Consider the following 56530-nt stretch of genomic DNA (forward strand, 5'->3'; position numbering starts at 1 on the left):
ACAGCGCTTTGAAATACCGGTCGCCAAGAGAATTTAGGCGCTTGGCAGCAGCATCAATTTAACGGGGAGTTGGTGTCCGGTTTTGTAGGGGCAAGTCCATTGACTACATTTTTATGCGAAAAAAATATATGGGTGTGTAATTTTCTGACAAGGGCGTCCGTTTTTATCAGGGCGAATCTGGTATGGATACTGCCTTGGCTTTATAAAGGGTCTGTACAGTAAGCGATATCGGCCCTGCTTATAAGTCGCGGTATTCCTGGAGCCACTCATGCATAACCGAAAGCGAAAAGAATGCGTTGATGGCATTGCGCTAGCTTTTAGAGGGGGTGTTCGCATTAATTTGATGTCGAACAAGTACCCATTTATTTTTACATTTTTAGAGTCGATGGCACGAACGCGATTGCTTGGTCAGGCTGTAATATTCTGCTTTTTTGGGGCCGGCAATGCTTTGTTCCGGCATTCTACGTGGTCATGATTTCATCGAATTCCTGAAGGGAGGCGTTATGAAAATCTTAAAAAATTGTTCGTTGGTACCAAGTTTTGTAGGAGTTTTCTGTTGTAACTGTATGAATGGTCTTTGGCTGTTAGTCCTCGGGGGGGAGCGCCATGCAAAGCACTAAACGACTAAGCTATTGTGCTCACCCTGAAAACTCGAATAACGAAAATTGGACTGCCCATGAATAAAGTGCTGATCGTGGATGATCATCCCGTCATTCGTCTTGCTGTACGCATGCTGATGGAGCGTCATGGCTACGAGGTCATTGCCGAGACCGACAATGGTGTGGACGCACTTCAGTTGGCCCGTGAGCATCTGCCGGACATTGTCATTCTTGACATAGGCATTCCCAAGCTGGACGGGCTGGAAGTTATTGCACGCCTGTCCGCCATGACGCTGCCGTTCAAGGTCCTGATTCTTACTTCCCAGGCGCCTGGGCATTTTTCGATGCGCTGCATGCAGGCCGGTGCTGCAGGCTACGTATGCAAACAACAGGATCTCACTGAGCTGTTGAGCGCTATCAAAGCTGTTCTGTCGGGTTACAGCTATTTCCCCAACCAAGCGTTGCACACCGTTCGTTCAAGCATGGGCAATGCGAGTGAGTCGGACATGGTCGACCGTCTTTCGGGTAGAGAGATGATGGTTTTGCAGCAACTGGCGCGTGGGAAAACCAACAAGGAAATTGCGGATGGAATGTTTCTGAGCAACAAGACCGTCAGTACCTACAAGACGCGCCTGTTGCTCAAGCTCAACGCACATTCACTGGTCGATCTCATAGAGCTTGCGCAGCGTAACGGGCTGGTCTGAAGCTCCGCGCTCCCAGGGACACGTCGTATTTGCGGATACCGACCATCAAGGAAGGGCTCTGCCCATCAGAGGTCTTCAACATAGCGGCTTATGGTTGCTTGATATTGCAAAGCTCTGTCAAAGGTCGAAGTCGTAATCGGCCAACTGTTTCTGCAAGCGCCGCTCCTCGAGCATATTATCGATGGTGCGGCGCTTGCTCAGATTGGTTTTTGCAGGCTCTACGGAGACTTGCTCCGCATCGTCCGTATCGACGGCGACGACGTCGTCATCCAGGTCTAGTTGCTCTTTGCCATTACTCATGAAGTCGACTCCAGGCGTGGGCTGCATTGCCGCACCTTATATCGACAAAGCTTGACCGGGTAAAAAAGATTTTTTCAATCGGTGAAGCGGCAAATCCCTATTGCGCTCAATCGTCGGATGTCTTCAGCTTGTAATCGCACAGGTCTTCTATCCTGCAGCTGCCGCAACGGGGCTTACGTGACTGGCACACGTAACGCCCATGCAGGATCAACCAGTGGTGTGCGTCCAGCAGATAATTCCTGGGCACAAACTTCATGAGTTGCTTCTCCACTTCAACGACATTTTTTCCCGGAGCGATGCCAGTTCGGTTGCTCACCCGGAAGATGTGCGTATCGACAGCCATGGCAACCTGACGAAAGGCTGTATTGAGAACGACGTTTGCGGTTTTGCGTCCCACTCCGGGCAGCGCTTCCAGCGCTTCTCGGGTTTTCGGCACCTCACCGTTGTGCAGCTCAACCAGCATTCGGCAGGTTTCAATGACGTTTTTGGCCTTGCTGTTATAAAGCCCGATGGTCTTGATGTACTGCGACAGTCCTTCAACGCCCAGATCATGGATAGCCTGAGGCGTGTTGGCGACAGGGTAGAGCCGGGCTGTTGCCTTGTTGACGCTGACGTCGGTAGCCTGTGCAGAGAGGATGACCGCAATCAGCAGCTCAAAAGGCGTGGTGTAGGCCAATTCGGTTTTTGGGTCCGGATTGTCCTCGTGAAGTCTGCGGAAAATCTCCAGACGTTTTGCAGCATTCATGAGCAGAGCGATTCCTGAGAATAGATATGTGGGCTGCAGCCAGGCGAGATCGATAATGTGCCACCGCGCTGCAGGATTGCCAACGCTCTGACGTCCGCAGAGCCAGTGCCTGGCCAGATGACGCGTGTCGCCTTGATCAGGGCAAGGCGTTGGTCTGCGCGTTCAGAAGCTTCTCTGCGGTCTCGAATACGAGCTCTGCCTGTCGCAGCGCCGTACGCAGTTGGCTCAGTTGCTCCGGCGGTGCGTTGGCTGACTGAGCCTTGCTTAACGCCGCACGAGCCATAGCCTGTTGGATCTTGGCACGCTTCAACTCGCTGTTATCGACTTTCACAGCGGGTGGGGCCGAGGCCCTGGGCGATGCAGACACCAGCGTTGCCAGAGCCTGCTCCGTCAGTTCGTATTCATGTTGTAGCTCCACCAACCTCGCAGCCTGTTCCCTGATAGGGGGGTGGCCAAAGGCTTTGAGAGACTTGTTCAGTTGTGCGCGGCTCATGGCCAATGCGATACGGGCTTTTTTCAGCGCCTCCTCTTGCCCACTGGTCTCGTCGGCCCGAGCGTTTGCTGCGAAAGAGGCTGAAGGCGATACGACCCCTGACGGTTTCTGTGCCCGGCTCAGGCGTTCTGCAATGCGTCGCTCTTGCTCCAGGCGCAACCGCGTGTTGCGCGATTCAAATCGCTGACGAGCGCGGTTGCGTTTGCGAAGGCGTCTGACTCGCTGTTCTTCACTATGGACCAACCCGCCGACCAGTGGTGTAACGGCTGTCAGTGAGTCTGGCGCCAGTAGCAACGGATGCATCTCAATACAGTCAACAGGGCATGGAGCTACGCACAAGTCACAGCCGGTACATTCGTCAATGATGACCGTATGCATGAGCTTGGCAGCACCAAGGATGGCATCGACCGGACATGCCTGAATACATTTGGTACATCCGATGCACTCGGCTTCGCGGATGAACGCAACCTGAGCGGGCGCAGTCCCCCGTTCGACGTCCAGCGACACTACGGGCACCGCCAGCAACTCTGCCAATTGAATGATGGTTTCATCACCGCCTGGCGGGCACTTGTTGATCGCTTCGCCGTTGGCGATACCTTCGGCGTATGGCTTGCAGCCGGGATGGCCGCACTTGCCGCACTGGGTCTGTGGCAGGAGCGCATCAATACGCTCGATCAGGTTCAAAACCTGATCCAATGGCTGAAAGCGGTTGTTGTCATCGTTTTTGATGACAACTGGGACGTTACGTCCATGAGTGCGACACCCGGATGTATGTCAATGAAGTCAGTCATGATCCTGCCAGGAAGCGAGCAGGCTGGTCGCTTTTGCAAGGTGGGCAGTATCGGCCAGAGCGAGGGAGTTGCGAATATGCAAAAGCCCGGTATCCGCTGCCGTTGAGTGGATACCGGGCCTTGACCGTCTTACTTGATTCGCTGACCTGGTTTCGCGCCGCTATCCGGGCTCAGCAGGTAGATTTCCTCTCCGCCAGGGCCTGCAGCCATTACCATGCCCTCCGATATGCCAAAGCGCATCTTACGCGGCTTGAGATTGGCAATCATCATGGTCAGGCGGCCTTCCAGCTCGCTCGGATTCGGGTAGGCGCTTTTGATGCCGGAGAAAACGTTGCGTTGTTCATCGCCAATGTCCAGCGTCAGGCGCAGCAGCTTGTCAGCCCCTTCGACGTGCTCGGCCTTGACGATCAAGGCCACTCGCAGGTCCACGGCAGCAAAGGCGTCGAAGTCGATTTCGGCAGACAACGGGTCCTTGGTCAGCTCGCCGTTGCCTTGCGGCGCAGCTGTCTCGGTCGCGCTGGCGGCCAGGTCCTCTTTCGAGGCGGCGGTCATGGCTTCTACTTTCACAGGGTCGATGCGTGTCATCAGTGCAGTGAACGGGTTGAGTTGGTGGTTGGTCAGCAACGTCTTGTGGTCGTCCCATGTCAGGGGCTCGACGTTGAGGAATTTCTCGGCATCAGCGGCCAGGTTCGGGAGCACTGGCTTGAGGAAGATGACCAGTTGGCGGAACAGGTTGATGCCCAGTGCGCAGACGGCCTGCACTTCATCCTGTTTGCCTTCCTGTTTGGCCAAAGACCACGGGGCTTTTTCGGCGATATACGCATTGGCGCGGTCGGCCAGCGCCATGATTTCTCGCATGGCGCGGGCAAAATCGCGCCCCTCGTAAGCATCAGCGATGGCGGGTGCTGCCGCCAGGAATGCATCGGTCAGCTCAGGGGCTGCATTGGTGTCGACCATCACACCAGCATTGCCTTTGTGAATGAAACCGGCGCAACGGCTGGCGATGTTCACGACTTTACCGATCAGATCGGAATTGACCTTCTGGACGAAGTCTTCGAGGTTGAGGTCCAGATCGTCCACGCCGCGGCCGAGCTTGGATGCGTAGTAATAGCGCAAGTACTCGGGTGACAGGTGCTCGAGGTAGGTGCGTGCCTTGATGAACGTGCCGCGTGACTTCGACATTTTCTGGCCGTTGACGGTCAGGTAGCCATGGACGTTGATAGCGGTCGGTTTGCGCAAGCCGGCGCCTTCGAGCATTGCCGGCCAGAACAGGGCGTGGAAATTGACAATGTCCTTGCCGATGAAATGGTAAAGCTCGGTGGTCGCGTCCTTGGCCCAGTACGCGTCGAAATCCAGATCGGGGCGACGTTCGCACAGGTTCTTGAAGCTGGCCATGTACCCGATCGGGGCATCCAGCCAGACGTAGAAATATTTGCCCGGCTCGTCAGGGATCTCGAAACCGAAGTATGGGGCATCGCGCGAGATGTCCCATTGCTGCAGACCACTGTCCAGCCACTCGGCGATCTTGTTGGCTACCGCGTCCTGCAAGGTGCCGCTGCGGGTCCAGTTTTTGAGCATGGCATCGAAGGCGGGCAGATCGAAGAAGAAATGCCTGGAGTCCTTGAGCACGGGCGTCGCACCTGAAATCGCCGATTTAGGGTCTTTCAGATCGGTAGGTGCGTAGGTGGCACCGCATTTCTCGCAGTTGTCGCCGTACTGATCTTCAGTGCCACACTTGGGGCAGGTGCCCTTGATGAAGCGGTCGGCCAGGAACATTTTCTTTTCCGGGTCGAAATACTGGGTAATCGAGCGCGTGGCGATATGCCCGGCGTCGCGCAGACGGGTATAGATCATGCTCGACAGCTCGCGGTTTTCATCCGAATGCGTCGAGTGGAAATTGTCGAAGTTCACCAGGAAGTCGGCGAAGTCGGCGCTGTGCTCAGCCTTGACGTTGTCGATCAGTTGTTCCGGGGTGATGCCTTCCTTTTCTGCGCGCAGCATGATGGCCGAGCCGTGAGCGTCGTCCGCGCAGACATAAGTGCATTGGTTGCCGCGGTGCTTCTGGAAACGCACCCACATGTCGGTCTGGATGTACTCGAGCATGTGGCCAAGGTGAATGGAACCATTGGCATAGGGCAGGGCGCTGGTAACGAGAATCTTGCGTGGCTCGGACATTGGGCTCGGCTACTTGAAGTGAAACGGAGATCGGCCACTATAAAGGTCTGAGCAATTTTTTTCACCTCGCAGCGCTGTGGGATTGCTCCTGCATGTGCAGCGAAACCATGTCGGCCCTCGATAGAACAGGTAGGATAGCCGCCTGTTTTAGTCAGTCTTTTCGGAGTGAGCCCATGAGCGCAGTCAATCGCGCAGCGGTGGAGACTATTCTTCGCCAGTACACCGACCCCTACCTGAATCAGGACCCGATCAGCGCCGGTTGCGTGCGGGCCATCGACATACAGGGCGACTACGTCAGCGTGCAGCTCGAAATCGGTTACGCCGCCGACCTGTTCAAGAATGGATGGGCGCACGTGCTGAAAACCGCCATCGAGAATCTGGATGGCGTTGCTTCGGCCAAGGTCGACATCAGTACGTCGATTGCTGCCCACAAGGCTCAGAGCCAGATCCCCGGGCTCGCCAACGTGAAGAACATTGTTGCTGTCGCGTCAGGCAAGGGTGGGGTGGGCAAGTCCACCACGGCCGCCAACCTGGCACTTGCGTTGTCTCGTGAGGGCGCGCGCGTCGGTATTCTGGATGCGGACATCTATGGGCCGAGTCAAGGTGTGATGTTCGGTATTCCCGAAGGCACTCGGCCGAGGATCAAGGACCAGAAATGGTTCGTGCCGATCGAAGCGCATGGTGTCGAGGTGATGTCGATGGCATTTCTGACCGACGACAACACACCGATGGTCTGGCGCGGGCCGATGGTATCCGGTGCACTGTTGCAGCTGGTTACCCAAACCGCCTGGAATGACCTGGACTACCTGATCATCGACATGCCGCCTGGTACTGGCGATATCCAGCTGACACTGGCGCAGAAAGTACCAGTTGCCGGATCAGTGATTGTCACCACGCCTCAGGATCTGGCTTTGCTGGATGCCAAAAAAGGCGTGGAGATGTTCCGTAAGGTCAATATCCCGGTGCTGGGTGTTGTCGAGAACATGGCCGTGCACATCTGCTCCAACTGCGGGCACGCAGAGCATCTGTTTGGCGAGGGTGGCGGTGAAAAGCTGGCTTCGCAGTACGACGTCGAGCTATTGGCATCATTGCCTTTGTCGATGGCGATTCGTGAGCAGGCGGACGGTGGCAAGCCTACGGCGATTGCCGATCCGCAAAGCCCGATTGCGATGGTGTATCAGGAGCTGGCCCGTCACGTAGGTGCGCGTATCGTCTTGCAGGAAGCAGGCAGTCAGGCAATGCCGACCATCTCCATCAGCGAAGACTGATAGAGAGAGGCACAGGGGGAGGCTGGACGAAGTCGGCCTCCTCCGGCTCTTGCCCGAAGGGCGTGTGCGGTGGTTCATCAAATTTCAGGCAATAAAAAACCCCGCTTTTGAGGGCGGGGTTTTTAAGCGAATCAGTACAAGTTAGATAACTTGAACTTCTTCAGCTTGCATGCCTTTCTGACCGCGGGTAGCGATGAAAGAGACCTGTTGGCCTTCTTTCAGGCTTTTGAAGCCGTCAGATTGGATAGCTTTGAAGTGCACGAACAGGTCGTCACCGGATTGTGGAGTGATGAAGCCGAAGCCTTTTTCATCGTTGAACCACTTAACGGTACCAGTTTGGCGATTGGACATAGTATATCTCCTTGGACAAAGTTAACTGCGGCTTAGGAAGAGCCCTGGCCGAGACTGAGTGCAAAGAGCTGGAAAATTCATGGAGATGGTTGGATCGAAATTCAACATCGTGTAGAGATTCTCAGTGACACAAGCAACACAGTGACGCCACCTTAACCCTTTTTGCGGAACGTGCCAATGGTCTGTCGAGGATTATTTCCATTCGCAGTGAAAGTGCCTGTGATGTCTCATTGACTCTGGATCGGTTGCCTTTGAACAGGAGGCGTTGGCCCGGTAAGATGCGGAACATCTTTTTCACCTCGTTAGTCAGGACATCGCCATGAGCATCAAATCGGACAAGTGGATTCGCCGCATGGCGCAAGAGCAGGGCATGATCGAGCCCTTCGTAGAGCGCCAGATGCGTGGTGAAGGCGCCGACCGGTTGATCTCCTATGGCGTCTCAAGCTACGGCTATGACGTACGTTGCGCTGACGAATTCAAGATCTTCACCAATATCAATTCGGCTATCGTGGACCCGAAAAATTTTGACGAAAAAAGCTTCGTCGACGTAAAGAGTGATGTGTGCATCATTCCGCCGAACTCGTTTGCGCTGGCTCGCACCGTCGAATATTTCCGCATCCCTCGCAACGTGCTGACCATCTGCCTGGGTAAAAGTACCTACGCGCGTTGCGGAATCATCGTCAACGTCACGCCGCTTGAGCCGGAATGGGAAGGCCACGTCACCCTTGAGTTTTCTAACACCACGACTCTGCCAGCGAAAATTTACGCCAATGAAGGCGTTGCCCAGATGCTGTTTCTGGAGTCTGACGAAGAGTGCGAGATTTCTTACAAGGACCGTGGTGGCAAGTACCAGGGCCAGCGTGGCGTGACCCTGCCGCGTACGTGATTCGCGCATCAACTGACGAGCTGAATTGAATTATTGCTAGGTTTTGTACTCTATTTGCTCACATGCCTTCGCTTATCGCTGGATGCGAAGGCCTTTGATCAGGAGTGACCTATGAAGACTACGTTCAAAAATTCTGACCAGGCAGCCTCTCCTCCACTCAACGAGATCGGGCTGCTTGCCTGGTCATTGATGGCGCACTCGGAATTGATCGCTCATACAGAGCTGAACATGGTGGGTGGCGGTATTCCGGGTGATCCGGGGCCTGTTACGCCACTTCCTCAACAGCCCAACGAGCCGGGCGAGCCTGTCCTGCCGGACGAGCCTCCTCCAGCGCCTGTCGCCTGATTCAAACGCATTTGAACGGCCTGTCGATTTTTGCGGATCGGCGGGTCTTTTGTGTGTGCAGTTCCTGGTGAGCGGGGCCTGTACAGAGGCTCATGCCACGCGCCATATCGCGCCATCCCCCGTCACGTAGATCGTGAAGTTGTCCGCAGGCCGAATAGCGACCCCCCCCGTGAACTCTCCGAAAGCAGGCAGCAGGCTGACGCGCTGGCCCATGTAGAAGCACGCCAGCCTCAAGCTCTGACGTCCTCGGCCATGCAGTCTGTACACCGGATGCACGTGTCCTGCCAACACATGCCGGGTCGGGTGCGGGTCCGGTTCATGCTGCAGCGCGAACGGTCCCATCATCAATGGCTCTGTGACCACGTCTATGTTGAGCTGCGGAGGCGGATCGCCGGCGCGTTTGTCGTGATTGCCACGTATCAGCGTCACACGTAAGTCCGCTCGACCTGTTCTCCATTGTTGCAGCGTCGCCAGCGTGCCTGCGGCATGGGATTCGGGTGCGTGGAGAAAGTCCCCCAGAAACACCAGATGTTCGCACGCAAAATCGTCCAGCAATTGATCCAGACGTCGAAGATTGGCCTGGGTCGTGCCGTGTGGCACAGGTTGACCGAGCTTGCGGTAAGCCGCGGCCTTGCCAAAATGCGCGTCAGCGATCAGCAAGGCGCGCTCGGCCGGGTAGTAGATGGCCTTGTCCGCCAGCAGCCATAGCTCTTCTCCTGCCAGCGTAATGGGCAGCCAAGGCTTCATCGATCAACCTCCGGGCCTGCGGCTTTCTCAAGGTCGCGCACCATGCGAGCAATGCGATCAGCGAGTTTTTCAGAGCTCAGGCTTTCGCGAAAGCGCTCGACCAGCAGCGGAAACGCCAGGGGTGTGGCGCGTTTGATGGAATGCAGATCCAGCCTGCGGCTGTTGATCTGCGCCAGGGTCATCTCCAGTCGGGTCAGGTCCAGCTCTTGGCGCAGCACTTCCTCTTCGGCCTGGGTCAGCAACATGTTGCCGGCGTCGTATTGCTTGAACACTTCAAAGAACAGTCCACTGGATGCCTGCAGTTGGCGGTTGCTTTTGGCGGCACCCGGATAGCCCGAGAACACCAGGCCCGATATGCGGGCGATTTCACGAAAACGTCGCAGTGCCAGTTCGCCTGCATTCAGGCTCGCGATGATATCGGCCAGCAGCTCTTTTTCGCTGAACAGATCCTCTTGCAATGCCTGTACCCAGTCAATCTCGCTGGCACTGAGCAGCTCGAGGCCGTAATCGTTGACCGCTATGGAAAAGGTGAGAGGACGATGACGACTCAAGCGCCAGGCCAGCAGGCTCGCCAGCCCCAGGTGGACGTGACGGCCTGCGAACGGATAAAGAAACAGGTGCCAGCCTTCGCGGGATTTTAGTGTTTCAGCCAGCAGCGTGTCGCGCTGTGGCAGCGCGGACCATTGCCGCTGTACTTCGAGAAGCGGCCTCACTGCCTGCATTTCGGGGCGGTCGAATACGCCTTTGGCGGCGGCATCGAACTTTTCCACCACGGCATCGGCGAGCTCACTGGAAAGCGGCATTCGCCCGCCGTTCCAGCGGGGTACTGCGGCTTTCTTGCCGGTGGCGCGCTTGACGTAGGCGGTCATGTTTTCGACCCGCACCAGTTCCAGCAGACGGCCGCCAAACAGAAAGCCATCGCCGGGTTTCAGCCGCGCGATGAAACCTTCCTCCACGCTGCCCAGTGAGCCACCGCCACCGCCTTTCTTCCAGTATTTCAGGTTGATGCTGGCGTCGCTGACGATGGTGCCGACGCTCATCCGATGACGCCTTGCCAGCCGAGCGTCCGGCACTCGCCAGACGCCGTTTTCGTCCGGCTCGGCTCGCCGATAGTCGGGGTAGGCGGTCAGTGAGTGGCCGCCGTTGCGCACAAAAGCCAGTGCCCATTGCCACTGTTCATCGCTCAGGTCTCGATAGGCCCAGGCCGTTCGCACTTCGGCCAGCAGCTCATCCGGCAGGAAGCCGCCGCCCAGCGCTACGCTGACCAGATGCTGCACCAGCACATCCAGGGGCTGGTAAGGCGATTCGCGTGGCTCGATCATCCGGGCCGCAACCGCGTCGTGGGCGGCGGCTGCCTCGACCAGTTCAAGGCTGTGAGTAGGCACCAGTGTTACCCGGGACGGCCGTCCCGGCGCGTGTCCTGAGCGTCCTGCGCGCTGCATCAGCCGCGCGACACCTTTGGGCGAGCCAATCTGCAGCACGCGCTCTACAGGCAGAAAATCCACGCCCAGGTCGAGGCTTGAGGTGCATACGACTGCCTTGAGTGAACCCTCCTTGAGTGCACGCTCGACCCAGTCGCGCACCTCTCGGGCCAGAGAACCGTGATGCAGCGCAATCAAGCCCGCCCAATCGGGCCGCGCTTCAAGCAAGGCCTGATACCAGATTTCCGACTGCGCGCGGGTATTGGTGAACACCAGGCAACTGGCGCTGCTGTCCACCTCAGCCACCACCTGCGGCAGCATGCGCAGGCCCATGTGGCCAGCCCACGGAAATCGCTCGATGGAGGCGGGGAGAAGTGTGTCAACCAGCAGTTGCTTGACGATTTTGCCCTGCACGCTGACACCACCTTCGCCCAGCAATACCTCTTGGGCATGCTGCTGATTGCCCAGCGTTGCGGAAATGCCCCACACGATCAGTTGTGGATTCCACTGCCTCAGGCGTGCCAGCGCGAGTTGCAATTGAACGCCGCGTTTATTGCCGATCAGTTCGTGCCACTCATCCACTACTACCATTTTCAGGGTCGACGAGAGGGCTTGAGCGTCAGCTCGGGTCAGCAGCAGCGTCAGGCTTTCAGGTGTGGTGATCAGTGCAGAAGGCAGTCGACGACCCTGCCGGGCCCGCTCGCTGCTGCTGGTGTCGCCCGTGCGCAGGCCGACTGACCAAGGGATGTCGAGCTCGCCCAGTGGCGCTTCAAGGGCGCGAGCGGTATCGGCGGCGAGGGCGCGCATGGGCGTGATCCACATCACGCTCAGTGGCGCAGCAGGCGGTTTGCGCTTGCGGGTTTTGTCATCCGTGGTGGGCGTGTTGGGCTTGGCGAAGCGGTTCAGGGCGGCGAACCAGACGGCGTAGGTCTTGCCCGAGCCGGTGCTGGCATGCAGCAGGCCGGATTCGCCTTTCTTGACCGCTGCCCAGACTTCCTTCTGAAATGCGAAGGGCTTCCAGCCTCGGGCCAGGAACCATCGCTGAGCGAAATCGGTGGGTCTGCTCATGCGGTTGAATGTGCTCTGAAGGGCGTTAAGTCAGAGACAGCGAGCGAAGGACAATAGTTTTAAACGGTTGGCTGCCAAGTCGATCCTTGCCGATCGCCTTGGCCATACGCATGTGTAATGGCGCTCGACTCAGTCAGCGTGCCGGCTATTTCAGGTTGCCGCTCAAGAACTGCTGCAATCGCTCGCTTTTGGGATTATTCAGCACTTCGTCCGGGTGACCGGACTCTTCGATCTGGCCTTGGTGAAGGAACACCACCTGACTGGCAACTTTGCGGGCAAAGCCCATTTCATGGGTCACCAGAATCATTGTCCGGCCTTCTTCGGCCAGGCCTTGAATGACTTTCAGCACTTCACCGACCAGCTCGGGGTCCAGCGCTGAAGTCGGCTCGTCGAAGAGCATGATTTCCGGCTCCATGGCCAGTGCCCGTGCGATGGCCACCCGTTGTTGTTGACCGCCGGACAGAAACGCCGGGTATTGATCGGCGACTCGCTCTGGCAGGCCGACCTTGTCCAGGTACTTGCGTGCGCGAGCCTCGGCTTCAGCCTTGGAAACGCCGAGTACACGGCGCGGCGCCATGGTGATGTTTTCAAGCACGGTCATGTGCGCCCACAGGTTGAAGTGCTGAAATACCATAGCCAGTCGGGTGCGGATGCGTTGCAGTTCGTCCGGGTCGGCGACGCGCATGCCGTCCTTGTCGCTGACCATGCGCACTTGCTGGCCGTCCAGGCTCATCGCGCCGTCGTTGGGCTGTTCCAGAAAATTGATGCAGCGCAGGAAGGTGCTCTTTCCCGATCCGCTGGCGCCTATCAGGCAGATCACGTCACCGCTGCTGGCCTTGAGTGACACGCCTTTGAGCACCTCGTTGTCGCCATAGCGCTTGTGCAGGCCATCGATGGTCAGTTTGTACATGAGAGGTCCTCAAGGAGAAAGTAGGTAGCCGCTGCGATAGGCCTCGGTGCCCGCGATATGCGCGATGACCATGCCGGCCGTGGCCATACGGCGCAGTGAACGCGCGTACAGCAGGCCAGCGTTCAACGCGTTGATGCAGGTGACCGTATCGCTGATCGGGTCGATGACCTCGGCAATCAATTGTCCGGCCTCGACGTATTCGCCTGGCATGGCGCAGAACACCAGCAAGCCGCCGACAGGCGTGGCCACAGGTTCGACGGCTGCCAGCGGCGTGGCCGGGTAAAGCAGTTCGGGCGGTTGTTGACGTTCGCCGTCGATCACCCCGAAATCGGTCAGGTAATTGATGATCGCCTGGCAGTCACGACTGGCCAATGCATGGTTCACGTCGGCTTGCCCGCGCAGCTCCAGTGTTACCGAGAAGCAGCCCAGAGGGATCGGATAACGCTCGGCAAAACGTTGTTGCAGTTGCCACCAGACCAGCGTGAAGCACTCATCGAACGCGTGACCGCCTGAATCGGTGGCCAGCAGGCTGGCCTGTGCGCCCAGGTAGCGCGACAGCGGCTCGACGTTCGGCCAGGCTTCGGGCGTGGTGTACAGGTGTTCGACCGACTCGAAGTCACAGTGAAGGTCCAGCACCATGTCGGCGTCACAGGCCAGCCGCTGCAAGGTCAGGCGCAGTGATTGCAGTTGTGTTGCAGCGTTCTCGGCGTGCAGGGCGGCCAACAGGCTTTCGCGCACCAGCCCCCGGTTATGCAGGGCATCGCTGGTCAGACGCGCTTCGATGTCATCGCCCACTTGCTGGCTCAGGTCGACGAACCAGCGATTGAAATTCTGCCCACTTTCCAGCTCGTAGCGGCCGAGCGGGGTGTCCATCAGCAGTTGTTCCAGGCCAATCGGGTTGGCCACCGGAACGACGATCACTTCGCCCAGCAGGCGGCCGGCATTCTCCAGCTCTGCCAGACGCTGTTTCAGGCACCAGGCGACCAGCATGCCTGGCAGTTCGTCTGCATGCAGCGACGCCTGAATGTAGATTTTGCTCGAACCGTCCGTGGGGCCGTAATGAAAACTGTGTACTTGCCGCGCAGTGCCGGGCACCGGCGACAGCAAGTCATGGGTGTGGTGACGCATGGTTCAGTCCTGATTAATGAGCGGGGCCAAGGAAAGCCAGCCAGCGACGTTCGGCAAGACGGAACAACCCGACCAGAATAAACGTGACGGTCAGGTACATGAGGGCGGCAATCCCGAACGACTGGAACGTCATGAACGTCTGGGAGTTGGCGTCGCGTGCCACTTTCAGGATGTCCGGCACGGTGGCTGTGAACGCCACGGTGGTCGAGTGCAGCATCAGGATCACTTCGTTGCTGTAATAAGGCAGCGAGCGGCGCAACACCGACGGCATGATCACGTACGCGTAAAGCTTCCAGCCAGTCAGACCGTAGGCTTTGGCCGCTTCGACTTCGCCGTGGGCCATGCTGCGAATCGCGCCGGCAAAGATTTCCGTGGTGTAAGCGCAGGTGTTCAGCGTGAAGGCGAGGATCGTGCAGTTCATCGCGTCGCGAAAAAACGCATCCAGCATCGGCTGTTCGCGCACCGCTGCAAGGCTGTAGATGCCGGTGTAGCAGATCAGCAGCTGTATATAGAGCGGTGTGCCTCGAAACAGGTAGGTGTAGAACTGAACGGGCCAGCGAACCCAGCGATTTTTTGAAACCCGTGCAATCGACAGCGGAATCGACACGCAGAAACCGATGGCAATCGACGCGCTGAGTAACCACAGGGTCATGGCCAGACCGGTCACGTTGACGCCGTCTGTATAAAGGAAGGGTTTCCAGTATTCCTGAAGCAATTCAATCATCGCTGCGCCTCCCGGCTGCCTGCGGCGTAATGCCGTTCAGCCCAGCGCAGGGCGAAGTTCGAAGCGCTGGTGATCAACAGATAGATCAACGCCGCCAACACCAGAAAGTAGAACAGTTGGTAAGTGCTTTTGCCCGCGTCCTGCGAGGCCTTGACCAGATCCGCCAGCCCGATGATCGACACCAGCGCAGTGGCCTTGAGCAGTACTTGCCAGTTGTTGCCGATGCCGGGCAGGGCATAGCGCATCATCTGTGGGAACACGACGTAGCGAAACCGCTGCCCGCGCTTGAGGCCATACGCGGTCGCGGCCTCGACCTGACCCCGTGGTACGGACAGAATCGCGCCCCGGAAGGTCTCGGTGAAGTAAGCGCCATAAATGAAGCCCAGCGTGATGACACCTGCACCGAACGGGTTGATCTCGATGTATTCCCATTCCATGGCATCGGTCAGCATCGTCAGCCAGGTTTGCAGGCTGTAGAAAATAAGCAGCATCAACACCAGGTCCGGCACGCCGCGGATCAGTGTGGTGTAGATCTGTGCCGGCACGCGCAACAGCGCCGAGCTCGACAATTTGGCACTGGCTCCGATCAGCCCGAGCAGGATGCTCAAGAGCAACGACAGAACCGATAATTTGATGGTCATCCAGGTCCCTTGCATCAGCAGCGGGCCGAAGCCTTTCAAGCTGAATGCCGAGAGTCCGAGGTTTTGCATGAGTGCATCGAGCATGGATAAAGCCTTGAGCGGTCACAAACAGAAACGCCCATCGAAGTGGGCGGCGAATCATCGCCGAAATCGATGGGCGTCGTGGTGTTATTTACCGCTGTACAGGTTCAGATCGCCGAAATGCTTTTTCTGGATTTCAGCGTAAGTGCCGTCGTCGTGCATCGCTTTGATACCTTTGTCCAGCAGGGCTTTGAGCTCTTTGTTGCCCTTGGCGATACCGATGGCGGTTTTGGCTGGCAACAACGGGCTGTCGACTGGCTCGCTGACTTCATAACCGGCACCGGCTGGCGATTTCAGAAAGCCCAGTTCGGCTTGCAGCATGTCCTGAATGGATGCATCCAGACGACCGGAGGTCAGGTCAGCGTAAACCTGATCCTGGTTGGCATAGGCTTTGGTGCTGACGCCTGCCTTGTCCAGTACGGCTTTGGCGTAGGCTTCCTGGATAGTGCCTTGCTCGTAACCAACGGTCTTGCCTTTCAGGCTGGCCGGGTCGGCGGTGAAGCCTGCGCCTTTCTTGAACACCAGCGACGTTGGGCCGGAGAACAGCTCGTTGGAGAAGTCGATGACTTTCTCACGGGCCGGGGTCACGGTCATCGACGAAATCACGCCGTCGAATTTCTTGGCCTTGAGGCCTGGGATCATGCCGTCGAAATCGCTTTCAACCCATTTGCAGGTGACTTTCAGCTCTTTGCAGATCGCGTTGCCCAGATCGATATCGAAGCCCACGAGGCTGCCGTCAGCGGCCTTGGATTCAAAGGGTGCGTAAGACGGATCGACGCCGAAGCGCAGCTCCTTGTATTCCTTTGCCATCGTGTTGCCAGCGGCGAGGCACAAAGCCAGTGCAGAAAGGGTCAACCATGCTTTTTTCATCGTTCAGTCCTTAAAACCTAATGGGGCGTTGGGAACACGCGAGTCTTGCTACCGGCGAGTGCCAGACGGCTGGAAGTAGCAATTTCCGAACCAGCGAGACGAACGTGCGTTTGAAATGTAAGGCGTTGTCGCAATTTCATATGAATAAATGGCGATCTGCCTGCTGTGCTGGTTTTTGAACCTGCACGATAGTGTGCGGCCACATGCTCGCTCCGCCCGGCTTCGCTTTCGAGCGTTACCAATCTGCCGCTTGGCCTGACCGAAGCCCGGGAAATTGTGTCCTGAGGGAATGCAGTGAGCGGTAATGGTGCGTGTATTTCTGCATGCACGTTGGTGGTGCGTCAGCGAAGAAGGTCCTGGAGCGTCGCCAGGCTGTCGGCCTCGGCCACGGGCTTGTCCTGTCGCCAGCGCAGCATCCGCGGAAAGCGTACGGCAATGCCGCTCTTGTGGCGCTTGGACAAGGCGATGCCTTCGAAGCCCAGCTCGAACACCAGCGTAGGCGTTACGCTGCTCACGGGGCCGAATTTCTCTACAGTGGTCTTGCGGACAATCGCGTCAACCTTGCGCATCTCCTCGTCAGTCAGCCCGGAATAAGCCTTGGCGAACGGCACGAGCGTTCGTTCACTGGACTCGGGTGGGCCATCCCAGACGGCGAAAGTGTAATCACTGTAAAGGCTGGCACGTCGGCCGTGGCCGCGTTGGGCGTAGATCAGTACTGCATCGACACTGAATGGGTCGATTTTCCACTTCCACCACACACCCATGTCCTTGGTCCGGCCGACGCCGTAAAGCGAATCGCGGGCTTTGAGCATCATGCCTTCCACACCCAGGCTGCGCGAGGCTTCACGCTGGGTCGCCAGGTCAGCCCAGTCCTTGCCGTCAATCACCGGTGATGGCATCAGTACGTCGCTCTGGCTTTGCTGAAGCAGAATTTCCAGCTGCGTGCGGCGTTCGTGTTGCGGGCGACTGCGCCAGTCATGGCCTTCCCATTCGAGCAGGTCGTAGGCCAGTACTACCACTGGTACGTCGGCGAGAATCTTCTTGCCGAGGGTTTTTCGACCGATACGCTGTTGCAACAACGCGAATGGTTGTACCGATGGCGCGGCAGTTGGCGCGTCGCTATCGAGGACGAATTCGGCATCGCTGTCGGGGGGTGTCTCGGGCGCTTTCCAGACCACTATTTCCCCGTCGATCACCGTGCCGTCAGGTAGACACTGGACCAGGCTGTGCAGCTCAGGGAAACGATCGGTAACCAGCTCTTCACCGCGCGACCAGATCCACAGCCGACCTTCGCGCTTGACCAGTTGGGCACGAATTCCGTCCCACTTCCATTCGACCTGCCAGTTCTCGGCCGACCCCAGCAAGGCTTCAAATTGGTCCACTGGTTGCTGCAGTGAGTGCGCGAGGAAAAATGGATAGGGCTGCCCCCCGCGCTGCGCGTGTTCGTCCTCGGACTCGGCAGCGATCAGTTTCAGATAGCCTTCGGCACTGGGGCGATGCGACAGGTCGGTGTAACCCACCAGGCGCTGGGCAACGCGCTTGCTGTCGATATCGGCCAGCGCCGCCAGCGCGCGGGTGACCAGCAGTTTGGACACGCCCACCCGGAAACTGCCAGTAATCAACTTGATGCACACCATCAGGCTGCTGCGGTCCAGTTGCGACCAGAACATCGGCAAGCGCTCGGCCAGTTCTTCGGGCGGCAGGCCGCGCAGTGGCAGCAGCTTGTCTTCCAGCCAGACAGCCAGGCCTTCGTTGTTGTTGTGTTCGGCTTGCGGCAGCAACAACGACAGCGTTTCCGCCAGATCGCCGACCGCCTGATAGCTTTCTTCGAACAGCCATTCCGGCAGGTTTGCCAGCGTCATTGCCTGTTCGCGCAGGACCTTGGTTGGCACCAGCTGTCGAGGTCGTCCGCCGGAGAGGAAATACACGGCCCAAGCCGCATCCTGGGGCGCAGCCTGTTCGAAGTATTCGCGCATGGCCGCCAGTTTGGCGTTGCTTGAGGTGGTGGCGTCCAGCCGAGTGTAGAGTTCCGCGAACGCTTTCATGACTGAGCCTCTGGCGCTTGCCCGGTTTCAACTGAGGTCGCCGACGGGGTGCTGTCTTCTTCGTCACCGTATTCTGTGCTGAAGCCTTGCGCGTCGAGGCCCAGTTCGCGCAGGTAACGGACCAGCACCGCAACCGAGCCATGAGTCACCATGACGCGCTCGGCACCGGTTTGCTCGATGGCCCACAGCAGGCCCGGCCAGTCGGCGTGATCGGACAGTACAAAGCCTCGATCCACACCGCGCCGACGTCGAGTCCCGCGCAGCATCATCCAACCACTGGCGAACGCATCGCTGTACTCGCCGAAGCGCTTCATCCAGCTGCTGCCGCCAGCAGACGGCGGGGCCAGGATAAGCGCCTGGCGCAACGCCGGATCGGTTTTCTTGAAGTCGCCTGCGTACTGGGTTTCCGGAATGCGGATTCCGCCCTCGCGGTACACCCGGTTCAACGGCTCGACGGCGCCGTGGACCAGAATCGGACCGATCTGTGAGTCAATGCCGTGCAGGATGCGTTGCGCCTTGCCGAACGAGTAGGCGAACAGCACGCTTGCTTTGCCTTGTGCGGCGTTGTTGCGCCACCAGTCGTTGATCCCTTCGAAAATCTGCGACTGCGGAGCCCAGCGATAGATCGGCAGGCCGAAGGTCGATTCGGTAATGAAGGTATGGCAACGCACCGGTTCGAACGCTGCACAGGTGCCGTCGGGCTCAACCTTGTAATCACCGGAAGCCACCCAGATCTCGCCTTTGTATTCCAGGCGCACCTGCGCTGAGCCCAGCACATGACCCGCAGGGTGCAAGCTCAGCTTCACTCCATGGTGGGTGATGGTTTCGCCATATTGCAGTGTTTGCAGATTGATGTCCTGGCCCAGCCGCGAGCGCAGTATGCCTTCGCCGCTGGCCGCTGACAGGTAATGCTCGTTACCGGTTCGGGCGTGGTCGCCGTGGGCGTGAGTAATGACGGAGCGTTCGACCGGGCGCCACGGATCGATGTAGAAATCGCCGGGCGGGCAATAAAGACCTTCGGGGCGAGCGATGACAAGATCCATGGGGCAACCGTCTGCTGGGGCGTGTTAGCTATGAGCCGGAGCGCAGCGGTAAGTTCGAGGTGTTTGGAGAGGCTGTGGCTGAGGGCCCGTCAGAGTGCCGCTACAAGCAGGGCCGGCATCATCGGTCAGCGATGTGCATCAGCGCCTTCGCGGGGAGGCCCGCGAAGGCGTAGAGTGTGGGTTCGTTTACTTGCCCGGTGTCAGGGTCAGGCGCTGTTTGCCGTAGCCTTTCTCGTAGTTCTGCTGTTGCAGCGGGATCGACATGTACTGCGCCTTGAGCCATGGCTCGATGCTGTTGGCGTAGTAAGGGCTGGCCGGGTTGCCCGACTGACCGGTGCTGATCAGGCCGGTCATAGGCTCTACCAGACTGAAGTCGATGATCATGCGCAAGCCTGGCGCCATGCGCGCGTCGAAGTTCTTGCCCCATTCATAACCGGACACATTCAGCGTGGTGTGATCGCCGCCTGCTGGGGTGGCACTGCGGTTGAACTCACTGCCGCCCAGTTGTTTGGCCAGCGGGTTGGTTGAGGTCCAGTTGTCGCGGTGCAGTTTGCCCCACTGCCAGGCCTTGTGATCACTGCCCAGCAGGCTGTCGCCACTGGTGATCGCGGCCGCCAGACTGCGTGCGAGGATGGTCGGTTTGTCTTCTTTCTGCGTTGTCTTGATGTCATCCCAGTACGGGCTGTCGTCGCGACCCAGCAAGTGATCAGCCTGTGGCGACCAGGACGAACCGGCGTTGGCAACCAGCGCCTGCCAGGCCGGGCTGGTTTCAGGTCCCAATTCATCAAGGAAGATCTGCTTGGCGCTTTCCTGCAGGAACAGCTCATAGAGTGCGGCGTCTGCCGATCCGGCGCTGAGTTTTCCCTCGAAAGCCATCAAGCGGGTCAACGCTTCACGCGCCTTGCCGCGCTCTGCTTCCGGCAGGGCGTCGATGGCCTGCTTGAGCGGACGGGCCATGCCCGGCGCGTCGAACATGGTCTTGAGTTTGGCGGCAAAGGTCGTCGTCTGGTCGTACTGCATGGCCACGGTACTGCGCAGGTCCTGCTTGCCACTGTTGGCCAGCTCGGCGATGCGCTCGGCGCGCTCCGGATAGCCCCACGAGTTGGACAGTTGCATGCCGTAACCTTTGGGGATCGTGCGCTGGTTGGCAGCCGCGAGCCAGCCCTGGCGCGGGTCCTGGTCATACGGGTGCAACATCGAGTCGGCAAAGCCGTCCCAGTCATATTTGCCATCCCAGCCTGGCGAGGGCAGCAGGCCCTGACCTTCACGGCGATTCGGGAAGCGACCGGTTACTTGCCAGCCGATGTTGGAAGCATCAGCGAAAATCATGTTCAGGGTGATCGCACGAATCTCGCGGCTGGTATCGAAGGCTTTCTCGACGTTGGGCGCGCGCGACAGGTCGAAGAATGCGTCGAGACTTTTATCATCCTTGAACTCAGGCGTTTGCAGCGCCAGGCTCAGGCCGTTGCCGGGCGGCGTGGCACCTGCATTGAGCAGTGCGCCGTGGCGGGTGGCGTAGACAGTTTCCCGGACCGGACGATTGCCTTTGATCAGGAAGGTCTCTTCATGGGCGAGGGCGGGCACCCATTTGCCGTCAGCCATATAAGAGACGCGATTGCCTTCGCGTTTGATCTTTTCCAGAAACAGGTCCTGGTTGTCGCCCTTGACGTTGCTCATGCTCCACGCCAGTTTGCCGTTGAAGCCACTGAGGACCAACGGCAAACCTGCGATAGAGACACCGGACACCTGATATTTGGGCGCCCGGATCTGCACAAGGCTCCACGCCGAATTCAGGCCGCCGGGCAGTTGCATGTCACTGGCCAACAGGCTTTTGCCGCTGCGACTGCGCTGGGGTGCGATGGCCCAGTTGTTCGACGCTGCGACCCCCAGCATATTGAGATCGCTGAGTTGCAGGACAACCTTGTTCAAGTTGCCGAGGCCTGTCACCTGATTGTTCAGGTTCAGGCCTTTGAGCTTGTCGGTCTCTGCAAAGGGCAGTTCTTCGTCCGGATACGTGGGCAACAGCCAGGCGAGTTTGTCGGTACCTACTTTCTGCGCCAGCACCAGCGCTGACAGCTCTTCCTGCAGGTTCACCGACAGGCTGAAGTTGAGCAGGCTGAAGATCAGCGCCGAGTCTTCTGGCTTCCAGTATTCAGGTTTGTAGCCAGAGCTGGCCAGATCGGCGGGCAACTTGTCGCGATAGCGAAACAGGTAGGCGTTCACGCCACGGGCGTAGACATCGAAAAAGCGTTTCAGCCTTGGCGAAGCCGCGTTGTAGAGGTCGCTGGCATTCTGCTTGAGGTTGACCGAGCGCATCAGACGGTCCACTTCCAGCGCGTCCGGGCCTGCCATTTCTGACAGGCGGCCCTGCGCCAGCAAACGCATGCCGACCATCTGACTGATGCGGTCCCCCGCGTGGATATAACCCAGCGTGAAGAGGGCGTCATGATAGGTGCTGCTTTCGATCAGCGGCATGCCCATGCTGTTGCGGCGCACGGAAACGTTTTGCGCCAGACCTTTGATCGCGAACGTGCCGGAAACAGGCAGTACGGTGTCATTGTCGCCACCGCCCAATTGGCAGCCAGCAAGGCTCAGGAAACTCGCCGCAGCGGCGGCAGCGCCGAATCGGGGAAGAAAATGTAGAAGGGCTGGCGAGGCCATTGGCAAGCTCCTGAAGGGATAGCGTACAAAAGTCGCTACGTTAGTGAGCAGGCAGACCACAAGCAAGCGCGAAGACGGAGTTTATTTCAGGATTTTACAAACGATGTCACGCAAACAGACGCCCGGTCTTCAAACCACTGTGCCAACGCCGCGCATTGGCACATTCGCCAGGCTGTCAGGGCTTGGGCGGGTTGATCGTTTCGACCAGTGCATAGGCACGTTGCGTGGCCTCACGCTGCGCGATGCATTCGAACCAGCGCTTGAGATGCGGGAAGTCGTTCAAGTCCTGCTGCTGAAACGTGTGTGGCACGATCCATGGGTAGATGGCCATGTCGGCAATACTGTAATCGCTGCCCGTCACATAGCCGCGATCGGCCAGGCGCTTGTTCAGCACGCCATACAATCGTGCGGTTTCGTTGACGTAACGTTCGATGGCGTAAGGGATCTTTTCCTTGGCAAATCGATTGAAATGATGATTCTGGCCAGCCATCGGTCCCAGACCACCCATTTGCCAGAACAACCACTGCAGCGTTTCCTGACGGCCACGAAAGTCCTGCGCAATGAATTGCCCGGTCTTGTCTGCGAGATAAAGCAGGATGGCGCCTGACTCGAAGAGGCTCAGCGGTTCTGCGCCGTCTGCGGGCTGGTGATCGACAATTGCCGGGATCCGGTTGTTGGGAGCGATTTTCAGGAATTCGGGTTTGAACTGATCGTTGTTGCCGATATTGACCGGGAAAATCTGGTAAGGCAGGCCGGTCTCTTCGAGGAACCGGGTGATTTTATGACCGTTGGGTGTGGTCCAGTAGTGAAGATCAATCATTGAACGCTCCATGTGAGTGACGTGACCGCATTGTTTTACTCTGCCTCGGACACGCCATACAAATGAAAACGGCCTGCAAGGCAGGCCGTTTTCAGAACGCTGAGCGCTTTACGCACCGTGGCATTTCTTGAATTTCTTGTCACTGCCGCAAGGGCAAGGATCGTTGCGACCTACGTCTTTCAGGGTATTACGCACCGGCTCCTGGTGAGCGTGACCGCAGTTCGGGCCATGGACGTGACCGTGCTGGTGGTCGTCGTGGTCATGATCGTGGTTGCAATCAGGGCCATGAACATGAGTGTGCTGGTTCATCAGGTGTACTCCACAATTAAATCGACGCGCATTATCTCGCAAATGAGCGTCCAGCAGTACGGGAGTATTTTCCTTGGACATCCTGAGAATTTTTCAGCATGCTTATTTTTTGAGCGGTATTACCGACAATGCCTCTAGATTGCCCGATGTCGAGCCCAGGATATGAACAGACACGAACGCATTGCCAAGGCCATTACCGCCAGTGGCAAAAAGAAAGGTGAAATCGCGGCCCAGTGTGGCGTCGCCAACTCAGCAGTGACCCAATGGATTTCTGGCGAGAGCAAAAGCCTGCGTCCGGAAAATCTGTACGCACTGGCACGAGCTACCGGGTTTCGAGCCGAGTGGTTGGCGATAGGCGAGGGCGCAGAACAGACACCTGCCCATGATGCCAACGTCGCGTTGATTGATCCGCCGCGCCTGTCATTCCGCTACCCGGTTATCAGTTGGGTATCGGCCGGGTCCTGGGAGGAGGCGGTCCAGCCTTATCCGGACGGGTTTTCCGACCGTTATGAGATCTCCGATTACGACTCCAAAGGCCCTGCGTTCTGGCTGGAGGTCAAAGGCGATTCAATGACCGCTCCGACCGGTGTGAGCGTGCCTGAAGGGATGCTGATTCTGATCGATACCGAGGCGGACGTTCAACCAGGAAAACTGGTGATCGCCAAGCTGCCGGCGAGCAACGAGGCAACCTTCAAGAAGCTGGTAGAGGACGGCGGGGTCCGGTATCTCAAGCCACTCAACCCCGAATACAAAATGATCGAGTGCGGTGTCGACTGTCGCATTATCGGCGTGGCCGTGCGGATGACCGGCAAGCTCTGACGCCTTTCAGATGTTGTGCATCAGGTTTGATCACTGCGCTTGGCAGACTTTTCCTTGCCTGCCCTTGTAAGGTTTGCACATCAGGAATACTGTATATAAATACAGTTATGCTGAGGAGGTGGTCATGGCTAACCGTAACAGTCTGCTGCTGGAGGCGCCGTCTTCCTACGAGATGATCGGAAGAAGAATCCAGCAAATGGTGGCGGCGCCTGGTGTGCAGAAAATCCAGTCGGTAACGGTGATCCGCCGTGAAGATGAGCCTGCGGATCTTTGGGACCGAGTGCTTCAGGAAATCGAGGAAACCGAAGGGATCCAGGTGCAACGTCGCGAGGATGGGTCAGTCTGGATTGGCTGGCGCAAGTACATCGATAGCTGAGCTGAGCGAGCCCGCGCAATACGGGCTTTGTGCCAGCGTCAGGCTCAAGTTTTCCCGCGCATACGCCGCAAACGAGATTTTCTTGCTGCCCCCTTCGTCCTTTGGTCAGAGCAACCTTGACGAATAATTTCAGTATGCTTAAATTTTGATTGTCGTCAGACACTCGAACGGCTCACAGACTGGCTCGCTGCACTGAATGATCTGCCCGGGTGGGTTATCCAGGAAGGACGCTTGAGCCTTGCGCCGGCTTTCCGATCTGCGCTGACGCGTGACTGCTCTGATTTCTGGTGCTTGTTACTTCTTGTGGGGAGTCAAACTCATGGATCTGTTGAATGCTTGGATGGACCGGTGTGAATGGTTGGCAGCAGGGCTGGTTGGCGCAGTCATTTCAGGCTGGTGGCATAAGGCGGGCCTGCTCGATTGGCGTGCCTGGGTGATCTTTTTGCTTACCGGCGTGGCATGCGCGGTGTTTCTGACCGGCATCGCCAGCAGTTACATGGGCATTGCAGACCCGCGCAACGTGGCAGGCGTAGGCTTTCTACTGGGTTCGTTTGGCGGATCGCTGATGGCTGCTATCAACCGTGCGCTGTGGGCCGCAGATATCTGGAAGTTTCTCATGGAGCTGATCAAGGGCCGTCTGGGAGGCTGAATGTCACGGCTACCTGAGATCCTGAATCAGCTCCTCGGGAGCCATATCGCCGGATCGCCCGATACGGATGCTGTGCCTGAACACCACGCCGGTCTTGAGTTTGCCTTCAAGGCGATAGTGAATGGGCTGGTCTGGCTTTTTCAGCAACTGGGCAATGTACCTTGCGTGCCGCCACAGGTTGGTGCGAATCGGCACCACAAAGGTTTTCTGACTGTGGCCGGGTACAAAAAACCAGTCGCTGGATTTACCGTCGGCCAGTATCACATCGTTGAGCATGATCTTGTATTGCAGTCCGCGAACCAGAAGGCGCGAGTCGTTCGGGTTGTCTACCTCGAAATGCAGCTTGAAGTCCTGCTGCGTCAGCCTGGCTTTGACCACCTGAACCTTCAGCAGGTGCACTTGTGGGTCCTGAAAGCTGTCAAACGAGAAGATCGAGCATCCCGACAGGCCAAACATGATCAGCGCGAGGCTCAGTGTTCTTGTAATGTGCGCCTGAAAGGACATTGTGCGACTCCGTATGAACGTTGAGTCTAGCAATTCGAAGGCCAGGGGTAACTCGCTTGTTTCGCCGTTTGGCGCCACGCCATACTTTGTGCACGTATTCACGGGTGTCCTGAATGAATCTTTACGAACTTGTCTTTACCGGCCAACTGGTCCCAGGCGCCCAGCTTGAGCGTGTCAGGGCCAATATGGGCAAACTGTTCCAGGCTGACGAACAACGCTTGGAACTGCTGTTTTCAGGGCGACGATTGGTGCTCAAGAACAATCTCGACAGTGAAACGGCCGAGAAATATCGAGCGACGCTTGAAAAGGCCGGCGCATGGGTCGAAGTGTTGGACATGAATGCGCCGTTGCCAATAGAAGAAGTCGAACTCGCACCGCCCCCCGATGCGCCGACCTGGTTGCGCAGCCCTGCGGTCAAAACCGGTCGCCTGCAGATAAAACCGCGCGATGCCTACATGGCAGCTTTCGCAGAGGTGGACGCCCCCGACCTGTCGCTTGCCGAGGTGGGCGCCCAGTTGGTGTCACCTGGCGTCGCGCCTGTTGCGCCGGCGCTTGATCTTTCCCGGCTGAGCATCGCGCCGGTGGGCAGCGACATGGGGCCAGCCAGGACGCCAGACGAGGTCGACGCGCCAGATACCTCGCATTTGAAACTGGTGTAGGGGTAATTCTGAAATATCCTGCATCGGCGCACTTTCCTGAAACGGAATTATTTTCAATCAGCCCTGTTACTTTTGCGTCTTCGCTCGGCTAACAGGCATTGAGAATGTTCCATCCAGGAGTTGCCCGATGTCCCGCTCGTTAGACACCCTAGTGCGCCCCAGCCTGTTGGCCGTTGCCATTGCCGTATGCACGCCGTTGGCCAGCCCGTTGTTGATGGCCGCGCAACCGTCCGCCAGCGCTCACGCCTACGACCTGCCCGCAGCGCCGTTGGCGACCACGCTTAACCAGATCGCCAGCCAGAGTGGGCTTGCGCTGAGCCTGGATCCTGCGCTCGCGGCGGGTAAAAACAGCGCTCCGGTCAAGGGGCAGTTCGACGCCGCAGCCGCATTGCGCGAGGCGCTGCGTGGCAGCGGCCTGCAATTGGTGCAGAGTAGCGCCGGGACTTACACCCTGATGGCGATGGAAGAGGGCACGCTGAGCCTGTCGGACGTCAACATCAATGCCCGCGCCTCCGCAGCCGAAGGTTCTGAAGCAGCGGGTTATCGCAGCGAGAGTGTCAGCAGCGTCGGCGCGCTGGGCGGCATGAAACTTCAGGATGCGCCTTATTCGATCAGCGTTACGCCACAGGCTTTGTTGAAGAACATTCAGGCCACGTCGCTGGACGATGTCATCAAGCACAACCCCTTCACCCAAATGTATTCGCCCACCAGTGCGGGTTATGCCAGTGCGGTGAACATACGCGGCTTCAGCAGCGCGGGCAGCCTGAACATCGCCAACGATGGCTTGCGCTTTACCAATGGCGCCGACGGCAGCAACTACCTGGAAGAAATGGAGCAGCTGGAAGTCATCACCGGTCTGACCGGCTTCCTCTATGGCCCCGCCTCGCCGGGTGGTCTGGTCAACTACGTGATCAAGCGTCCTACCTATCAGCGCTATAACAGCGTGACGCTGGGCAATGCCGGAGGTGAAAACTATTACCTGCATGGCGATTTCGGTGGACCGATCGACAGTGAGGGCAAGTTTGCTTATCGCCTTAACGTGCTGACTCAGGATGGCGAAACGGCGGTGGACATGAACAAGCGCCGTCGCGAGATGATCTCGCTGGCACTGGACTGGAACGTTTCCGACGACTTGTTGGTGCAGTTCGATGCATCGCACAAGAAAACCGAAATCCGTGGCCTGACCAGTTACTGGTATTTCGGTGATCAGTCGTTGCGCCCCAGCGCAGCGTCCCTGGACAACGACAAACTGTACAGCCAGAAGTGGTCGTTCTCGGATTTCGAATCTGACAAGGCCGGCATTCGGGCCAAATGGCGCCTGAACGACACCTTTACCTTGCGTACGGCCTTCGCAGCCCAGCAATACACCAGCGAAAACACCTACACCGGGCCGACGGTCTACAGCGCAGGCCAGTATTCGCAACCGCTGTATGCCTTTGCGCCGATCGAAACCGAAGAAAAGACCGGCTCGCTGTTTCTCGATGCTGCCTTTGATACCGGCTTTATCGGTCACAAGGTCACCATGGGCTACCAAGGCAACACGTCCCGACAGAAGCAATACGAAGATCACATCCCGTACACGCCATCGCAGCCAGGCCCTCAATACACATCGCCCGTCGGCACAATTCCTTTTGATCAGACGCCGCAGGTCGGCAAGCCGTCCTACTCAATCGGCCATGGCAACCAGCGTCTGGCCAACAGCACCGAGAGCAGCAACTTCCTGATCGGTGATGTAATCACCTTCAGCGAGCAGTGGTCGGCGATCCTGGGCGCGACCAACACCCGTATCAAGAGCTATTCCAACGAATTCGTCTACGCCAAAGCCTTTGGCTCGGCGGAAACCGAAACCAGATACGACGAAAGCAAAACCTCGCCCAATATCTCTCTGGTTTATAAACCAGTGCCTTGGCTGACGACCTACGTGACCTATATCGAAGGCCTGCAGGCGGGCGCCATTGCACCGAGCGGAGTTGCCAACGCGGGTCAGGCCTTCGCACCTGAGGTCAGCGAGCAATACGAAATCGGTGCCAAGGCAACCGTGGGCGAAACGCTGTTCACGCTCGCGCTGTTCAACATCGAGAAGCCCAACGGCTATACCAACGGCGCCAACGTGTATGTGGTTGACGGTCGTCAGGAAAATAACGGGCTTGAGTTCAGCGTAACGGGCAAGGTGATCCCCGAGCTGACCCTGGTCGGCGGTTTCACAGTACTGGACCCGAAACTCAAGAAAACCGGTGTCGCAGCGGACGAGGGCAATGCCCCGACCAACGTTGCCAAGCAGTTGGCTAAGGTTTACGCCGAGTACGACATCAACCAGATGCCGGGCCTGGCCCTGACGGGCGGTGCGTTCTATACCGGCAGGCAGTACACCGACCAGAGCAACGAAAATGACCTGCCGTCGTTTACGACCTTCGATGCCGGCGCTCGTTATCGCATGCGCGTATCGGAAAACGACCTGACGTTCCGGGTCAACCTGAGCAACCTGGCGAACAAGGAATACTGGCTTAACAGCAGCTACCTCGGCGACCCTCGCACTCTCGCGTTCTCCGCACAACTGGAGTTCTGACTGGCAGAGTCTCTGTCGGAGTCAGCCGGGCAGCGTTCCGTTTGCTGACGAAGGGGCCGGTGAATCCAGCAGATCTCTGGCGCTGGTCAGTCAGTTCTCGCGAGCAAATGGAGCGCCGCCCGTCGGCCTGTGGGAGTCAGCCGGGCGGCGTTCCGTCTGCTGACGAAGAGGTCGGTCCTGGTGATTCAGGCGATGTATGCCGAGCAGCACTTCTTGAATTTCTGGTCGCTGCCGCATGGGCAAGCATCATTGCGGCCTGCCTTGAGTGGGACAGTCGAGTCGATGAAATACCAGCGGTCCTGATTCTGTACGAAGGACGAGCGCTCCTTGTGGCTGTGTTCGCCGCTGCCGTCGTGCCAGCGCGCAGTAAAGGTCACGAAGGCATGCTCCGGCTTGCCGCCGAACACTTCGGTACTTTCCACTTCCAGCCCCAGCCAGGTGCTTTGCGCGCTCCACTGCGTGATCGCCTCGCGGTCCAGCGCGCTTTGTTGCGCAGGCAAGGTGGTTTGCACCACATAATCCGTCAGCCCCAGCACGTAGGCGCTGTAACGCGAGCGCATCAGTTTTTCTGCGCAGGGTGCCGGCAGGCCTGCGTGATAATGCCCGCAGCAGGCCAGCAACAGATCGCCGCTGCCGCAGGGGCAAATTGCACTACTCATGATTCACCACCAATACTTTCCGAAATTCTCCGGGTTGGCCCAGTATTTCGCGTTCAGCCAATCAGGGACTTGTTTGTATTCACGCAAGTCATAGGTAAACAACGTCAGGACCTGCTCGTCTCGGGTGAAGCGTTCGCTGGCTTGCAGCGCCAGCGAGAAAAAGTCGGTTTCCTGCCAGCCGCAGGCCTGCAAGTCGGCCAGCACCGCGATGCGACTGGCGTTCAGGTTGCGAATGCCCCCGAGCAGTTCCAGCCCGGTGCGCTTGGGCATGTGCTCCAGGCAATCGACGACCAGCGCCAGATCAAAACGTCTGGCTGCCAGGTCCGCGGGCAACGTACCGGGCTCGGCCTGTGCTATTTCGGTGTTCGGGTGCGCGTCCTTGAACGCCTCCAGCGCAGGAAAGACTTGCGCTCCAATCAATAGAAGACGTTCGGGCGCGTAGCGGTCCAGCAGAGCGGCCAGCGCTTGCTGCGGTGTGCGGGTGGAATAACCGGCAGTCATCGAAAGTCCTCTGGTTGACTTGCAAGACTAGCCTGCGCAACTGACTCTGAAAAGCGCAGCGCTTGACGGCAGGCATCCAGAAGCGCGCCTCCGGGCGACAGTGGGATGAAGGTTTGATGTTTATTCCTGTACAGACTTATGTTTTTCAAGAGAGCGCTGGCATATTCGCGGTGCAGGACGTCTACTGTGCGGCGACGAAAAAGCGTGCGAAGAATTCGCTTTCGTAAACACGTCATGACCAGGGAGCATGCAATGAAGTGGGTTTGGGGCTTTGGGAAGATCTTGATGCTGGGCTTCTGGCTGGTGGTGCTGATCAATGCCGTTTTTGAAGCGCCCAGCCCGCTGGGCGTGATGATCGATATGGCTGGCAGTATTGTGTTGCTGACCCACCTGCTGGAATTGATTCTGTTCAACGGCAGCCTGCGCGGTCGCCGGCATCCTTGGCGAGACAGAGGCAAAATTGTCCTGTTTGGCATCTTTCATCTCCAATCCATTGGCCGTTCGGCTTCGGGGCACTCCCATGCGTAATCTCGTTTTACTCGCGGCGTTGTTCAGCCCTCTGGCCATGGCTCAGGCCATTATTGTCGCGCCGCATTCGTTGATGCGCCTGCCCGGTAACAACAGCGTGCTGCAGGTGGACCGTCTGGAAGTGGCCGATTACGGCACGTTGCTGATCCCGGCCGGCATCGATGATGTCAAGATCGGTCAGCTTGTGCTGGGCCACGAGGCCCGTATCGCTATCGTGCCTGGCGTGCAGATGTTCAAACTGGTGGTTGACCACGCTGAACTGGGCACCGGCAGCCAAATCACTGCACGTGGCGCTCCGGGTACGTTCGAGAAGGCTCCGTTGCCGGGGCGTAACCTGACCGTGCGTCTGCAAAACCTGAACGCCGAGCAGTTGTCGATCGATGCGCGCGGTGGTGCAGGCGGACCGGGGTACGCCGGTCTCGATGGCGGCAATGGCGAAGCGCCGGGCTGCACCTTTGGTCAGGCCGGACGTGGCTATGACGGTGACAACGGCGGCAATGGTCGAGACGGCGCAGCCGGTGCACTGGTTCGTCTGGAGTTGCCACAGAGTTATCCGGCCGAGCGTATCAAGGTCAATGTCGAGGGTGGTGCACCGGGCAAAGGCGGAGAGGGCGGCAAGGCAGGCAAAGGCGGCGCCTCGAAGGGCTGCATCGTTTATCGCGCGGACGGCGGCAAGGCTGGCAAGCCCGGTGAAGTCGGCCAGCCAGGCGTCGCAGGTCCGGCAGGTTCGCTGACCGTGCAGCGTCTGTAATCATCTGATCGGCGCCCGGATCTGCTCAACAGATTCAGGCGCCTTCAGAACACCTCCTTACTGCGGTACGCCGTTCTCCCAGCTTTTCCAGTCACTGATGATTGCCTGCACCAGCGGATTGCCGGTGCGGTAGAGATTTTCCAGCGCGGGTACGAATGCGCCCTGATCGGCATATTTCAGCAGGTTATCCACTTCACTGTAGCCCGGATAAGGCCGATCAAAGTCAGAACCGGCGCGCACTACGGCCAGACGGCTGACGTCCACCTTGCCGGCCTTGCTGGCGCGCAGCAGTGCTTCGTACGTGGAGTTGTCTTCCTGCTGAGTGGTGCAATAGACCCCTTTGTTATCGGTCAGCAGGCGTGTCCAGACTTCCGCCCGCTCGCTCAGCCGCGTCCCGGAAAACCATGTATTGCCCGCCACCGTGTCGCACTGGGTCACCTGCGGCGGCTGGTTGGCGGGCGCATAAGGGTATTTGACGCGCCAGGCGGCTGATTCCTTGCTCTCACTGAGCGCTACCTTCTGCGACAGGGCAAACGCCTTGGCTTGCAGTTTGGGGTTGAGCTCGAAGACTTCGGTCTTGTAGTCCAGCGGCGGTTTTTCGTTGGGGCCTTTGGTGTTGATGCCCAGGTAACCGGTCGGCCAGTCCTTGGGAACATCCCGCGAATCGATTTCCCATTGAGTGCCGAACTCCACCAGATAGTGCGCCCAGGCAGTGGTGCCAAGGCTGCCGTGGTGCGGATTGATCCCGGCAATACCCGCCACGATAAAGTAGGTTTTGCGCAGGTCGAACTGCGGCGAAAGGGCCAGCGCGAGCGTCGAGGCCGCAGCGTTGGTCTGCCCCATCCCCGTCACCATAAGGCACGTGTCCTGCTCGTTGCAGCGCACGGTCGGGTATTCGGCGGCCAGCCCAGGCACTTCAATCTCCTTGGTCAAATGCAGTCGGTCGATCCAGTTCTGCGCTTCGGGCGCAAACATGGCGATCAGCATCACCTTGGGCGTGACGGGCGTGGTTGCTGCCCAGATGCCGGGGCTGAGCAGGGCGAGCGTGGCGCAGAGTGCAGCACGGGTTGTGTGTTTCATGAAAACTCCTGTCGTCAAAACCATGTTCAGAACTGATAGCCCACGCCGGCGTAATAGCCCCAGCCGTCAGAGCGTGCGCGGAAGTTGCCTTCACCGAAGTTCAGCTCACTGCCGTCCTGCCAATTGCCGCCGTTGTGGAAATAACGACCCACGAGGGTAAAGCGCAGGTGAGGAAACGCATAAAGCAGCACGTTGGTGGCTACGGTGGAATTGCCCGTGCGCGCCGGGTCGTTCTTCAGGTCCGAACCGAAGTCGAAATTGGTAAAGCCGATGTAGGTCAGCGACGCACCGTTATCGAAGCGGCTGATCGGCACGATGTATTTGAGCTGGGCGCGATAGCCGTCCCACGAATACTCATTGCTGGCGCCGTAGTTTTCCCACTGATAGCGGCCATAGAAGTTGGCCGACAGGTTGATCCGCGAGTGAGTCTCGATATCGGTGCCGATACCGCTGTAAAGCGTATTGGCGCGATTGGCCGAGTTGCTGCCGTGGTCATAGATCCAGTCGAAGGCAACGTACCATTCCTTGAAAGGGCCGACTGCCAGGCTGCGTCCGGCCAGGTAATCGATGGAAATCCGTGGCTCATGCTCCATGAAAACCGGCGAGCCGTGGTCCCAGACACCCTTGTCGTTGCGGTTGCCGATATCTAGAATCTTTGGCACGTCGATATAGCCATACAGCTCGAACGGACCTTTGCGACCGAAGTACTCGTACTCCAGATAAATGTCATCCACCGGTTGCGGACCGAAGCTGATGTCCTTGCTACCAATCAGGGTCAGGTCCTGATTGAACCAGTCCGAGAGATAGATGCCTTTGCCTTCCTTGGGCGAGGCGGGTGGGCTGAGCGACTCCCCTTGTGCGGAATCTCCAGGCGTCGTGGGCTGGGCGTGCAGCGTCGCGCAGGGCAGTGCGGCGACGGTAGCCAATAGCAGCGTCAGGAAATGCCTGGAAGACGCTGTGCGCCTGCCAGTGTCAGGCGGAGTAGAGGACTGCTGTGGCATTGAAGCTCCTTTTCGTGGGCACGTACAACTCAGCGCAAACGTTTGCACAGTGCATGCCAAAGGAATTCAAGTCATTGATTTTAAAAGTTAATTGTTGAATAAAGTGTCTGAGTGGGCAGGAATTTGCCCGGATGTTGTGCGCGATGTCACCTTGAATGCCCTTGTATGTTCCTTTTCGCGCACTGAAAGACGGGCAAAAGGTGGCCTTATGCCTTTGTTATGCCTCAGAAAACCGGACGTGCGGCCGCGATCACAATGATTGCCAGACCGATGATCAGATTGGCTCCGACCAGCCGTCGGATTTTACCCAGCGCTGCAACACCCTCTGCCCATTGCTCGGTTTCTACCGCTCGACGCAGCTCAGGCAATTGCAGCGAATGGATACGCAGGAACAGTGCAACCATCACCACATACAGCCCCATCATGAGTTGCACATAACGCGGGGCTGTTTCAAAACCGGTGAAGTTCAGCTGGATCATGCCAATCCCGGTCACCGGCAGCACTACCACTGCAGCCCATACCCAGACAAAGAAACGCGGAAACACCTGGACCCACACTTTCAGGCGCGACGGGCCTTCCAGTGCTGCAATGATGGCTGGGCGCAAGACCATCCAGGCGAAAAACATACCGCCAACCCAGATCAGGGCCGCCAGTAAATGCAGCGTATAAACAGCGGAAAATGCAGTCATCAGGTACTCCGTTCTGCGCGGATGGATTTAGCGCGCTATGATAGCGCCCACTCAGAACCACTGAAAATTTATCCAGCCTTTTTTGCCGTGCCCCCGAACCGAAGCCAATGATCAGTACCGAACTCAAAACCCAGATCCAGGGCGCTTACTCGCGTTTCCTCGAAGCCAAGAGCCTCAAGCCACGCTATGGCCAGCGATTGATGATCGCCGAAGTTGCCAGGGTGCTGGGGGATATCGACACCGATGAAGAGGGTCGTCGTTCGGGCGATCCTGCTGTGGTAGCGGTCGAGGCAGGCACGGGTACGGGCAAGACCGTGGCCTATGCCATCGCGTCGATACCGACCGCCAAGGCCGCAGGCAAACGCCTGGTCATCGCCACCGCCACCGTCGCGCTTCAGGAGCAGATCGTCTACAAGGATCTGCCGGACCTGATGCGCAACAGCGGTCTGAATTTCACCTTCTCGCTGGCCAAGGGGCGCGGTCGTTACATGTGCCTTTCCAAGCTCGACATGCTGCTGCAGGAAAGCGACGCGACCAACGCCACCGCTCAGTTGTTCGAGGAAGAAGGCTTCAAGATCGAAGTCGATGAAGCCAGCCAGAAGCTGTTCACCAGCATGCTGCAGAAGCTCGCCGGCAATAAGTGGGACGGCGACCGTGACAGCTGGCCCCAGGAGCTGGACGATCAGGACTGGGCACGCCTGACCACCGATCACAGCCAGTGCACCAACCGTCATTGCCCCAACTTTCAGCAGTGCGCTTTTTATAAAGCGCGTGAAGGCATGGGCAAGGTTGATGTGATCGTCACCAACCACGACATGGTGCTGGCTGACCTGGCGTTGGGCGGCGGCGCGGTGCTGCCTGATCCACGTGACACGTTGTACGTCTTCGACGAAGGGCATCACCTGCCGGACAAGGCCATCGGCCACTTCGCGCATTACACCCGGTTGCGCTCCACTGCCGACTGGCTGGAGCAGACGGCCAAGAACCTCGCCAAATTGCTCGCCCAGCATCCGCTGCCCGGCGATCTGGGCAAGCTGATCGAGCAGGTGCCGGAGCTGGCTCGCGAAATCAAGGGCCACCAACAGTTCATGTTCGGTGCCTGCGAACAGCTGGCTGACTTCCGTGCCGGTGAAGACATGCAAGGCCGCGAACGGCCCCGTCACCGTTTCATCGGTGGCGTGATTCCCGAGCACATCCGCGAGATGGGCATCGAGCTCAAGAAAGGTTTTGCGCGTCTGGACGATCTGTTCACACGCCTGACCGAGCTGCTCAAGGAAGGCATGGACGGCGAGGTCAATATCGGCATCGCCAGCCATCAGGCCGAAGAGTGGTATCCGTTGTTCGGCAGCCTGCTGGCGCGTGCTCACGGCAACTGGGAGCTGTGGACCGCGTTTACCGCCGAGGACCCGGAAGACAGCCCGCCGATGGCCCGCTGGCTGACCTTGGCCGACAGCGGCGCGCTGTTTGATATCGAAGTCAACGCCAGTCCGATCCTGGCGGCCGAGATGCTGCGCCGCAATCTATGGAATATCGCTTACGGCGCGCTGGTCACGTCCGCCACGCTGACTGCGCTGGGCAAATTCGATCGCTACCGCATGCGCGCTGGGCTGCCGAAAGGCGCAGTCACAGCCGTCGTGCCAAGCCCGTTTCACCATGCCGATGCCGGTGTGCTGCGCGTGCCCGACCTGAAGGCCGATCCGCGGGACTCTGTGGCCCACACGGCGGCGATCATCCGCGACCTGCCGGGCCTGGTGGAAGGTTCGCGGGGCACGCTGGTGCTGTATTCGTCGCGCAAACAGATGCAGGACGTATTCGACGGTCTGGACCGTGACTGGCGCAAGCAGGTGTTCATTCAGGGCAACCTGTCGAAGCAGGAAACCCTCAACAAGCACAAGGCGCGGGTGGACAGCGGCGAGTCCAGTGTCCTGTTCGGGCTGGCCAGTTTCGCCGAAGGCGTGGACTTGCCCGGTGCTTACTGCGAACACGTGGTGATTGCCAAGATTCCGTTTGCCGTGCCGGATGACCCGGTCGAGGCGGCGCTGGCCGAGTGGATCGAAGCGCGCGGTGGCAACCCGTTCATGGAAATCGCCGTACCTGACGCGTCATTGCGACTGGTGCAGGCGTGCGGCCGGTTACTGCGCACCGAAGAAGACCGTGGCACGATCACGCTGCTGGATCGCCGCGTGGTCACTCAGCGCTACGGCAAGGCAATTCTCAACGCGCTGCCGCCGTTCCGTCGCGAGATTTCCTGAACCCTGGCTGGCCGGTGTGTGGCGACGGTTCCCAAAGGCGTCAATCGCTGGAACAATGTGCGCCGGTCGGCCTGTCGTCAGGCGCATTCACAGTTATCGAGGAGTCAGCCGTTGCAGATCCAGGGTCATTTCGAACTTCAGTTTGAAGCAGTGCGTGACGCGTTTGCGGCACTCTTTGAGGACCCTCAGGAGCGCGGCGCAGCGTTGTGCATTCAAGTCGGCGGGCAGACGGTGGTCGATCTTTGGAGCGGCACAGCCGACAAGGACGGTGCCGAAGCCTGGCACACAGACACCATCGCCAACCTGTTCTCCTGCACCAAGACGTTTACCAGCGTGGCAGCCTTGCAACTGGTCGAAGAGGGCAAGCTTGCGCTCGACGAGCCGGTTGCCCGACTGTGGCCCGAGTTCGCGGCGGCTGGCAAGGGCACGATCACTTTGCGCCAGTTGCTCTGTCATCAGGCCGGTCTGCCCGCGCTGCGAGCGCAACTGCCTGCCGAAGCGCTTTACGAGTGGGAGACGATGACTGCCGCACTGGCCGCCGAAGAGCCTTGGTGGACACCCGGTCAAGGGCACGGTTACGCGGCCATCACCTACGGTTGGTTGATTGGCGAAGTGCTGCGCCGGGCCGACGGGCGCGGGCCGGGCGAATCCATTGCGGCGCGAATCTCGCGCCCTTTGGGGCTGGATTTCCATGTCGGCCTGGCGGATGACCAGTTTCACCGTGTGGCCCATATTGCCCGCGGCAAAGGCAACATTGGCGATGACGCGGCCCAGCGTGTCCTGCAGGCCACACTGCGTGAGCCGGCCTCGATCACCGCCAAGGCCTTTACCAATCCGCCGTCGATCATGACCAGTACCAACAAGCCTGAATGGCGCCGCATGCAGCAACCGGCTGCCAACGGCCATGGCAATGCGCGCAGCCTTGCCGGTTTCTACAACGGGTTGCTGGATGGCAGCCTGCTGGAAGCCGACATGCTCAACGAGTTGACGCGTGAACACAGCGTTGGCCAGGACAGGACGTTGTTGACCTCGACCCGTTTTGGTCTGGGTTGCATGCTTGATCAGCCCAATGTGCCCAATGCCACATACGGCCTGGGTGCGAAGGCGTTTGGTCATCCGGGTGCGGGTGGCTCGGTGGGCTTTGCGGACCCTGACCGTGAGGTCGCTTTTGGCTTTGTCACCAACACTCTCGGCCCTTATATTCTGATGGATCCGCGCGCTCAGGGTCTGGTCAGGACACTGCGTGAGTGTTTGCAGTAAGTATCGGCCATAAGTGCTTGTTTCATACCGACTGTCAGTTAATAGGGTGATACTGGAACCGTACGACGGTTTCTTTTTCCAACTGGCGGTTTATGCGTGTTATACGGACGTTGCTACGTCCTCCTGTCTGATCAAAATTGCTGTGGGTCATCCATGTCTTCCAATAAAAGCATCGCTCTCGCCCTGTGCATCGCCGTCACTGGCTGTGCTCAAACTCCTCAATCCGACTCCGCTGCCACTGGAGGCCATTGGTGGCAGTTCGGCTCTGACAGTACAGCCGACAGCGGCGCGGCGGTAAAGGCGCCTGCGCCAAACCCTGCCCCGGCAGCGCCGGTAGCCAAGGCTGCGGCACAGCCGGCACCTGCTGCCGCAGCCGAGAGCGGCGGCCCATGGTACTGGCCGTTTGGTTCGAGCGACACGACCAAGGCCAAGCCGGATGCCGTCGCCGACAAGACGCAGGACAAGCCTGCTCCGTCGTTGGTGGCCAAGTCTGAGCTCCAGCCGCAGACCGAAAAGAAGTGGTGGTGGCCGTTCGGCGGCAGCGAAGCCAGCAAGGACGAGCCCAAGGCATTGCCGATGCCTGATCCGAAAATAACCCAGGCCTGGCTGGATGAGTACGAGCCGCGTCTGCGCGCAGCCATTAAAGACAGCCCGTTCCAGCTGGAGCGTCGCGAAGACCTGTTGGCGATCACCGCGCCGGTCGACAGCTCATTCAACCCGGACCGTCCGGCGATGCTGCTGCCGGTCACACTGGGCCCGATCACTCGTCTGGCCAAGCTGGTCGAAGGTGACCAGAAGACTGCCGTACTGATCCTCGGTCATGCCGACACCACCGGCGCGGTCGACGCCAACCAGAAAATCAGTCAGGAACGGGCGCAATCGGTAGCCGCGATCTTCCGCCTCAGTGGTCTTGAGCGTAACCGCCTGAGCCAGCGCGGCATGGGCGCAGTGATGCCACGCGCAGCCAACGACAGCCCGCAAGGCCGTGCGCTGAACCGCCGTGTTGAAATTCTGATGACGCCGCAGGACACCATGCGCGCCCTGATGAGCCGTTATGCGCTGCCGCCGGTTGCGCCGACGCTGGTCGCTGCTCAGGACGTCAAGCCTGTTGTGCCGGCACCGGTTGCAACCAAGAAAGCTGCTCCAGCCAAAAAAGCCGCGCCTGCCAAAGCCAGTACGGCGAAAAAAGCTGCACCGGCCAAGGCCGCTGCAGCCAAGAAGCCGGCGGTGGCCAAGACGCCAGCCAAGACACCGGCCAAGGCTGCTCCTGCCAAGACCACCACCGACAAGAAAACTGACTCCCAGGCCAGTAACTGATCAAGCCTGATTATCCGGCCCATACTCAAGTGTGGGCCGGATGCCTGCTGTGCCCTGCCTGATACCTTCCGCTTTGCCTGTCATTGCGCCCTTGAACGTGCTTTCGGTGTGTTTGCCTGCCGAGCAATCTCCTTGCACAGCGCAGGGCCGGCCAATACCCTGTCACCAGCCGTTGCCCACGATCGTGTTGGCGCAAAAAGGAGTGACACCATGACCCAGACTCTGGCCGATATGCGCCGTGATTACACCCGGGATGGACTGACCGAAGCGCAGTCTCCGCATGAGCCGTTTCCGCTGTTCCACAAGTGGTTTGAAGAGGCGGTAACCACCGAGCAGGCACCGGTCGAAGCCAATGCCATGACCCTGGCGACTGTCGATGAGGACGGCCGACCGCACTGCCGTGTTCTGCTGCTCAAAGGGCTGGACACGCAAGGGTTCACGTTTTTCACCAATTACGACAGCGCCAAGGGCCAGCAGCTTGCCGTCCGCCCGTTCGCCGCGATGACGTTCTTCTGGCCAACGCTGGAGCGGCAGGTGCGGATCGAAGGCCGGGTGGTCAAGGTCAGCCCCGAGGAGTCTGATGCGTACTATCAGGTTCGCCCGCTGGGCAGCCGACTGGGCGCCTGGGCGTCACCCCAGAGTCGTGTCATCGCTGATCGTGGCGAGCTTGAAGACCTGGTGGTGAAGACCGGCGAGCGTTTTCTGGAAACACCGCCACATTGTCCTGAGCACTGGGGCGGTTATCGTCTGCTGCCCGAGCGTATCGAATTCTGGCAAGGACGTTCGAGTCGCCTTCACGATCGTTTGAACTATCGTTTGATAGACGGGCAATGGACCCGTGAGCGTCTGGCCCCCTGATTGAATTATTCGTCTTTCGGATCGTCTGAGGGTTAAGTAGGTGATCGCTGTATGGCGCCTGAATGAACTTAATTTGCGGGACTGGGGCCGTGACAGCGACGACGTCGGGTAGTCTAATGGCCACTGGTTCCCCTGGAGATATCCGTTATGCGCAAGTCTGCTCTTCTGGTTGCTACGTTCACCGCAATGGCGTTGACGTTGGGCGGCTGTACGTCGAATCTCACCGGTGATTCCTATTCCCGCGATGAGGCCCGGACTGTACAGAACGTCCGTCTGGGCACTGTCGAGTCCTTGCGTCCAGTGAAAATCGAAGGTACCAAGACCCCTATCGGTGCTGGTGCAGGCGCTGTAGTCGGTGGTGTAGGCGGTAGCGCTATCGGTGGTGGTCGTGGCAGCGTGGTCGCAGCCGTGATTGGTGCCGTTGCAGGTGGTCTGCTGGGCTCCGCCACTGAAGAAGGTCTGACCCGTACTCAAGGCGTCGAGATCACTGTTCGTGAAGATGACGGCAGCATGCGCGCCTACGTTCAGCAGGTTCAGGAAAACGAGATTTTTCGGGTCGGCGAGCGGGTACGGATCATGACTGTCAATGGCACCAGCCGCGTCACCCACTGATAGGCGCTGCAGATTATTGCGGTAGATCCGTGTCGTAGAGCAAAAGAACCCCGAGCCGAAGCTCGGGGTTTTTGTTTCAGGGTATTGGCGGCTCTGGTTTCATTTGGCTGGCAGCGGTGCCTTTTTACAGGCCATGACCATGACGGCATACCCGATGAGTGCTGACAGAATGGAGCCTGTCAGGATTCCCATGCGGTCTTCACCCGCGTATGCGCTGACTCCGGGCTCGAACGCCAGCGAACCGACGAACAGGCTCATGGTGAAGCCGATGCCGCACAAGATTGAAACCCCCAGGACATGCCCCCAGTTCGCCCCATGTGGCAGCGATGCGATGCGCGTTTTGACCGCCAGGAAGGTCAGCCCGAATACACCCACTGTCTTGCCCAGCAGCAGGCCTGTCGCGATACCAAGCGGGACCGAATGCGTGAAGCTGTCCAGCGTGACACCGGCCAGCGACACTCCCGCATTGGCGAACGCAAACAGCGGCAGGATGCCGTACGCGACCCACGGGTGCAGGGCGTGCTCCAGCGTCAGCAACGGTGAGCCCTTGGTATTCAGCGTCCGAAGCGGGATGCAGAACGCCAGAATCACGCCCGCCAACGTTGCATGTATACCGCTTTTGAGTACGCACACCCACAGCACCAGGCCTACAAGCAGGTAGGGTGCAAGCTTCGCTACGCCCCATCTGTTCATGACGATCAGCGCGGCGACCGAGGCCGCCGCAATTGCCAACGCTATATGGGACAGTTCGCCAGAGTAGACCAATGCAATCACCATGATCGCGCCCAGGTCATCAATGATCGCCAGCGTCATCAAGAACAGTTTCAGCGAAACCGGCACCCGCTTGCCCAGCAGCGCAAGTACGCCCAGCGCAAATGCGATGTCGGTCGCCATCGGAATTGCCCAGCCGTTCAACGCTTCTGAGTTGCCCTGATTGAGTGCTACATACACAAGCGCAGGCACCACCATGCCGCCAATCGCCGCTGCGCCTGGCAGAACGATTTGCGAGGGCTTCGAGAGGTGCCCTTCGAGCACTTCGCGTTTGACCTCCAGGCCAATCACCAGAAAGAACAGCGCCATCAGGCCGTCGTTGATCCACAGCAGTAGCGGCTTGGAGATTTGCACAGCGCCGATACCGGCGATGACCGGCGTGTCGAGAAAAGCGTTATACAACCAGGACAACGAAGAGTTGTTGATGATCAAGGCCAGTGCGGCAGCCGCAATCAGTAGCAGGCCGCCAGCCGCTTCGAGCTGAAAGAAGCGTGTAATGGTATTTCGCATGGGCGCGACCACTCTCTGAATACGATATAAAGGGTCGATACCGTAACGTGTTGATTGGAAAGATAAAACAAAAGTTATATTCGCTTTTGTTCTAAAGATTTCAATGATGTGTGAGGCAAGCTGTATTCTTACAATTGTGTAACTTATTAATGCCTAACTGTGTCTGTTTAAGTTGTAGGGCATTTCCTAAAATCATGTTTTTTATTACCGCCTGTAACTTTTTAAGTGTCAGGGCGGCTGAGAGAAGTAACGACATGACCGATAACCGTCCGTGGGCTCGCGAAGCCATTCGCATCATTGAAGCCGATTTCCAGCGCAGTGCCGACACTCATCTGATCCCGCTGCCATTGCCCGGTCTTGCGGGCATCGAACTGTATTTCAAGGACGAGTCCAGCCACCCGACAGGCAGTCTCAAGCACCGGCTGGCGCGGTCGCTGTTTCTGTATGCGTTGTGCAATGGATGGCTCAAGGCTGGCGCACCGGTGATCGAAGCCTCAAGCGGTTCGACAGCCATCTCTGAAGCGTACTTTGCCCGTTTGCTGGGTTTGCCGTTCGTGGCAGTCATGCCTGCCAGTACGTCTCAGGCGAAGATTGACCAAATTGCGTTTTATGGCGGCAAGAGCCACCTGGTGCAGGACCCCACGCAGATTTACGCCGAATCCGAACGGCTGGCGCGCGAAACCGGTGGGCACTTCATGGATCAGTTCACCTACGCCGAACGAGCCACTGACTGGCGCGCCAACAACAACATCGCCGAATCGATCTTCCAGCAGTTGCGATTCGAAAAGCATCCTGAGCCCAGCTGGCTGATCTCAAGCCCCGGTACCGGTGGCACCACGGCGACGCTGGGGCGGTATGTTCGCTATCGCCAACACACTACCCGCGTCCTGTGTGCCGATGCGGAGCGTTCGGTGTTTTTCGATTACTACCGCACGGGCGATGCCAGTCTGCGCCTCGACTGCGGCTCACGTATCGAGGGTATTGGTCGGCCACGTGTCGAGGCTTCGTTCCTGCCGAGCGTTGTAGACGCGATGGTCAAGGTGCCGGATGCCTTGTCGTTGGCCGCCATGCATTACCTTGCTCAACGAATGGGGCGTCGGGTAGGGGGGTCGAGTGGCACCAACCTGATAGGTGCATTGCTGGCGGCGCGGCACATGGTGGATGCCGGAGAGAGCGGTTCGATCGTCGCTATTCTCTGCGATGGCGGCGAGCGTTATGCCGGGACGTATTACGACGAGGTCTGGCTGAAAGGGCAAGGATTCGAGTTGGGCGGATTGATTGAGCAGGTCGCGGCGTGTGCCGAGCAGGGCGGCCCGTTACCAGAAGGCGTGCTGCGCGCAGGCGTTTAGCGCGAGCACCTGCGAAGCCGGAGTTACCGGTCTTCGCAGGTCAGTTCACTGATCATCAGTGCTGGTCAGGCCTCGATGCCCAGCATGTCGCGCGCGAGCGCTTCGGCGATACGGATGCCGTCCACGCCTGCCGAAAGAATCCCGCCAGCGTAACCCGCGCCCTCGCCAGCCGGGTACAGGCCTTTGGTGTTCAGGCTTTGCATGTCTGGACCGCGGGTGATGCGCAACGGTGCTGAGGTGCGGGTTTCAATGCCGGTCAGGACCGCATCGTGCAACGAGAAACCTTTGATCTGCTTGTCGAACGCTGGCAATGCTTCGCGGATGGCTTCTATGGCAAAGGCGGGCAGAGCGTCGGCAAGGTCGACCAGCTTGACACCTGGCTTGTAGGACGGCTCGACGCTGCCCAGCGTTGTTGATGCTTTGCCAGCGATGAAATCGCCGACCAGTTGTGCAGGTGCTTCGTAGGTGCTGCCACCCAGCAGGTACGCGTGAGACTCCAGACGCTCCTGCAATTCGATGCCTGCCAGCGGGCTGCCCGGGAAGTCCTGCTCGGGTGTGATGCCTACCACGATGCCCGAGTTGGCATTGCGCTCGTTGCGCGAATACTGGCTCATACCGTTGGTGACTACACGGTTGGGCTCGGACGTTGCGGCCACGACGGTGCCGCCAGGGCACATGCAAAAACTGTAGACCGAGCGGCCGTTGCTGGCGTGGTGCACCAGCTTGTAGTCGGCAGCGCCCAGTTTCGGGTGGCCCGCGTATTTGCCCAGCCGAGCGCGGTCAATCAGCGACTGTGGGTGTTCGATGCGGAAACCGACCGAGAACGGCTTGGCTTCCATGAACACACCACGCCCGTGCAGCATGCGGAAGGTATCGCGAGCGCTGTGACCCAACGCCAGAATTACGTGACGGGACGCGATCTGCTCGCCGCCGTCCAGGGTAACGCCTTGTAGTTGGCCGTCTTCAATCAGCAGGTCGGTTACCCGTTGCTGAAAGCGCACTTCGCCGCCCAGCGCCTCGATCTGCTGGCGCATGTTTTCAACCACGCCGGTCAGGCGGAAGGTTCCGATGTGCGGTTTGCTGACATACAGTATTTCTTCAGGCGCACCGGCTTTCACGAACTCTTGGAGTACCTTGCGGCCATGAAACTGCGGGTCCTTGATCTGGCTGTACAGCTTGCCGTCGGAGAAAGTCCCCGCGCCGCCTTCACCGAACTGAACGTTGGATTCCGGATTGAGCACGTTCTTGCGCCACAGACCCCAAGTGTCCTTGGTGCGCTGACGCACTTCTTTGCCACGCTCAAGAATGATCGGCTTGAAGCCCATCTGCGCCAACAGCAGCCCGGCGAAGATACCGCACGGACCGAAGCCCACCACGATCGGGCGCTCAGTCGTGTTTTCAGGCGCATGGCCTACTACTTTGTAGCTGACATCAGGCGCAGGACCTACATGACGGTCGTTGCCGAGCTTACGCAGCAACGCTTCTTCGTCATGGACTTGAAAGTCGATGGTGTAGATAAAGCACAATTCCGAGGACTTCTTGCGCGCATCGTAACTGCGCTTGAAGAGGGTGAAGTCCAGCAGTTCGCTGCTATCGATGCCCAGGCGCTGCAGGAGTGCAACGCGAATATCTTCTTCCGGGTGATCGATTGGCAGCTTGAGTTCGGTGATTCGTAACATTAAGGGGTCCAGTTTTCGGGCCGCAGGTTCAGCCCGACAGCACTTCAAGAACCGGCGATTATAAGCGCTGAACCCCTTTCACGGCGAGTCGAGGTGCGCAGTCTTGTCGGTGAGGGCTACCAGCGGTCGACAATCCTGCTCTCTACCCGAATCAATCGTCTCGCGAGCCACCGTAATAACCGCAGCCGCGCTGTGCCTGGCCATTGATACGCAGTTCGGCGGTCAGGTGCTGGACAGAGCCGTTGACGCTGTCGACGCAACGCTGTGGCGCGACCCACAGCTCGATACGCTGGTTGTTGGCTTCGCTGCTGAGACTGAAACTGCCATCAGGCAGTTGCTCTTCGACGTACGGCACCGCCAAGGGTTGTGCGCCTTCACGCTCCAGGACCATGCCTTTGCCGCTGACGTTCACGTTCCAGGTGGGTTTGTTACCGTTCACATGCAGCGTAAGGCGTTTGAAATTGAGGTCTTCACAGGCCTGACCGGGACGTTCGACGCGGTACAGCTGATGCAGGTCCAGCTGGCCGTCACTGTTGGCGGCCTTGCTGGCGGTGAAAGACCCTTTGAGGTCGGCAAACACACGGCCCTTGGCGTCCGCCAGGGAGGCGGCTTCCTGCAGGATGCCGGTATTGCCGCGGTCTTTCACAACATAACGACGCTGTTCGTTGCACGGCTTGAACAGCAGCTGTCCACCTTCGCCAGTCAAATCACCCTGCATGCGGATCATGCCTGCCGTGGAAACCTTAGGCGCCGCAGTCTGGCTGCCCAGCAACTGGCAGCCGGCAAACAGCGGCAGAAGAGCAAATACAAACACGGTACGGGCAGCGAACATTGGGCGGTCTCCAGACAAGTGTCGCCACGTTACTCAGACTGCCGCCGCATCACAAGACCTGATACGTGCGCCCGGTGTGCAAGCCTTCCACGCTTTTGGCGTAGGCCAGCGCCACGTCAGCTGCCGGAACGGGCTTGAAGCCTCGGAAGTAGGGGCCGTAACTGTCCATTGATTCGAGCAGCACGTTGGCGCTGACCGAATTGACGCGCAGGCCACGCGGCAGCTCGATGGCTGCCGCCCGCACGAATGCGTCGATGGCACCGTTCACCAGGCTGGCCGACAGGCCCGACAGAATCGGCTCCTGACTCAGAATGCCGGACGTGAAAGTGAACGAGGCGCCATCGTTGGCGAACTCTCTGCCGATGAGCAGCAAGTTGACCTGGCCCATCAGCTTGTCCTGCAAACCCAGCGTGAAATCGGCTTCGCTCATCTGCGCCAGCGGCTTGAAGTTCACATTGCCCGCTGCGCAGACCAGGGCGTCGAAGCGACCGACCCGCTTAAACAGTTTCCGTATCGAGGTGCTGTCGCTGATGTCGACGTGCTCGTCCCCGCTGTTACGACCGATACGAACGATCTCGTGGCGAGGGCCCAATTCACGCTCGACGGCCGAGCCCACGGTGCCGTTTGCACCAATCAAAAGGATTTTCATTGCACTGCTCCAACGAAGTGTAGGGAGCACACAGTGTAGAAAGCTGGATAGCCGTCAATAAAGATGCTAATTGGAAACCTTTGGTTCTTTTAAGGAAACAATCCATGAGCGAAATGGAGGATCTGTCAGCCTTTGCGGTCCTGGTCGAGGAGGGGAGTTTTACCTCGGCCGCGTTGCGCCTTGAGTGCAGCAAGGGACGCTTGTCCAAGCGGATCTCCCAGTTGGAAAAGACTTATGCCGTTCAACTGCTGTATCGCACCACGCGCAACCTGAGTCTGACCCCGGCCGGTGTGGCGTTGCTGCCGCAGGCACAGCAACTGCTGGTGCATATGGAGCGCGCTCGGCGCATCGTGGCTCTGATGCGCGATGACATGATCGGTGAAGTGCGCATCACCGCGCCAATTTCGCTGGGGCAAACTTTTTTCGATGGCTTGTTGATGGAGTTCTGCGAAGCATATCCGCAGGTCAAGATCGAACTGAATCTGGATAACGGTGTGCGCGACCTGCGTCGAGAAGGCTTCGACATCGGCATCCGCTCGAACGTCCAGAGCGACGAAAGGCTGGTGGCCAGGCCGCTGCTGGCGATGCAGGAACTGACCTGTGCCAGCACTGCGTATCTGGACAGACACGGCTGGCCGCTTGCGCCCCAGGAGTTGGTCAATCATCAGTGTTTGACCAACAGCCATCACAACGGCACACGAGACCAGTGGTTGTACCATCAGAATCATGAGTTGATCCGGGTTCAGGTCAACGGTCCGTTCGCCACCAATCAATACAATCTGCTGAAAAAGGCAGCGCTCGCGGGCGCGGGTATTGCTCGCGTGCCGTCTTACATGGTGCACGAGGAGTTTGCTGCCGGGCAGTTGCATTGGCTGTTTCGTGAGTACCAGACGGCCATTACGCCAATGTTCCTGGTACACCCCTACGAAGGCGAAGTGCCCCGACGCGTGCAGGTGCTGGCGGATTATCTGGTGGGATGGTTTGAACGCAGTTGTTCGGCGCTGGAGCGCACCGTTTAGCGAAGATTGGCGTGCGGCCCCTGGCCTCCTCTTCAGCAATACAGTGTTCCGACTGACCTGTATGGCTTTTGTTTGGGTCGTTTGGGTCGTTTGGGTCGTTTGGGACTGTGGATTCAGCTGGATGTGCGCTCGGCGCAGGTCAGCTTTTCGCCCCTCGGCGACCCACTTTGATAGGGCCAAAGTGGGCAAAGCCCGTGGCTCCGGTTGGGTCCGCCTGCGGCGGATTCCTTCGTCCCGACACTGATCCGGCGGTCGCTGCAACGGGCCATCCATGGCCCGGTGCAGCTCAATCGGCATCCATGCCGATTGCCCCCCGGATCAGCGTCGGACCTCAGCCTGCACCTTACGTCGCGTTCTGCGGTGTAGCGGCTATCGGGGTAGAAAGGCGCTGTTTGTTTTTGGTTCTGCCGTGGCTGGGCTTTTTTCGATTCTGATAGCTGAGTTGAGCTGATATGGAGCCGACATTTTCTGGGAACATGCTGACCTTTTCCTCTGCAAACGGAACGCCGCCCTGCGGGCAGTCGTGCGGCCGCGTGGGCGCCACTTCATGAGGAGCAAAGAAAACGCCGTTTTAGTACCACTGAGGCGTTGGTCAACCTGGCGTGGGAAATCGCTTGAGTAGCGTTCGCTCCTTTTGAAAAGCCAGAGCGAATACCAGTCAAAAGTGGCTTGAGGGCTTTTCCGATACCATAGAATCTCCCGCAGGATTGGCGCGCGCCCATCACACCGGGGCCATTCAGTGTTGATGACGGGAATAGAAAAAACGCAGGATGACTGGGTGTTGAGGATTTTGTATGACTTGCTCGTGAAGGGTGACTGACGATGCACGTCAATCATCTGAGTCCGCCAAGCCTGCGATTGGGGTTTTTCAGGGCAGGCGATACATCCGCAAAAGATGTATCGCCCGAACCGACAGAGTGAGAAGTTGGCTTCAACCGCCCAGGTAGGCGTCCCGCACCTTCGGGTCGACCAGCAGTTCTTCACCGGTGCCCTGCATCACCACGCGACCGTTTTCCAGCACATAGGCACGGTCGGCGATTTTCAGGGCCTGGTTAGCGTTCTGTTCAACCAGAAACACTGTCACACCATCACGTCGCAGTTGTTCGACGATCTCGAAAATCTGCTGAATGATGATCGGTGCGAGGCCCAGTGACGGCTCGTCCAGAAGCAACAGCTTGGGCTTGCTCATCAGCGCACGGCCGATGGCAAGCATCTGTTGTTCACCACCAGACATGGTGCCGCCGCGTTGCGTGAAGCGTTCCTTGAGGCGCGGGAACAGATGCAGGACCTTGTCCATTTGCTCCTGATAGTCGTCCTTCTCGGTGAAGAAACCGCCCATTGCCAGGTTTTCTTCGACGGTCAGGCGGGCAAACACACGGCGGCCTTCCGGCACCACCGCAATGCTCTTGCGCATGATCACCGATGACTCCTGGCCGACCAGTTCTTCGCCCAGATAACGAATGCTGCCGCTGTGCGCTCGGGGTGAGCCGCACAGCGTCATCAGCAGCGTCGACTTGCCAGCGCCGTTGGCACCGATCAGCGTCACGATCTCGCCCTGGCGAACCTCGACGTTGATGCTGTGCAGTGCCTGGATCTTGCCGTAGAAGGTGGAAACGTTTTCAAACTGCAGCATTTACGCTTCCCCCAGGTAGGCTTTGATCACTTCAGGATTATCGCGGATCTGTTCCGGCGTGCCGTCAGCCAGAGGCGTGCCCTGGTTGATGACGACGATGTGGTCGGAAATGCTCATGACCAGCTTCATGTCGTGCTCGATCAGTAGAACCGTCGCGTTGTGCTCGTTGCGCAATACGCCGATCAGCGCTTTCAGGTCTTCGGTTTCCTTGGGGTTCAGCCCCGCTGCCGGTTCGTCGAGCATCAGGATGCGCGGACGCGTCATCATGCAGCGGGCGATTTCCAGGCGACGTTGCTGACCATAGGCCAGCGTCCCGGCGGTGCGGTTGGCAAATTCCTTGAGGTTCACGGCTTCCAGCCAATGCTCGGCGTAATCCATGGCTTCGCGTTCGCTGCGGCGGAAGGCTGGCGTCTTGAACAGTCCCGACAGGAAGTTGGTGTTCAAATGCCGATGCTGAGCCACCAGAAGGTTTTCGACAGCGGTCATTTCCTTGAACAGACGTACGTTCTGGAAGGTACGGACGACGCCCTTGCGAGCAATTTGATGCCCGGCCAGGCCTTGAATGGGCTCACCGTCCAGCAGGATGGTGCCTGAGGTCGGCTTGTAGAAACCGGTCAGGCAATTGAAGACGGTGGTTTTGCCTGCGCCGTTGGGGCCGATCATTGATACGACCTGCTTTTCATGCACGGTCAGGCCAACACCGTTGACCGCCAACAGGCCGCCGAAGCGCATGCACAAGCCTGAGGCTTGCAGTATTGGGCGGCTCATTGACCCACCTCTGCTTTCAATTTCATGACCGGTCGCTGCATTGGCAGGAAGCCTTGTGGGCGCCAGATCATCATCAGCACCATCATGGCGCCGAACATCAACATCCGGTAATCACTGAATTCACGCATCAGTTCAGGCAGCAGAATCATCACGATGGCCGCAAGAATCACACCCAATTGCGAGCCCATGCCACCCAGCACGACGATCGCGAGGATGATGGCTGACTCAATGAACGTGAAGGACTCCGGGGTTACCAGGCCTTGGCGTGCGGCAAAGAAGCTGCCCGCAAAACCGGCGAATGCAGCGCCCAGTGTGAACGCCGACAATTTGATCACGGTCGGATTCAGGCCCAGTGCACGGCAGGCGATTTCGTCTTCACGCAGTGCTTCCCACGCACGGCCGATCGGCATGCGCAGCAGACGATTGATCACGAACAGCGCCGCCAGTGCCAGCAGCAAGGCGATCAGGTACAGGAAGATGACTTTGTTGATCGAGTTGTAGGTCAGGCCAAAAAACTCGTGGAACGTCTGCATGCCTTCAGCGGCCTTGCGTTCGAACGTCAGGCCGAAGAAGGTCGGCTTGTCGATGTTGCTGATGCCGTTCGGGCCTCCGGTGAGTTCGGTCAGGTTGCGCAGGAATATACGGATGATCTCGCCAAACCCGAGCGTCACGATGGCCAGGTAATCGCCGCGCAGGCGCAGCACCGGGAACCCCAGCAAGAACCCGAACAGCGCGGCCATCAGGCCAGCAATCGGCAGGCAGATCCAGAAGCCGAGACCGTAGTAGTGCGACAGCAGGGCGTAACTGTAGGCGCCGACGGCGTAGAAACCGACGTAACCCAGGTCAAGCAGCCCGGCAAGGCCGACCACGATGTTCAGGCCCAGGCCGAGCATCACGTAGATCAGGATCAAGGTTGCGATATCCACCGCGCCGCGTGACCCGAAGAACGGCCAGATGAATGCCAGTACGATCAGTGCCGCCAGGCCCCAGCGCTGGGTTGAAGGCAGGGTCAGAAAGTCGCTGGTCTTTTTCGAGATCAACGGCTTGTCGGAACCACGGCGCAGGCCGCTGATCTGTTCGGCGAACAACACACGCAGAAACAGCAGCACCGAACAGATCGCGATGATCATCAGCGTCATCGGCGGGGCATTCTGTACCTGGAGCGTAACACCGGAGAAGGCCAGTTTCAGGCCCAGCACAGGGTAGGCAACGGCCCACACCAGTGCGGCGCTGAACAGCGCCTGTTTGAAGGACTTGCTCATACTTTCTCAACCTCCGGACGACCCAGAATACCGGTCGGGCGGAACAGCAGCACCAGAACCAGAAGGCCGAAGGCCACGACGTCCTTGTACTGATCACCGAAAATGTCAGCGCCGAATGCTTCAGCGACGCCCAGTACCAGGCCACCGAGTACTGCGCCAGGAATCGATCCGATACCGCCCAGTACTGCAGCGGTGAAGGCTTTCAGGCCTACGAGGAAGCCTGCACTCGGGTTGATCACGCCGTATTGCATGCTCAGCAACATGGCAGCGACTGCAGCCAGTGCAGCACCCACGACGAACGTCAGGGCAATGATGGTGTTGGTGTTGATGCCCAGCAGATTGGCCATTTTCATGTCCTCGGCACAGGCGCGACAGGCGCGGCCCATTCGTGACCGGGAAATGAACAGCGTCAAGCCAGTCATCGCCAGCAGCGTGACGACGAACACCACGATTTGCATGTAGGAAATCAGCACTTCCTCTGCACCGCCAGGGCCGAACGACAAGCTGCCGGGGAGCAGATTGGGGATGGCAAAGTTGCCAGAACCCTGGGAAAGCTGGACCGAGTTCTGTAGAAAGATCGACATGCCGATCGCAGAAATCAGTGGAATCAGACGGTTGCTGTTACGCAACGGACGGTAGGCGACACGCTCTATGCTGTAACCATAGGCGCTGGTCACGATGATGGTTGCGGCAAAACCCGCGATCATCAACAGCGGCAGGCTGTGGATACCCAGCATCGCCAGGCCGGCAAGCGCCATGAAAGCAACGTACGAACCGATCATGTACACCTCGCCGTGGGCGAAGTTGATCATTCCGATGATGCCGTACACCATCGTGTAACCGATGGCGATCAATGCATACGTACTGCCAATGGTCAGGCCATTGACCAGTTGCTGCATGTAGTGGAATAACTCGGGCATTTACCGCGCTCCTAAAAACCTGATCTGCATTTCTCTGACCGGCATCGGGTACGCATTCTGTCGATGCGTTGCCTGTGGTGCTGTCAGTGAACCGCTGGTGACGGTTTTAAGATTTTCAGGGGGCCTCGTTTCCGGCGCTCTTTGTGGGAGCTTGGCAAACGGACCAACATTCGTAAAACAAAGCCCACTGCGGATGCAGTGGGCTTCGGTTGTCATTGCAAGCAGTTTACTTGGTAGCGGCTTCGGTTTTTGGTTTGCCGAAGTGCCACTCGTAGACCACGAACTGGAAGTTCTTCAGGTCGCCTTTCTCGTCGTAGCTCAGCTCGCCCATTGGCGTCTTGAAGGTGCCGGCATGGATGGCAGCTGCCACTTTGGCGGTGTCTTCAGACTTGGCGGCAGCGATGCCGTCAGCAACAACCTGAACTGCGGAGTAGGCCGGGTACACGAACGGGCCGCTTGGGTCCTGATTCTTGTCCTTGAATGCCTTGGTCAGCGCCTGGTTGGACGGGTCCTGGTCGAATGACTTCGGCAGGGTGACCAGCAGGCCTTCGGAAGCATCGCCAGCAATTTGCGAGATGGACTCGTTGCCAACGCCTTCAGGGCCCATGAACTTGGCGTTCAAGCCTTTTTCCTTGGACTGACGCAGGATCTGACCCAGTTCAGGGTGGTAGCCGCCGTAGTACACGAAGTCGACGTTGGCTTGCTTGAGCTTGGCGATCAGTGACGAGAAGTCCTTGTCGCCAGCGTTGATGCCTTCGAACACAGCTACTTTGACGCCTTTTTCTTCAAGCGTCTTTTTCACAGCGGTAGCAATGCCTTCGCCGTACTGCTGCTTGTCGTGAACGACTGCAACGATTTTCGGCTTGACGACATCGGCGATGTAGTTCCCGGCGGCAGGCCCTTGAGCGCTGTCCAGACCGATGGTGCGGAACACCAGTTTGTAACCACGAGCGGTGATTTCAGGGCTGGTAGCAGCCGGAGTCACCATGATGATGCCTTCGTCTTCATAGACGTCGGACGCTGGCTGAGCAGAGCTGGAGCACAGGTGGCCGATGATGTATTTCACGCCGTCATTGACGGCTTTGTTGGCGACTGCAACAGCCTGTTTTGGATCGCAGGCATCATCGTATTCAACCGCTTCAAGCTTCTTGCCATCCACGCCACCCTTGGCGTTGATCTGCTCGATGGCCATTTTGGCGCCGTTGAACTGCATGGTGCCGTATTCGGCAACCGGGCCTGTCTTGGGGCCAGCGATACCGATCTTGATGGTGTCAGCTGCGAACGAATGGCTGGCAACCCCCGCCATAACCAATGCGGCAAACAGCTTGGAAAGCTTCTTGGTACCCTTAGTCATGATGCTCCACTCTTGCGTTGTAGTTTTTATAATCCTGCTGGCCAAGGCTGCAGAACCGGCTTCGACACCGGCCTTTCCCCGCTCCACCAACTGTACCGGAACAGTTTAGAGTGCCGGTGAATCGCTTGGAAAGCGTGGTGCAGGGGAGTAGGCCGATGCGTGTCGCTTAATCGAAAGAAAGTTACAGAATCCAACCACTTGATCACCTGCATGATCGTCCAGATCCTGGCTGTTAGCTGTCCTTTCCTGCGATCAATCATTTGCTTCTGGGTTTGTCTGCGGAAAAGGCGGCGCTATCATTGCGCCGATTTTCTTTCTGGTGAAACCCATGACGCAAGAACCTAGCACCCTCTATGCCAAACTGCTTGGCGAAACCGCATCAATTACCTGGAAAGAATTGCAACCATTCTTTGCCAAGGGTGCCCTGTTGTGGGTCGAGCTGCCGCTGGATTTGATCGCGGTTGCCGAGGCAGTGGCCGAAAATGACGCATCCAAAGTGTCCGCATGGCTGACTTCAGGTGAGGTCAGCAAGCTCTCTGAAACCAAGGCGATTGAGCTTCTGGAGACCGATCCTTTGCTCTGGGCAGTGGTAGTGGCACCTTGGGTTTTGATTCAAAACAGAGCGTAGCGCTGAGTCGCGCTCTTTTTCGGTGCGAAATGGCGTGCCGGGTTGGGTGAGAAGGTAACTGCGCAAGCGTTGACGTAGCAAAAAACCACAGCGCCAGCGCAGCCCATGTGATGCGCGGCGTTCGATTATTGAGCAACTGCCAGCGGCGACTCTCTTAATCGGTCCAGCGCGAGCGCTGGGTGCGTGACGAATTGCGCACGGGGGCCACATGCTCGCCGCCGGGCAGGTCAGGAAACAGATCCAGAGATCTCGGTACGTCGGGCACTGGCTGCTTGACTTCGAGCATCATCGAGGCGGGCCAGAGGCTGACCGGTTCACGCTCGTTCATCTGCCTGATCAGAGGCAGTATGCGCTCCAGAGGCTGCGGCTTGCTGAACAGATAGCCCTGTACGTAATCGCAGCCATACTGGCTGAGAAATTCAAGCTGCGCGGGTGTTTCGACGCCCTCTGTGACTACCTTGAGTCGCAAAGTGTGCGCCATGACGATAATGGCCTGGACGATTTCCATGTCCTGCGGCGATTTGGGGATGTCGATGATGAATGACCGGTCAATCTTCAACGTATCCAGCGGCAGACGCTTGAGATAAGCCAGTGACGAATAGCCGGTGCCGAAGTCGTCGATCGACAGTGACACGCCCAGGCTGCGGATATGCTTGAGCATCAGGATGGTGTTGCTGATGTTGCCCATCAGAGCGTTTTCGGTCACTTCCAACTCCAGGCGGCCCGGCGCGACATTGGCGTCCGCCAGCGCTTGCTCCACCTCGTCGGCGAGTTCGTCCCTGCTCAGATTGAGTGCAGAGCAGTTCACGCTGATGATCAGCTCTTCCAGGCCGTCCATGCGCAGCGCTCCGAGGTCGTGGCACGCGCGGCGCAGCACCCAGTTGTCCAGTTCGGCAATCAGCCCGTTGGCTTCGGCGATGCTGATGAAGCGGTCCGGTACCAGCAGGCCATGCTGCGGATGGTTCCAGCGCACCAGCGCCTCGAGCTTGGCGACGTGCCCGGTGCGCAGGTCGACAATCGGCTGGTAATAGACCTGCAGACCAATTTCTTCACGTAGCGCATTCCGCAGTTCTTCCTCAAGGTGCAGCTCAAGGCTGGCCCTGGTCTTGAGTGCGGGGCTAAAGAAGTTGACCCGGTTACGACCGTTGCCCTTGGACTGATAAAGCGCAAGGTCCGCATGTTTCAGCAGTTCGTCGCACGTTGAACCATCGCGAGGGAATACGGCGATACCGATACTGGTGGTCATCACCATGCGCCGTCCTGCGAGCGCGATGGTTTCCTTCATCTTCAGCATGACCCGGTGGGCCAGGTGGCGTGCCTCCTCGTAGTTGGGGATGCTCAACAGAATGCAGAACTCGTCGCCCCCGAAGCGTGCCACCACGTCCTGCACACGTGTGGCGCTGCGAATGCGCTCGGCAATGACCTTGAGAAGCTCATCACCTGCGTCATGGCCCAGGCTGTCGTTGATGCGCTTGAAGTGATCGATGTCGAGAAACATCACTGCCAGCATGCCGTTGCTCACGGTATGTTCCAGCAGCCTCTCTGCAAATATCTGGTTGAAGCCGCGACGGTTGATGAGGTTGGTCAGTGGGTCGTAATGCGCTACCTGTTGCAGCGATACGCGCGCCTGATCCAGCTGGCTAAGCAGGGCGTTGACGCGTTGCAGGTCGTGTTCCTTGCTTTGCAGTTTCTTGTCTGCCATCGCAGCGCTGATGCTGCCTGCGATAATCAGCAGGGTGATGATCGCAATGGTCAGCCCCAACTGCTGACTGTTTTCGGTACTCGGGATGTGCAACTCCGCGCCTGCGGGCATCACCAGTTGCAACGCGCGCATGCCCATCAGATGCATGGTCAGCAGACCTGCACCCAGCAGCAGGCTGACGCCGTAACGATACATCTGATGAAACATGCCGCTGCTCTGGCGCAAATGCCGGGACAGGGTGAGCAATGCGATACTGTCCAAAATGGCGACGACAATGGACAGTCCGAACATGCGCGGCTCGTAAAACTGCCTGGCATCCGAGTGCATGGCAGCCATGCCCAGGTAGTGCATCGCGCTGATACCAATACCCATGACCACGGCACTGATCAGGCAGCGTTTGACCGTCAGCGTCGGAAGAGTCAGCGCTTTCATGGCGACCAGTGCGGTGACCAGCACGATCAGCAGCGAGGCCAGGGTAATGCCCAGGTCGTAGGTGATAGTCAGCGGTGCCTGGAAAGCCAGCATGCTGATGAAATGCATGGCCCAGACGCCCCCCGCCAGGCATAACGCCCCCAGCGCTTTCCAGACCCGGCGGCTTCGCGTGGCATCGACCTGAATGACGCGGTCAGCAATATCCAGCGTGGCGAAACATGCAGCGCAAGCTACCCCAAATGCCAGCGCTACCAGAAACAGATTGTGACTACAGTTGATCAACAATTGCCCATCCGCCGGGACACCGGCGAACATCTTCAAACCCAGCCACTCCATAGCAAGCCCTATCGATCGACTACCAGGGCGCCAAGGCAAAAGGCCTGGCGATTCGGGGTGAGTATAGAAGCTGTTGCCAAGATGCCAGTACGAAGTCTGATCAATCTGACAAAGCGTCAATAACGAATGCTTATAAAAAAAACCATGAGCCCTGATCAGCTTTACGAATGTTTACAGACAGTTGGTCCAAGGGCTTCTAGATTGATGCGATTACAAAAAAAGGGATGGACGCCTCGATGAGCAAGCCCCTGCTGGATAATTCCACTCAGGCCGCCAATGCCTGGCGTGTTCTGTTCCTGTTGTTTCTGGCCAATTTGTTCAATTTTTTTGATCGCACGATCCCGGCCATTATCGTTGAGCCCATTCGCAAGGAATGGCACCTGAGTGATTTCCAGTTAGGCATGCTGGGAACTGCCTTCACGCTGGTGTATGCCATCGCCGGTCTGCCATTGGGCCGTATGGCTGACACGGGCTCGCGCA

At 58.4% G+C, this 56530-nt stretch carries 53 protein-coding genes (1 of these 53 cut by a window edge); 20 read left to right on the forward strand and 33 right to left on the reverse strand.

What is annotated here, in order from left to right:
• Window positions 1-676: 676 nt before the first annotated feature.
• Window positions 677-1303: a response regulator transcription factor gene (locus KDX37_RS19715; RefSeq protein ID WP_002554843.1), complete on the forward strand. Its 627-nt coding sequence runs from the start codon at window positions 677-679 to the stop codon at window positions 1301-1303.
• Window positions 1304-1420: 117 nt separating this feature from the next.
• Here the strand turns inward: KDX37_RS19715 and KDX37_RS19720 are convergent, their stop codons facing one another.
• From KDX37_RS19720 to metG, 4 genes are all read right to left on the reverse strand, one after another.
• The gene (locus KDX37_RS19720) at window positions 1421-1603 is read right to left on the reverse strand and encodes a PA3496 family putative envelope integrity protein (protein WP_231654385.1); all 183 of its coding nucleotides are present in this window, start codon (window positions 1601-1603) and stop codon (window positions 1421-1423) included.
• A 106-nt stretch (window positions 1604-1709) separates the two neighbouring features.
• Entirely contained in the window at window positions 1710-2348 is a 639-nt protein-coding gene (gene nth / locus KDX37_RS19725) for an endonuclease III (protein ID WP_231654386.1), read from the reverse strand.
• Window positions 2349-2484: 136 nt separating this feature from the next.
• Window positions 2485-3525, reverse strand: coding sequence for an electron transport complex subunit RsxB (rsxB, locus tag KDX37_RS19730; protein WP_231654387.1), 1041 nt, complete (start codon window positions 3523-3525; stop codon window positions 2485-2487).
• A gap of 236 nt (window positions 3526-3761) precedes the next feature.
• Window positions 3762-5807, reverse strand: coding sequence for a methionine--tRNA ligase (gene metG / locus KDX37_RS19735; RefSeq protein WP_231654388.1), 2046 nt, complete (start codon window positions 5805-5807; stop codon window positions 3762-3764).
• Window positions 5808-5980: 173 nt separating this feature from the next.
• Here metG and apbC point away from each other — a divergent pair, with 173 nt between their 5' ends.
• On the forward strand, window positions 5981-7075 hold the full coding sequence (gene apbC, locus KDX37_RS19740; RefSeq protein ID WP_231654389.1) for an iron-sulfur cluster carrier protein ApbC: 1095 nt from the start codon (window positions 5981-5983) through the stop codon (window positions 7073-7075).
• A 141-nt stretch (window positions 7076-7216) separates the two neighbouring features.
• On the opposite strand, the gene KDX37_RS19745 is transcribed toward apbC, so the two are convergent.
• Window positions 7217-7426: a cold-shock protein gene (locus tag KDX37_RS19745; protein WP_002554837.1), complete on the reverse strand. Its 210-nt coding sequence runs from the start codon at window positions 7424-7426 to the stop codon at window positions 7217-7219.
• Window positions 7427-7745: 319 nt separating this feature from the next.
• Here KDX37_RS19745 and dcd point away from each other — a divergent pair, with 319 nt between their 5' ends.
• Together dcd and KDX37_RS19755 are read left to right on the forward strand one after the other, a co-directional pair.
• Complete coding sequence (gene dcd, locus KDX37_RS19750; protein ID WP_231654390.1) at window positions 7746-8312, forward strand: dCTP deaminase; 567 nt, start codon at window positions 7746-7748, stop codon at window positions 8310-8312.
• 111 nt (window positions 8313-8423) lie between these two features.
• Window positions 8424-8657: a hypothetical protein gene (locus KDX37_RS19755; protein WP_231654391.1), complete on the forward strand. Its 234-nt coding sequence runs from the start codon at window positions 8424-8426 to the stop codon at window positions 8655-8657.
• A gap of 90 nt (window positions 8658-8747) precedes the next feature.
• Here the strand turns inward: KDX37_RS19755 and pdeM are convergent, their stop codons facing one another.
• The 12 genes from pdeM to KDX37_RS19815 all read right to left on the reverse strand — a co-directional run bounded on the left by pdeM (window position 8748) and on the right by KDX37_RS19815 (window position 23125).
• Window positions 8748-9404, reverse strand: a complete 657-nt coding sequence (gene pdeM / locus KDX37_RS19760; RefSeq protein WP_231654392.1) for a ligase-associated DNA damage response endonuclease PdeM — start codon at window positions 9402-9404, stop codon at window positions 8748-8750.
• Window positions 9401-11893 carry a ligase-associated DNA damage response DEXH box helicase gene (locus KDX37_RS19765; RefSeq protein ID WP_231654393.1) on the reverse strand — a complete coding sequence of 831 codons (2493 nt, stop codon included), beginning with the start codon at window positions 11891-11893 and terminating at the stop codon, window positions 9401-9403. Before KDX37_RS19765 ends, pdeM begins: the two co-directional genes overlap by 4 nt.
• A 145-nt stretch (window positions 11894-12038) precedes the next feature.
• Window positions 12039-12803, reverse strand: coding sequence for an ABC transporter ATP-binding protein (locus KDX37_RS19770; RefSeq protein ID WP_231654394.1), 765 nt, complete (start codon window positions 12801-12803; stop codon window positions 12039-12041).
• 9 nt (window positions 12804-12812) lie between these two features.
• Window positions 12813-13931, reverse strand: a complete 1119-nt coding sequence (locus tag KDX37_RS19775) for a succinylglutamate desuccinylase/aspartoacylase family protein (protein WP_231654395.1) — start codon at window positions 13929-13931, stop codon at window positions 12813-12815.
• 13 nt (window positions 13932-13944) lie between these two features.
• Window positions 13945-14655 carry an ABC transporter permease gene (locus KDX37_RS19780; protein ID WP_231654396.1) on the reverse strand — a complete coding sequence of 237 codons (711 nt, stop codon included), beginning with the start codon at window positions 14653-14655 and terminating at the stop codon, window positions 13945-13947.
• Window positions 14652-15380, reverse strand: coding sequence for an ABC transporter permease (locus KDX37_RS19785; protein WP_231654397.1), 729 nt, complete (start codon window positions 15378-15380; stop codon window positions 14652-14654). Before KDX37_RS19785 ends, KDX37_RS19780 begins: the two co-directional genes overlap by 4 nt.
• Window positions 15381-15464: 84 nt before the next feature.
• Window positions 15465-16247: a transporter substrate-binding domain-containing protein gene (locus KDX37_RS19790; RefSeq protein ID WP_231654398.1), complete on the reverse strand. Its 783-nt coding sequence runs from the start codon at window positions 16245-16247 to the stop codon at window positions 15465-15467.
• Between the two features lie 341 nt (window positions 16248-16588).
• Window positions 16589-18292, reverse strand: a complete 1704-nt coding sequence (locus KDX37_RS19795) for an ATP-dependent DNA ligase (RefSeq protein ID WP_231654399.1) — start codon at window positions 18290-18292, stop codon at window positions 16589-16591.
• Window positions 18289-19335, reverse strand: a complete 1047-nt coding sequence (locus tag KDX37_RS19800) for a ligase-associated DNA damage response exonuclease (RefSeq protein WP_231654400.1) — start codon at window positions 19333-19335, stop codon at window positions 18289-18291. The genes KDX37_RS19795 and KDX37_RS19800 overlap by 4 nt, the downstream gene beginning before the upstream one ends.
• 186 nt (window positions 19336-19521) lie before the next feature.
• Window positions 19522-21996, reverse strand: a complete 2475-nt coding sequence (locus tag KDX37_RS19805; protein ID WP_231654401.1) for a penicillin acylase family protein — start codon at window positions 21994-21996, stop codon at window positions 19522-19524.
• Window positions 21997-22171: 175 nt separating this feature from the next.
• Entirely contained in the window at window positions 22172-22816 is a 645-nt protein-coding gene (locus tag KDX37_RS19810; RefSeq protein WP_231654402.1) for a glutathione binding-like protein, read from the reverse strand.
• A 108-nt stretch (window positions 22817-22924) separates the two neighbouring features.
• Window positions 22925-23125 (reverse strand): SEC-C metal-binding domain-containing protein, encoded by a 201-nt coding sequence (locus KDX37_RS19815; protein ID WP_231654403.1) that lies wholly within the window; start codon window positions 23123-23125, stop codon window positions 22925-22927.
• A 162-nt stretch (window positions 23126-23287) separates the two neighbouring features.
• On the opposite strand from KDX37_RS19815, the gene KDX37_RS19820 reads away from it, so the two are divergent.
• From KDX37_RS19820 to KDX37_RS19830, 3 genes are all read left to right on the forward strand, one after another.
• Window positions 23288-23944, forward strand: a complete 657-nt coding sequence (locus tag KDX37_RS19820; protein WP_231654404.1) for a LexA family protein — start codon at window positions 23288-23290, stop codon at window positions 23942-23944.
• A 124-nt stretch (window positions 23945-24068) separates the two neighbouring features.
• Complete coding sequence (locus tag KDX37_RS19825; protein ID WP_231654405.1) at window positions 24069-24320, forward strand: DUF1654 domain-containing protein; 252 nt, start codon at window positions 24069-24071, stop codon at window positions 24318-24320.
• Between the two features lie 319 nt (window positions 24321-24639).
• Window positions 24640-24969 carry an MFS transporter gene (locus tag KDX37_RS19830; RefSeq protein WP_231654406.1) on the forward strand — a complete coding sequence of 110 codons (330 nt, stop codon included), beginning with the start codon at window positions 24640-24642 and terminating at the stop codon, window positions 24967-24969.
• A 9-nt stretch (window positions 24970-24978) separates the two neighbouring features.
• Here the strand turns inward: KDX37_RS19830 and KDX37_RS19835 are convergent, their stop codons facing one another.
• Complete coding sequence (locus KDX37_RS19835; RefSeq protein WP_231654407.1) at window positions 24979-25473, reverse strand: LEA type 2 family protein; 495 nt, start codon at window positions 25471-25473, stop codon at window positions 24979-24981.
• Window positions 25474-25586: 113 nt separating this feature from the next.
• Here KDX37_RS19835 and KDX37_RS19840 point away from each other — a divergent pair, with 113 nt between their 5' ends.
• The gene (locus KDX37_RS19840; RefSeq protein WP_231654408.1) at window positions 25587-26132 is read left to right on the forward strand and encodes a hypothetical protein; all 546 of its coding nucleotides are present in this window, start codon (window positions 25587-25589) and stop codon (window positions 26130-26132) included.
• Between the two features lie 127 nt (window positions 26133-26259).
• Window positions 26260-28698 (forward strand): TonB-dependent receptor, encoded by a 2439-nt coding sequence (locus KDX37_RS19845; RefSeq protein ID WP_231654409.1) that lies wholly within the window; start codon window positions 26260-26262, stop codon window positions 28696-28698.
• A 185-nt stretch (window positions 28699-28883) separates the two neighbouring features.
• Here the strand turns inward: KDX37_RS19845 and KDX37_RS19850 are convergent, their stop codons facing one another.
• Window positions 28884-29357 carry a YchJ family protein gene (locus KDX37_RS19850; RefSeq protein WP_231654410.1) on the reverse strand — a complete coding sequence of 158 codons (474 nt, stop codon included), beginning with the start codon at window positions 29355-29357 and terminating at the stop codon, window positions 28884-28886.
• A 3-nt stretch (window positions 29358-29360) separates the two neighbouring features.
• Window positions 29361-29858, reverse strand: coding sequence for a DUF6231 family protein (locus KDX37_RS19855; protein ID WP_231654411.1), 498 nt, complete (start codon window positions 29856-29858; stop codon window positions 29361-29363).
• Between the two features lie 252 nt (window positions 29859-30110).
• Between KDX37_RS19855 and KDX37_RS19860 the strand changes: the two genes are divergently transcribed.
• Window positions 30111-30386 (forward strand): DUF1145 domain-containing protein, encoded by a 276-nt coding sequence (locus KDX37_RS19860; RefSeq protein ID WP_231654412.1) that lies wholly within the window; start codon window positions 30111-30113, stop codon window positions 30384-30386.
• Entirely contained in the window at window positions 30379-31137 is a 759-nt protein-coding gene (locus tag KDX37_RS19865; RefSeq protein WP_231654413.1) for a collagen-like protein, read from the forward strand. Before KDX37_RS19860 ends, KDX37_RS19865 begins: the two co-directional genes overlap by 8 nt.
• Before the next feature lie 57 nt (window positions 31138-31194).
• Here the strand turns inward: KDX37_RS19865 and KDX37_RS19870 are convergent, their stop codons facing one another.
• The 3 genes from KDX37_RS19870 to KDX37_RS19880 all read right to left on the reverse strand — a co-directional run bounded on the left by KDX37_RS19870 (window position 31195) and on the right by KDX37_RS19880 (window position 33907).
• The gene (locus tag KDX37_RS19870; protein WP_231654414.1) at window positions 31195-32217 is read right to left on the reverse strand and encodes a purine-nucleoside phosphorylase; all 1023 of its coding nucleotides are present in this window, start codon (window positions 32215-32217) and stop codon (window positions 31195-31197) included.
• Between the two features lie 26 nt (window positions 32218-32243).
• Complete coding sequence (locus KDX37_RS19875) at window positions 32244-33218, reverse strand: nucleoside-specific channel-forming protein Tsx (protein ID WP_406642931.1); 975 nt, start codon at window positions 33216-33218, stop codon at window positions 32244-32246.
• Between the two features lie 224 nt (window positions 33219-33442).
• Window positions 33443-33907 carry a CopD family protein gene (locus KDX37_RS19880; protein ID WP_231654415.1) on the reverse strand — a complete coding sequence of 155 codons (465 nt, stop codon included), beginning with the start codon at window positions 33905-33907 and terminating at the stop codon, window positions 33443-33445.
• A gap of 107 nt (window positions 33908-34014) precedes the next feature.
• Here KDX37_RS19880 and dinG point away from each other — a divergent pair, with 107 nt between their 5' ends.
• The 5 genes from dinG to KDX37_RS19905 all read left to right on the forward strand — a co-directional run bounded on the left by dinG (window position 34015) and on the right by KDX37_RS19905 (window position 40206).
• Window positions 34015-36159 carry an ATP-dependent DNA helicase DinG gene (gene dinG / locus KDX37_RS19885; RefSeq protein ID WP_231654416.1) on the forward strand — a complete coding sequence of 715 codons (2145 nt, stop codon included), beginning with the start codon at window positions 34015-34017 and terminating at the stop codon, window positions 36157-36159.
• Window positions 36160-36270: 111 nt separating this feature from the next.
• A complete protein-coding gene (locus KDX37_RS19890; RefSeq protein ID WP_231654417.1) occupies window positions 36271-37419 on the forward strand; it encodes a serine hydrolase domain-containing protein in 1149 nt (382 codons plus the stop codon).
• A gap of 153 nt (window positions 37420-37572) precedes the next feature.
• A complete protein-coding gene (locus KDX37_RS19895; RefSeq protein WP_231654418.1) occupies window positions 37573-38736 on the forward strand; it encodes an OmpA family protein in 1164 nt (387 codons plus the stop codon).
• A 210-nt stretch (window positions 38737-38946) separates the two neighbouring features.
• A complete protein-coding gene (gene pdxH, locus KDX37_RS19900) occupies window positions 38947-39594 on the forward strand; it encodes a pyridoxamine 5'-phosphate oxidase (RefSeq protein WP_231654419.1) in 648 nt (215 codons plus the stop codon).
• A gap of 147 nt (window positions 39595-39741) precedes the next feature.
• Window positions 39742-40206, forward strand: coding sequence for an outer membrane lipoprotein (locus KDX37_RS19905; RefSeq protein WP_231654420.1), 465 nt, complete (start codon window positions 39742-39744; stop codon window positions 40204-40206).
• A 99-nt stretch (window positions 40207-40305) separates the two neighbouring features.
• Here the strand turns inward: KDX37_RS19905 and nhaA are convergent, their stop codons facing one another.
• Window positions 40306-41487 (reverse strand): Na+/H+ antiporter NhaA, encoded by a 1182-nt coding sequence (nhaA, locus tag KDX37_RS19910; RefSeq protein WP_231654421.1) that lies wholly within the window; start codon window positions 41485-41487, stop codon window positions 40306-40308.
• Between the two features lie 254 nt (window positions 41488-41741).
• On the opposite strand from nhaA, the gene KDX37_RS19915 reads away from it, so the two are divergent.
• A complete protein-coding gene (locus tag KDX37_RS19915) occupies window positions 41742-42836 on the forward strand; it encodes a PLP-dependent cysteine synthase family protein (RefSeq protein ID WP_231654422.1) in 1095 nt (364 codons plus the stop codon).
• 65 nt (window positions 42837-42901) lie between these two features.
• Here the strand turns inward: KDX37_RS19915 and KDX37_RS19920 are convergent, their stop codons facing one another.
• The 3 genes from KDX37_RS19920 to KDX37_RS19930 all read right to left on the reverse strand — a co-directional run bounded on the left by KDX37_RS19920 (window position 42902) and on the right by KDX37_RS19930 (window position 45996).
• A complete protein-coding gene (locus tag KDX37_RS19920; protein WP_231654423.1) occupies window positions 42902-44515 on the reverse strand; it encodes an NAD(P)/FAD-dependent oxidoreductase in 1614 nt (537 codons plus the stop codon).
• A gap of 151 nt (window positions 44516-44666) precedes the next feature.
• Entirely contained in the window at window positions 44667-45347 is a 681-nt protein-coding gene (locus tag KDX37_RS19925) for a COG3650 family protein (protein WP_231654424.1), read from the reverse strand.
• Between the two features lie 49 nt (window positions 45348-45396).
• Window positions 45397-45996, reverse strand: coding sequence for a short chain dehydrogenase (locus KDX37_RS19930; protein WP_231654425.1), 600 nt, complete (start codon window positions 45994-45996; stop codon window positions 45397-45399).
• A gap of 104 nt (window positions 45997-46100) precedes the next feature.
• Between KDX37_RS19930 and KDX37_RS19935 the strand changes: the two genes are divergently transcribed.
• On the forward strand, window positions 46101-47015 hold the full coding sequence (locus tag KDX37_RS19935; protein ID WP_231654426.1) for a LysR family transcriptional regulator: 915 nt from the start codon (window positions 46101-46103) through the stop codon (window positions 47013-47015).
• Between the two features lie 931 nt (window positions 47016-47946).
• Here KDX37_RS19935 and KDX37_RS19945 read toward each other — a convergent pair.
• From KDX37_RS19945 to KDX37_RS19965, 5 genes are all read right to left on the reverse strand, one after another.
• Entirely contained in the window at window positions 47947-48648 is a 702-nt protein-coding gene (locus tag KDX37_RS19945; RefSeq protein WP_231654427.1) for an ABC transporter ATP-binding protein, read from the reverse strand.
• Window positions 48649-49416, reverse strand: coding sequence for a high-affinity branched-chain amino acid ABC transporter ATP-binding protein LivG (livG, locus tag KDX37_RS19950; protein WP_231654428.1), 768 nt, complete (start codon window positions 49414-49416; stop codon window positions 48649-48651).
• A complete protein-coding gene (locus tag KDX37_RS19955; RefSeq protein WP_231654429.1) occupies window positions 49413-50678 on the reverse strand; it encodes a high-affinity branched-chain amino acid ABC transporter permease LivM in 1266 nt (421 codons plus the stop codon). Before KDX37_RS19955 ends, livG begins: the two co-directional genes overlap by 4 nt.
• Window positions 50675-51598, reverse strand: a complete 924-nt coding sequence (livH, locus tag KDX37_RS19960) for a high-affinity branched-chain amino acid ABC transporter permease LivH (protein WP_231654430.1) — start codon at window positions 51596-51598, stop codon at window positions 50675-50677. The genes KDX37_RS19955 and livH overlap by 4 nt, the downstream gene beginning before the upstream one ends.
• Window positions 51599-51824: 226 nt before the next feature.
• A complete protein-coding gene (locus KDX37_RS19965) occupies window positions 51825-52952 on the reverse strand; it encodes a branched-chain amino acid ABC transporter substrate-binding protein (RefSeq protein ID WP_231654431.1) in 1128 nt (375 codons plus the stop codon).
• A gap of 328 nt (window positions 52953-53280) precedes the next feature.
• On the opposite strand from KDX37_RS19965, the gene KDX37_RS19970 reads away from it, so the two are divergent.
• Entirely contained in the window at window positions 53281-53580 is a 300-nt protein-coding gene (locus KDX37_RS19970; RefSeq protein ID WP_231654432.1) for a DUF2288 domain-containing protein, read from the forward strand.
• 154 nt (window positions 53581-53734) lie between these two features.
• Here the strand turns inward: KDX37_RS19970 and KDX37_RS19975 are convergent, their stop codons facing one another.
• Entirely contained in the window at window positions 53735-56050 is a 2316-nt protein-coding gene (locus KDX37_RS19975) for a putative bifunctional diguanylate cyclase/phosphodiesterase (protein WP_231654433.1), read from the reverse strand.
• Window positions 56051-56286: 236 nt separating this feature from the next.
• Here KDX37_RS19975 and KDX37_RS19980 point away from each other — a divergent pair, with 236 nt between their 5' ends.
• A protein-coding gene (locus KDX37_RS19980) for a spinster family MFS transporter (RefSeq protein WP_231654434.1) crosses the window boundary here: on the forward strand, window positions 56287-56530 show its beginning. It continues 1127 nt past the right edge of the window; 244 of the gene's 1371 nt are visible here — the first part of the coding sequence; its start codon is at window positions 56287-56289; the stop codon falls past the right edge of the window.

Origin of the sequence: Pseudomonas californiensis (assembly GCF_021147775.1) — a bacterium.
Lineage (GTDB): Bacteria > Pseudomonadota > Gammaproteobacteria > Pseudomonadales > Pseudomonadaceae > Aquipseudomonas > Aquipseudomonas californiensis.

Bases quoted from the DNA above. Each gene is read 5' to 3' on its own strand.
- KDX37_RS19715 (WP_002554843.1), top strand. From the start codon at position 677: ATGAATAAAGTGCTGATCGTGGATGATCATCCCGTCATTCGTCTTGCT.
- KDX37_RS19720 (WP_231654385.1), bottom strand. From the start codon at position 1,603: ATGAGTAATGGCAAAGAGCAACTAGACCTGGATGACGACGTCGTCGCC.
- nth (WP_231654386.1), bottom strand. From the start codon at position 2,348: ATGAATGCTGCAAAACGTCTGGAGATTTTCCGCAGACTTCACGAGGAC.
- metG (WP_231654388.1), bottom strand. From the start codon at position 5,807: ATGTCCGAGCCACGCAAGATTCTCGTTACCAGCGCCCTGCCCTATGCC.
- apbC (WP_231654389.1), top strand. From the start codon at position 5,981: ATGAGCGCAGTCAATCGCGCAGCGGTGGAGACTATTCTTCGCCAGTAC.
- KDX37_RS19745 (WP_002554837.1), bottom strand. From the start codon at position 7,426: ATGTCCAATCGCCAAACTGGTACCGTTAAGTGGTTCAACGATGAAAAA.
- dcd (WP_231654390.1), top strand. From the start codon at position 7,746: ATGAGCATCAAATCGGACAAGTGGATTCGCCGCATGGCGCAAGAGCAG.
- KDX37_RS19755 (WP_231654391.1), top strand. From the start codon at position 8,424: ATGAAGACTACGTTCAAAAATTCTGACCAGGCAGCCTCTCCTCCACTC.
- pdeM (WP_231654392.1), bottom strand. From the start codon at position 9,404: ATGAAGCCTTGGCTGCCCATTACGCTGGCAGGAGAAGAGCTATGGCTG.
- KDX37_RS19765 (WP_231654393.1), bottom strand. From the start codon at position 11,893: ATGAGCAGACCCACCGATTTCGCTCAGCGATGGTTCCTGGCCCGAGGC.
- KDX37_RS19770 (WP_231654394.1), bottom strand. From the start codon at position 12,803: ATGTACAAACTGACCATCGATGGCCTGCACAAGCGCTATGGCGACAAC.
- KDX37_RS19775 (WP_231654395.1), bottom strand. From the start codon at position 13,931: ATGCGTCACCACACCCATGACTTGCTGTCGCCGGTGCCCGGCACTGCG.
- KDX37_RS19780 (WP_231654396.1), bottom strand. From the start codon at position 14,655: ATGATTGAATTGCTTCAGGAATACTGGAAACCCTTCCTTTATACAGAC.
- KDX37_RS19785 (WP_231654397.1), bottom strand. From the start codon at position 15,380: ATGCTCGATGCACTCATGCAAAACCTCGGACTCTCGGCATTCAGCTTG.
- KDX37_RS19790 (WP_231654398.1), bottom strand. From the start codon at position 16,247: ATGAAAAAAGCATGGTTGACCCTTTCTGCACTGGCTTTGTGCCTCGCC.
- KDX37_RS19795 (WP_231654399.1), bottom strand. From the start codon at position 18,292: ATGAAAGCGTTCGCGGAACTCTACACTCGGCTGGACGCCACCACCTCA.
- KDX37_RS19800 (WP_231654400.1), bottom strand. From the start codon at position 19,335: ATGGATCTTGTCATCGCTCGCCCCGAAGGTCTTTATTGCCCGCCCGGC.
- KDX37_RS19805 (WP_231654401.1), bottom strand. From the start codon at position 21,996: ATGGCCTCGCCAGCCCTTCTACATTTTCTTCCCCGATTCGGCGCTGCC.
- KDX37_RS19810 (WP_231654402.1), bottom strand. From the start codon at position 22,816: ATGATTGATCTTCACTACTGGACCACACCCAACGGTCATAAAATCACC.
- KDX37_RS19815 (WP_231654403.1), bottom strand. From the start codon at position 23,125: ATGAACCAGCACACTCATGTTCATGGCCCTGATTGCAACCACGATCAT.
- KDX37_RS19820 (WP_231654404.1), top strand. From the start codon at position 23,288: ATGAACAGACACGAACGCATTGCCAAGGCCATTACCGCCAGTGGCAAA.
- KDX37_RS19825 (WP_231654405.1), top strand. From the start codon at position 24,069: ATGGCTAACCGTAACAGTCTGCTGCTGGAGGCGCCGTCTTCCTACGAG.
- KDX37_RS19830 (WP_231654406.1), top strand. From the start codon at position 24,640: ATGGATCTGTTGAATGCTTGGATGGACCGGTGTGAATGGTTGGCAGCA.
- KDX37_RS19835 (WP_231654407.1), bottom strand. From the start codon at position 25,473: ATGTCCTTTCAGGCGCACATTACAAGAACACTGAGCCTCGCGCTGATC.
- KDX37_RS19840 (WP_231654408.1), top strand. From the start codon at position 25,587: ATGAATCTTTACGAACTTGTCTTTACCGGCCAACTGGTCCCAGGCGCC.
- KDX37_RS19845 (WP_231654409.1), top strand. From the start codon at position 26,260: ATGTCCCGCTCGTTAGACACCCTAGTGCGCCCCAGCCTGTTGGCCGTT.
- KDX37_RS19850 (WP_231654410.1), bottom strand. From the start codon at position 29,357: ATGAGTAGTGCAATTTGCCCCTGCGGCAGCGGCGATCTGTTGCTGGCC.
- KDX37_RS19855 (WP_231654411.1), bottom strand. From the start codon at position 29,858: ATGACTGCCGGTTATTCCACCCGCACACCGCAGCAAGCGCTGGCCGCT.
- KDX37_RS19860 (WP_231654412.1), top strand. From the start codon at position 30,111: ATGAAGTGGGTTTGGGGCTTTGGGAAGATCTTGATGCTGGGCTTCTGG.
- KDX37_RS19865 (WP_231654413.1), top strand. From the start codon at position 30,379: ATGCGTAATCTCGTTTTACTCGCGGCGTTGTTCAGCCCTCTGGCCATG.
- KDX37_RS19870 (WP_231654414.1), bottom strand. From the start codon at position 32,217: ATGAAACACACAACCCGTGCTGCACTCTGCGCCACGCTCGCCCTGCTC.
- KDX37_RS19875 (WP_406642931.1), bottom strand. From the start codon at position 33,218: ATGCCACAGCAGTCCTCTACTCCGCCTGACACTGGCAGGCGCACAGCG.
- KDX37_RS19880 (WP_231654415.1), bottom strand. From the start codon at position 33,907: ATGACTGCATTTTCCGCTGTTTATACGCTGCATTTACTGGCGGCCCTG.
- dinG (WP_231654416.1), top strand. From the start codon at position 34,015: ATGATCAGTACCGAACTCAAAACCCAGATCCAGGGCGCTTACTCGCGT.
- KDX37_RS19895 (WP_231654418.1), top strand. From the start codon at position 37,573: ATGTCTTCCAATAAAAGCATCGCTCTCGCCCTGTGCATCGCCGTCACT.
- pdxH (WP_231654419.1), top strand. From the start codon at position 38,947: ATGACCCAGACTCTGGCCGATATGCGCCGTGATTACACCCGGGATGGA.
- KDX37_RS19905 (WP_231654420.1), top strand. From the start codon at position 39,742: ATGCGCAAGTCTGCTCTTCTGGTTGCTACGTTCACCGCAATGGCGTTG.
- nhaA (WP_231654421.1), bottom strand. From the start codon at position 41,487: ATGCGAAATACCATTACACGCTTCTTTCAGCTCGAAGCGGCTGGCGGC.
- KDX37_RS19915 (WP_231654422.1), top strand. From the start codon at position 41,742: ATGACCGATAACCGTCCGTGGGCTCGCGAAGCCATTCGCATCATTGAA.
- KDX37_RS19920 (WP_231654423.1), bottom strand. From the start codon at position 44,515: ATGTTACGAATCACCGAACTCAAGCTGCCAATCGATCACCCGGAAGAA.
- KDX37_RS19925 (WP_231654424.1), bottom strand. From the start codon at position 45,347: ATGTTCGCTGCCCGTACCGTGTTTGTATTTGCTCTTCTGCCGCTGTTT.
- KDX37_RS19930 (WP_231654425.1), bottom strand. From the start codon at position 45,996: ATGAAAATCCTTTTGATTGGTGCAAACGGCACCGTGGGCTCGGCCGTC.
- KDX37_RS19935 (WP_231654426.1), top strand. From the start codon at position 46,101: ATGAGCGAAATGGAGGATCTGTCAGCCTTTGCGGTCCTGGTCGAGGAG.
- KDX37_RS19945 (WP_231654427.1), bottom strand. From the start codon at position 48,648: ATGCTGCAGTTTGAAAACGTTTCCACCTTCTACGGCAAGATCCAGGCA.
- livG (WP_231654428.1), bottom strand. From the start codon at position 49,416: ATGAGCCGCCCAATACTGCAAGCCTCAGGCTTGTGCATGCGCTTCGGC.
- KDX37_RS19955 (WP_231654429.1), bottom strand. From the start codon at position 50,678: ATGAGCAAGTCCTTCAAACAGGCGCTGTTCAGCGCCGCACTGGTGTGG.
- livH (WP_231654430.1), bottom strand. From the start codon at position 51,598: ATGCCCGAGTTATTCCACTACATGCAGCAACTGGTCAATGGCCTGACC.
- KDX37_RS19965 (WP_231654431.1), bottom strand. From the start codon at position 52,952: ATGACTAAGGGTACCAAGAAGCTTTCCAAGCTGTTTGCCGCATTGGTT.
- KDX37_RS19970 (WP_231654432.1), top strand. From the start codon at position 53,281: ATGACGCAAGAACCTAGCACCCTCTATGCCAAACTGCTTGGCGAAACC.
- KDX37_RS19975 (WP_231654433.1), bottom strand. From the start codon at position 56,050: ATGGAGTGGCTGGGTTTGAAGATGTTCGCCGGTGTCCCGGCGGATGGG.